Source organism: Flavobacterium bomense, assembly GCF_003970355.1.
The window spans coordinates 115,344-172,078 of the sequence record NZ_RYDJ01000006.1 but is presented as its reverse complement, the minus strand read 5'-3'; the positions used below and the strand labels follow the sequence as shown (position 1 = coordinate 172,078).

Below are 56,735 nucleotides of genomic sequence, written 5' to 3'. Positions count from 1 at the left end.
TACGCTTTTCCTGCCGAGCAATCGGCAGGAAGAAACTTTCTAATACTTTTTATTTTCTTTATCTCAGTATGTTAAGATATTTGTCCGCCGCGCGGACAGTCCAAAGACGAAAGTCACAAGTCCAAAGGAAACTTTAGACTTTAAGACTTCGGACTTTAGACTAACAACCTTAAGGTGGTTATTGCGGCGGGGCTCACCTCTTCCCATCCCGAACAGAGTAGTTAAGCCCGCCTGCGCAGATGGTACTGCAGTTATGTGGGAGAGTATGTCGTCGCCTTTCTTTATTTGAACCCCAGTCTGAAAAGACTGGGGTTCTTTTGTTTATAGATACCACGTGTTCGCCATGCGGGCTCGGTTCGTCGCCTTTCTTTGTTAATGTCCATTTCTATTATTATGGTGCAGTTTTTTTAACGAGAGTTTTTTAATTAAATTAGTTTTTTAATAGTTTGAGAATTTTATTGATTTGTTTTCATGCTACTAGGATTGTAATGGTTATGTTACCGTTAAATTTATCTGTAGATTTTCCATAGTCAAGTTTTTTCGAAATCAAAAATGTACTTTTGTAACATTAAAATTTTTATTATGAAAAAAATATTTTTGTTTTGTGTCTTTATTCTTATGTCAAATTTGCAAGCGCAACAAAGACCCAAATTAGTAGTTGGTATCGTTGTGGATCAAATGAAAATGGAATATTTATATCGTTTTTCGGATGATTTTTCATCAAATGGATTTAAAAGATTAATGGATAAGGGGTACACTTTTCATAACATGCATTATAATTTTGTACCCACCTATACTGCCCCTGGTCATGCCAGTATTTTTACTGGAGCTACACCATCTACTCATGGCATTGTAGGGAATGATTGGTTTAATAAAGCGACAGGAAAGGATTTGTATTGCACTGACGATGCCTCTGTGAAAACAGTTGGGGATGGTTTAGAAAATGAGGGGGCTATGTCTCCAAAAAACCTTTTAAGCACCACCATCACTGATGAATTAAGAATGGCAACAAATTTTGAAGGCAAAGTAATCGGGTTGAGTATCAAAGATCGTGGTGCCATTTTACCAGCAGGTCACTTTGCCAATTGGGCTTTTTGGTACAGTAAAACAGGAGCCTTTATTTCAAGTACTTTTTATGGTTTAGCATTACCGGATTGGGTTACAGAATTCAATGAAGAAAAACGATATATGAATTATATCAATAGAGGCTGGGATTTATTTAAGCCGGTTGCTACTTATAATGAAAGTCTTGCAGATGATAATCCATATGAAGGAAAATTGGATAAAACTAAAAGACCTGTTTTTCCTTATGATTTGAAAGAAATTTATAAAGAAAAAGGGGCTGATATTTTACGTTCTACTCCTTTTGGCAATGATATTTTAGCTGACTTGGCGATGAAAGCTATAGAAAACGAATCCCTCGGAAAAGATGATATAACAGATTTTTTGACTGTTAGTTTCTCTTCTACTGATTATGTTGGTCACACTTTTGGGCCTCGTTCTATGGAGTTGCAAGATACTTATTTACGTTTAGATGAGACTATTGCTCAGTTTTTAACCTACTTAGATAAAACGGTTGGAAAAGATAATTATTTGCTTTTTTTGACTGCTGATCATGCAGGCGCCGAAAATCCAAATTATTTAAAAGATAATAAATACAATGTAAAAAATATACCTTCTAAAGATATTGTTGCAGCATTGAAAAAGTTTTCTAACGAAAGTTTCGGTGCTGATTTAGTTTTGGATTATTCTAATTTTAATCTGTTTTTTAATACAGAAATTATTAAGAATAAAGGATTGGATATGAATGTTGTAAAACAAAGTTTTAAGACGTTTTTGATGACACAGGAGCAAGTTAAAAGAGTGTATACTGAGGAAGAAATTTTAGCTTCTTCCGGAGATGATTATTTTTTGAGTTTTATTTCTAAGGGATATGATCCGAGACAAAATGGTGAAATTGTGGTGTTAGATAAGGCGGGTTACATGCAGTATCAAGCTACCGGAACTACGCACGGAACACTTAATAGCTATGATACTCATGTACCGTTGCTTTTTTATGGTTGGAAAGTTCCTAAAGGGGAGTTGCATGCTAAAAAGTATATTACGCAAATTGCTCCTACACTTTCACAAATGCTAAAAATTCCTTTTCCAAATGGTACGGAGTCTGAAGTGTTAGACACACTTTTAGATGACGATAAATAAACCTAAGTCGAGTTTAATAATAAAACGCCCGTCTTTACGATAAAGACGGGCGTTTTTTATTTTACAGGATTTTCAGAGTCTTGTTTATGCTAAAATTTATTTTGAGCATTGCCTTCAAAAGGATTTAGTACAGTTGCGCCAATTGCAAATAAAGAACCATTCTTGAAAAATTTCCGTCTATTCATTGTTTCTTTTTTTTGTAAGAATTCCAAATGTAAAGAAACTACTTCACGCAGTATGTTAAGGATTGATTATTTTTTTGGAATGAAACAGGTTTCAAATTGCTATGGGTTAATAATAAAAAAATCCCATTTGCATGGACAAATGGGATTCCTGTTTTAGACTGTCGCTGCTATGGGTAACGGAATCTGGTTTTTAAGTAAATCTTCAAAACTCTCGCGGGCACGGATTAAATGGCCTTCCCCATTTAGCCATAAAACCTCTGCTGGCTTGTATCTGGAGTTGTAATTTGATGCCATTGAGAAGCAGTAGGCTCCGGCGTTTCTAAAACATAAAATATCCCCTTCTTTGATTTCTGAAATCCTTCTGTTGTTTGCAAAAGTATCCGTTTCACAAATGTATCCTACTACGGAGTAAAAACGTTCTTTTCCTTTGGGGTTAGAGATGTTTTCGATATGATGTTGCGATCCGTACAACATTGGTCTGATAAGGTGATTAAAACCACTGTCTATTCCAGCAAAAACAGTCGAAGTGGTTTGTTTTACTACATTAACTTTAGCTAAAAAGAAGCCAGCCTCGCTAACTAAAAATTTGCCGGGCTCAAATATCAAGGTTAATTCTTTTCCATATTCAGTACAAAACGCATTGAATCTTTTGGATAGTTTTTTGCCTAATTCTTCGATGTCCGTTTCGATATCGTCTTTTTTATATGGCACTTTAAATCCACTTCCAAAGTCTAGGAATTCAAGATTTTTGAAGTTTTTAGCCGCATCAAATAATATTTCGGCAGCATATAAAAAGACTTCGATGTCTAAAATATCAGAACCAGTGTGCATGTGAATGCCTACAATATTCATTTTGGTGTTTTCTACAATACGAACAAGGTGTGGCAATTGATGAATCGAGATTCCAAATTTACTATCGATATGTCCTACAGAAATATTCGTATTTCCACCAGCCATTACGTGTGGATTGATTCGAATGCAAACAGGTACGTTAGGATGTTTAGTCCCAAATTGTTCTAATATTGATAAATTATCAATATTTATTTGAACTCCCATCGCGTTTACTTCTTCAATTTCTTCGAGAGAAACTCCGTTTGGAGTATAAAATATTTTTTCGGGTGCATAACCGGCATGAAGGCCTAATAGCACTTCTTGAATAGAAACGGTATCTAGACCAGCTCCCATATCCTTTAATAATTGGAGTATTGCAACATTTGACAATGCTTTCATGGCATAATTGATGCGTAATGTATCTACTTTAGAAAAAGCTTTAGTTAATCTATTGTATTGAGATTGTATTTTTTCGGCATCATAAACGTATATTGGACTGCCAAATTGTTCTGCTAATTGTAGTAAGTCTTTTGATTGCATGGTTATTAATTTTCAGCAAATTTATTACTCTTTATTTAGTCCTACAAGCTAATAACTGAATTCTAACAAATTATAACAAAAAGTTATAATTTGAACATCTATTGTTGATTTAAAAAAAAATAACCCTTGACAAATTTTTCTGTCAAGGGTTACAAAATGGTAGCAAGAATTATAAGTTGGGTAAATCACCATTTCCTTTGGTAGGTAAATTGGTATACCCCATCAAGTATTTATCAACTTCTCTGGCTGCCTCTCGACCTTCAGATATTGCCCATACAATTAAAGATTGTCCTCTTCGCATGTCACCTGCAGTAAATATATGAGGAACATTCGTTTGATAATTTGTTGCTTTATAATTGCTTCTCATATCAGTTTCTAATCCTAATTGATCACTTAATGTTTTTTCAGGACCCGTAAATCCCAGTGCCAATAAAGCTAAATCACATGGCCAAATTTTTTCTGAACCTTCTTTTTCTATCAATTCAGGTCTTTGTCCCGGTGTCATTTTCCAAGCCACTTCAACGGTTTTTAAACCTACAAGTTGGCCGCTTTCATTAGAAATGAATTCTTTGGTATTGATCAACCAGTTTCTATTACACCCTTCTTCATGTGAAGAGGACGTTTTTAATTGCAATGGCCAAAACGGCCAAGGGGTAGTTTCACTTCTTCCAACGGGTGGTTTGGGTAAAATCTCAAAATTAGTCACTGATTTAGCTCCGTGTCTGTTTGATGTTCCCACACAATCAGAACCAGTATCTCCGCCACCTATAACGATCACATCCTTACCGGTAGCCATTATTTGACCTGGAATTACTTCGCCATATAGTGATTTAGTTTGTTGTGTCAAGAAAGTCATTGCCTGCACCACTCCTTGACTTTCTATTCCTTTGGTAGGTAAACTTCTTCTTTCTGTGGCGCCACCGCATAATACGATTGAATCAAAAGCGTTCAATTCTTCAACACTATAGTTTACGCCAACATTTATATTCGTTTTAAAAGTGATTCCTTCAGCTTCTAAAACAGCAACACGTCTGTCGATAATTCCTTTTTCTAATTTGAAATTTGGAATTCCGTAACGTAGTAATCCACCAATGGCGTTGTCTCTTTCAAAAACGGTAACGGTGTGTCCTGCACGATTTAACTGTTGTGCTGCTGCTAATCCAGCAGGACCGGAGCCAATAACGGCGACTATTTTTCCTGTTCTAATTTCTGGTGGTTGTGGTTTGATCCAACCTTCAGCAAAACCTCTTTCGATAATATTTTTTTCAATATTTTCAATTGCTACTGGCTCACTTATAATTCCTAAAACACATGACTTTTCACATGGAGCGGGGCATAAACGACCCGTAAATTCAGGAAAATTATTGGTTGATTGTAATATTTTCAAGGCACCTTCCCATTCTTCCTGATGCACCATATCGTTAAAATCAGGAATTAAATTTCCCAACGGACAGGCGCTGTGGCAAAAAGGAATCCCACAATCCATGCACCTGGATCCTTGTTCTTTAATTTTATCTTTTTCTAACTGAATTGTAAACTCATTGTAATTTGATACACGCTCTTCAACTAGTACAGTGCTTTCATCTGTTCTATTATATTCTTTAAATCCTCCTATCTTTCCCATAACTATAGTGCTAGTAGTTCTTCAATTTTTTTTTCTTCGGCTAATCTTTCTAATGCCTTTTTGTAATCAGTAGGCATCACTTTGACAAAATGGTTGCGTTGGTTTTCCCAATCTTCTAAAATTCTTTTTGCAAGTGGACTATTGGTGTATAATGAATGATTTTTTATCAAATGTTTTAATTTGGTAAAATCTTCTGCAACCAATGTTTCAAATGCGACCATTTCCATATTGCATAAGGTAGCATCGAATTTTTTATTTGGATCAAAAACATACGCAATACCACCGCTCATTCCTGCTGCAAAATTTCTTCCTGTTTTGCCAAGGATCACCACTGTTCCACCTGTCATATACTCACATCCATGATCTCCAATTCCTTCAACAACAGCTGTTGCTCCCGAGTTTCGAACACAAAAACGTTCTCCCGCCATACCGTTAATATAGGCTTCGCCACTAATAGCGCCATACAGTGCTACATTACCAATAATGATGTTTTCTTCTGGTTTAAAAGTAGCAGTAGGAGGAACTTTAATAATTAGTTTTGCACCAGAAAGTCCTTTTCCTAAATAATCATTACAGTTTCCATGTATTTTAAAGGACAAGCCATTAGTTGCAAAAGCACCAAAACTTTGACCTGCTGAACCTGTGAAATCTACCAATATGGTATCATCTGGTAATCCTTGTGCACCATATATTTTTGAAATTTCATTACTCAATATAGCGCCAACGGAACGATCTGTATTTTTAATATCAAATGTAACTCTCGTTTTCTCTTTCCTGTAAATGGATGGAATAGCGGCTTTTATGATGTCAAAGTCAAGCACGTGTTCTAGTGCGTGATCTTGTGTTGTAGTATTGTGGTTTGGAACCTCTTTTGCTTTTTCAGGTTTGTACAAAATAGCCGATAAATCTAATCCGCTGGCTTTATAATGCTTGATGGCTTTATTGACATTTAATTTTTGAGATTGACCCACCATTTCCTTTAAGGTTCTGTATCCAAGTTGCGCCATGATTTCTCTTAACTCCTCAGCAATAAAATACATAAAGTTAATAATATGTTCCGGTGTTCCTTTGAAATTTTTTCTCAGTTCTGGATCTTGTGTCGCAATACCTACGGGGCAGGTGTTCAAGTGACAGGCTCTCATCATAATACAGCCGGATGCGACTAAAGGAGCAGTCGCAAATCCAAATTCTTCAGCTCCAAGTAAAGCTGCAATAGCTACATCACGTCCTGTTTTCAATTGTCCGTCACATTCTAATACGACACGGCTTCTTAAATCATTCAAGATTAAGGTCTGTTGCGCTTCGGCAAGGCCAAGTTCCCATGGAATACCGGTGTGTTGTAGTGAAGTTAATGGTGCAGCTCCAGTTCCTCCATCGTATCCTGAAATCAAAATCACATCGGCTTTTGCTTTGGCAACACCGGCAGCGATCGTTCCAACGCCCACTTCTGAAACTAATTTTACATTAATTCTGGCTTCACGATTGGCATTTTTTAGATCAAAAATTAATTGGGATAAATCTTCAATAGAATAAATATCGTGGTGTGGCGGCGGTGAAATTAATCCAACATAAGGCGTAGAATTTCGTACTTCGGCAATCCAAGGCACTACTTTTTCGCCGGGTAATTGACCACCCTCTCCGGGCTTTGCCCCTTGAGCCATTTTTATTTGAATCTCTTTGGCATTCGTCAAATAGTTGATAGACACTCCAAATCTTCCGGAGGCAACTTGCTTGATAGCACTATTTCTAGAATCTCCATTTAAGTCTTTTTGGAATCGTTTTGGATCTTCTCCACCTTCTCCAGAGTTGCTTTTTCCACCAATTCTATTCATAGCAATTGCTAGATTTTCATGGGCTTCCTGACTGATTGAACCATAGGACATGGCTCCAGTTTTGAATTTTTTTACAATTTCGGTCCAAGGTTCGACTTCATCAATTGAAATAGGATCCAGATTATTGAACTCAAACAAACCTCTAATTGTCATTAGATTTTCACTTTGGTCATTAACCATATCAGAGTATTCCTTATAACTTTCAGGACTATTTAAACGTACCGCTTGTTGTAATTTAGAAATCGTTGTTGGATTAAACATGTGTTTTTCTCCTGATCTTCTCCATCTGTAAATTCCGCCAATTTCCAGAGGCAGTAAATTACTCACTTTCGAATTTGGAAAAGCTTTCTGGTATCTTTTTTTGATTTCTTTTTCGATTTCCATTAGACCAATTCCTTCAATTCTGGAAGGAGTGTAGGGAAAATATTTAGAAGTGAATGTTTTATTTAATCCCAAAATTTCAAATATCTGTGCTGCTCTGTACGAATGTAGCGTAGAGATACCAATTTTATTCATGATTTTCAGGATCCCTTTTGCAATCGCTTTATTATAGTTTTTAATGGCATAATCTGCTTTAATACCAGTAATAAAACCTTCATTTACCTGGTTGTGAATAATTTCATTCACCATATAAGGATTGATTGCACTGGCACCATAACCAAATAATAAGGCAAAATGATGCGGCTCTCGTGGTTCTGCAGATTCAATGATGATTCCAAACTTAGAACGAGATTTCAGGATGTTCATCGAATGATGAATATAGGAACAAGCCAATAGCATTGGGATTGGAGCCATTTTTTCGCTTACTCCTCTATCCGAAATGATTACAATATTACACCCTTCAGAAACGGCTTTGAAAGTAGCTTGAACCGCTCTTTCTAGAGCGCGTTCTAAACCATTTACTCCTTTTTCGATGTCGTATAAAGTTGTAATTGTTACTGATTTGAAATCAGCATGATCAATATTTTTTACTTTATCTAAATCCTCATTTGAGATTACTGGATTTTGAATTTTTAGTTTCTTACAATGTTTTGGAACAATGTCAAATATGTTATAATCTCCCCCAATAGCCAGGCTAATATCAGTAATGATTTCTTCGCGAATCCCATCTAATGGAGGATTGGTAACCTGAGCAAATAACTGTTTGAAATAGTTGTACAAAAGCTGTGGCTGATCTGACAAAACCGCTAACGGAGTATCATTTCCCATAGAACTTAATGCCTCTGCCCCTTGGATTCCCATAGGATTTATGATGGTCTTTAAGTCTTCCAGTGTATATCCAAAGAGTCTTTGTCTGGTCTCAAAATCAATATTTTCTACAGGAATTTGATTATGAGTATACGGTATTTGAGATAATTGTACTAAATTTTCATCCAGCCATTGCTGATAAGGACGTTTTGTGACAATTGCATTTTTGATCTCGTCATCTTCTATAATCCGGCCTTCATTCATGTCCACGAGAAACATTTTTCCGGGTTCTAAACGACCATGTTGCACTACATCTTCGGGTTTAATATCAAGAACACCAATTTCTGAAGACATAATTACGAAACCACTTTTAGTCAATGTATAACGAGAAGGACGCAATCCATTTCTATCTAACAAAGCACCAATAACATTACCATCAGTAAAAGGAATAGAGGCTGGGCCATCCCAAGGTTCCATGATGCAAGCATTGTATTCGTAAAAAGCTTTTTTATCGGCGGACATCGTCTGGTGTTTTTCCCACGCTTCAGGGACAACCATCATCATAGCTTCCGGCAAGGAGCGGCCTGTCATCAATAACAGTTCAATTACCATATCCATTGAAGCAGAATCTGATTTTCCTTCTAAAATGATTGGAAATAATTTTTTGATATCGTCACCAAAAACATCACTTTTCATCAATTCCTCACGAGCACGCATGCGACTAATATTTCCACGTAGTGTATTGATCTCACCATTGTGGCACATGTAACGGAACGGTTGCGCTAATTCCCAAGATGGGAATGTGTTGGTGGAAAAACGTTGATGAACCAAAGCTAATCGGGTTACCAAATCGTCATCTAATAAATCCGTATAATACCTACTGATGTCTTCCGGCATCAATAATCCTTTATAGATGATTGTGGTGGTGGAACAACTGGAAAAATAGAACATGTGGCTTTCTGAAATCCTTGAATTTTGGATCGCATGTTCTGCAATTTTTCTCGCTGCAAATAATTTAGCATTAAATTGTTGTTCCGTTAGGTCTAAGCCTTTTTTACCCACAAACACTTGTTTCACGGTTGGTTCTTTCTCACCGGCAATTCGTCCTAAATTAGTGGCATCAACCGGTACGTCTCTCCATCCTAATATTTCTAAATTTTGATCGCGTATCGAAGTTTCGAAAGTCGTTTTACAAAAAACAACTTGGTTTTTACTTTTGGGCATAAAGACCATTCCTACGGCATATTGTTTTGTCTCGGGGATTTCAAAATCACAAACTTTCTTAAAAAAATCATGAGGGATATCAAATAATATTCCCGCTCCATCTCCCGTTCTGCCATCTGAACTCACCGCACCCCGATGTTCTAATTTGATTAGAATATCCAATGCTTTGTGTATAATATCATTTGATTTGATTCCATTTAGATTACAAATGAATCCTGCTCCGCAATTGTCGTGTTCAAATTCGGGCAAATAAAGGCCTTGTTCTTTAACTTTCATGCTTAATATTTTTTATACAAAATTAAAGATTTAGTAACATATAATAGGTGTAAAAGTTAAAAACGGCTTGTTTTTACAGTTATAGTAGAAAAAGGTTAAATAAAACATAATAATAGGATTTTAACGCATTCGATTTGATTTTTCTACAACGAGAAAACCAAATAGAAGCCGATGGATTGATAGTTTTGAAAGAAATATTTTACTGATCATTTTGCTTTTGAATTTATAACAAATTTGGAGTTAATCTTTATATTTTTTTATTTTGAAAGGAGTTGTAGTTTTGTTTGGACTATTGAAATTTAGACACCATTTAAATCAAAAAAAAAATAACAGTTACGTTTAATTTTGCTATTTTTGTGGCACTTTTATTCTGGAATAAATTCAGAATCCAGACAAATTCTATATTATGAACATACACGAATATCAAGGAAAAGAGATTTTAGCTAGTTACGGGGTTCGCATTCAACGCGGAATCGTTGCTAATAGTCCAGTAGAAGCGGTTGCTGCTGCTAAACAATTAACTACCGAAACTGGTACAAGTTGGTATGTTGTAAAAGCCCAAGTTCATGCAGGTGGACGCGGAAAAGGTGGTGGAGTTAAACTAGCAAAAAACTTACAACAAGTAGAAGAAATTGCAGAACAAATCATCGGGATGCAATTGATTACACCTCAAACTTCTGCGGAAGGTAAGAAAGTACATAAAGTTTTAATCGCTGAAGATGTTTATTATCCTGGTGAAAGTGAAACTTCTGAGTTTTATGTTTCTGTTTTATTGAATAGAGCTACAGGTCGTAACATGATTATGTATTCTACTGAAGGTGGAATGGATATTGAAGAAGTTGCGGAGCACACCCCACATTTAATTTTTACCGAAGAAGTGGATCCTTCTGTTGGACTGCAAGGTTTTCAAGCCAGAAGAATTGCTTTTAACTTAGGTCTTTCTGGAAATGCTTTCAAAGAAATGGTTAAATTCATCGATTCTTTGTACAATGCGTACATAGGTTCTGATGCGTCGATGTTTGAAATCAATCCGGTTTTGAAAACATCTGACAATAAAATTATGGCTGTAGATGCTAAAGTAAATATCGATGATAATGCTTTATACAGACAAAAGAAATATGCTGATATGCGTGACGTTCGTGAGGAAAACCCAATCGAAGTGGAAGCAAAAGAAGTAGGTTTGAACTATGTAGATCTTGACGGTACAGTAGGATGTATGGTGAACGGAGCTGGATTAGCGATGGCAACTATGGATTTAATTAAATATGCTGGTTTTGAACCTGCTAATTTCCTTGACGTAGGTGGAACTGCTGATGCAAAACGTGTTGAAACTGCTTTCCGTATTATCTTAAAAGATCCAAATGTAAAAGCTATTTTGATTAATATTTTTGGTGGAATCGTTCGTTGTGACCGTGTGGCTCAAGGAGTTGTTGATGCATACAAAAATATGGGAGACGCCATTAAAGTGCCTATCATTGTTCGTTTACAAGGTACCAATGCAGCTATTGCAAAAGAATTAATTGATAATTCAGGAATGCCAATTTTATCTGCTGTTGAATTTCAAGAAGCTGCAGATCAAGTAAAAGCTGCACTTTCTTAATTAGAAAATTGTTATATATTGAAAAATCCTGAGTGAAAGCTCAGGATTTTTTTTGGATTAATTTTTAAATTATTTTGACCGAACAAATCATAATAATAATCGAAAGTGCAAAGTTTTCTGGCTTATAACAATTATCTTTGTTTTTAATGTTTTTTAGTATTATGAAACTCCACATAAAAAATAATTTCACTTCTGAATTGCCGGCTGACCCCATTGAAATCAATACACCAAGACAGGTTCAGCAATCGGCATATTCGTATGTGTTGCCCAAAAAACCATCCAACCCATCACTAATTCATGCTTCTAATGAAGTGGCTCATGCCATTGGCATTTCTGATGAAGACCTACTTTTAGCTGATTTTTTGCACATTTTTTCAGGAAGCACCATTTATCCGGAAACAAATCCTTTTGCCTTGTGTTATGCCGGACATCAATTTGGGAATTGGGCCGGACAATTGGGAGATGGTCGCGCCATCAATCTCACCGAAGTTATTCATGAAAATAAGATATATACTTTACAACTAAAAGGAGCAGGTCCAACTCCATATTCCAGAACTGCAGATGGTTTTGCGGTATTGCGTTCTTCCATACGGGAACATTTATGCGCTGAAGCCATGCATTATTTAGGTGTTCCCACAACACGTTCGCTATCGCTTATGCTTTCTGGCGATCAGGTATTGCGCGATGTAATGTATAATGGAAATCCTGCCTATGAAAAAGGCGCTATCGTTTGCAGAGTGGCTCCGTCATTTATCCGTTTTGGTAGTTTCGAAATGTTTGCTTCTCGAGAAGATTATGTTAATCTCAAATTACTGGCTGATTTTACGATCAAACATCATTTTCCTCACATTCAAGGGGAAGGTATCGAAAAATATCTCGCCTTTTTTCAGGAAGTAACCCGAACTACACTTAAAATGATTCTACACTGGCAACGCGTTGGTTTCGTTCATGGCGTTATGAATACTGATAATATGTCTATTCACGGGATCACGATTGATTATGGGCCTTACGGTTGGTTGGAAGATTATAATTCCGGCTGGACACCTAATACAACGGACAGTCAACATAAAAGATACCGTTTTGGCAATCAACCTGAAATTGCACTCTGGAATTTGTATCAATTGGCGAATGCGTTGTATCCTTTGATTAAAGATGCAAAACCACTTGAAACTATTTTGGACGCTTTTAGTACGGAATACGAAAAGGAGTATTTGGATATGATGCGAAATAAACTCGGTTTCCAAATTAAAAAAGAATCCGATATTGTTTTGATTCAGAGTTTGACCCAATTGCTGGAACGGGTAGAAACAGATATGACGATTTTCTTTAGAAATCTGAGTGATGTTACTAAAGCTGATCTTGCAATTACCGCTTTCGATTCAATAAAAGACGCTTTTTACAATGAAAAGGATTTGGATGAAACGGTGTTGAAAGATTGGTACGATTGGTTGGAGAAATACAGCATTCGAATCAATGAAGAAATACTTTTGGATACAGAAAGAAAAAATCAAATGAATGCCGTGAACCCAAAATATGTATTGCGGAATTATATGGCACAATTGTGTATTGATGACGCGGATAAAGGAGATTATTCGTTGCTAAACGAATTATTCGAAATGCTTAAAAAGCCGTATGATGAACAACCAAATTTTCAAAAGTGGTTTGCCAAAAGACCCGATTGGGCCAGAGATAAAGTGGGGTGTTCTATGTTAAGCTGTAGTTCTTAAAAAGGGATTTGAAAAATATTAAATAGGTGTCCGTTCGTTGCATCAAGCTACATTTTATGAATAAAATTAATTACATTGGTATTCACAAAGCACAGTCATTTAATATTTTTTTTTAAAATCTATTTAACACCAATTATCTCTTGACCTCTTATTAAAATATTATTTTTATTATCTAAATTTTCTTTGGTTTTTCCCAAAATGTTTATAATGTCAAATTTGGTGTCACTTTTTCTTAGATTGTAATGTGCTTCTGTATTGGTGACTTCAACTTCTAAAATATAGTTTCGGTCTAATTTGAAAGTCTCAATATTGTCTTTTATTAGTGTTCCGTTTACCATATAAATGACATCATTACTTTTGATTTTTGTGAATTCAGATTTAATTTGGTCTAAACCTATAAAATCATATTTCTTGGGGTTTTTAGAAGCAATATAAAGTTGGCCATGATACAAAACAGCATTTATTGTAGTGTCTTTTTTGATTACATTCACAGATTCAATTTCATTTGGGTCAAAATATTCCATCATATTTACAGGCATTAAAATTGAATCAAAAAACATAGCTGCATCTGAATTTTTAGTGTTTTGTCCAAAAAATAATGTTGTAATAAATAATATAGAAAAGGTTAGGAGCTGTTTCATTTTGATGACGTAAATTCATTAAGATGAACTAAATATACAAAAAATCCTGAATTCTCGTTCAGGATTTTATAATTTAATATAGTAGAGGATATAAATCTTTACTACTTATGATTTTTTATTTTTTCCGAAATTAAATTTCACTTTCTCCACTATTTGGACTTTTGAATTTCCTTTTGGATACTGTTTTTTAGAAGTATTTTTGGTAGCAGGTCTTGATTTTGATGGTGCTTCGTCGCCTCTTGATTTTTCTTCGTCTCTTGGTTTTGCCTTAAACTCGGGTCTGTCTTTAGCTCCTTCTTTTGCAGGAATTTGAGCTTTGTGCTTGGCTAAAACATCATTTGGGTTTTTTGGATTTTCTTTGGTTCCACGCAAGTGAATAACCAATGCATTTAGAAAATTACGCAACACCTGATCACCACATTCTATGTAATTTTCATGTTTTTCATCGCGAAAAAATGCACCCAATTCGGATTTAGTGATTCTAAAATCTACCAATTCCAATATTTCAACTATTTGATCGTCACGCAGCATTAAAGCGACGCGAAGTTTTTTAAAGATATCGTTGTTTGTCATCATATTCTAATTTTTTACAAAGGTACGGTTTAAAAGCAATTGCAACACAATTTTAGATTTAGAATTGGTTGCAATTCAAAATCTGAATTAGAGTATCTAAATCTTCTTTCCTATGATTGGCAGTAATTACAATTCTATTTAAATTCTGAGTATCTGTCAAGTATTTAAAATTGGTCACTATGATCTTATTTGCAGTCAAAATTTCAGTAAGTCCAATGATTTTCGGATAAACAAGCGGATACTTGGGGTCAAAATGAATGGCTTTGTTTTTAATTAAATGAGCATCTATATACTGAATGTTTTCTTTTAGTTTTTGATGCTGTTGCAAATAAATTGCTGCTGCATCTGCCATAGTTTGTACAAATGCGGCATTCATTCCGGCACTGGAAATATAAGTATCGTAAGTTTTTATCTGATTAATAAATTCAGAATCACTGGCAATTACGCCACCCGTTAATCCAAAGGCTTTCCCTAAAGAGGCCATCATGATTTTTCTTTTGATGTTAGGAAGATTGATGGTCGAATAAATTCCGCAACCATTTGTTCCCAAAATTCCAAGCGAATGCGATTCGTCAATAACCAAAGTGATTTCTTTATTGGACGGAATCGAATTTAAAATCGAAAGATCGATTGGTCTTATCTGAAAGGATGGAACAGAATCCGTTAGAATCGTAATTTTTTCAGTTGCGGTATCTAGTAAACGAGGATTTAATTCATTTTCAGTAAAAACAGGTAAGCTGTTAGGAGCTTTGATGGCGGCGTGTGTGCCTGGAAAATGAAAAAAACAATTGGTTTGCGACTCGAGTATTTCAATAACTATTTTCCCTGCCAGCATACCGGATGAAAGAGTAAGTGCAGCATCTGCTTTGATAAAATGGGCTATAAAGCGTTCTCCGTTTTCGTAGGCAGTCAGTTGAATATTGGCACTTCTGGAACTTCCGTACGCCGTTCCCCATTGCAAAATATTTTTGATAATTAAGTTTTGAAATTCGGAATGTGTAGGCAAACCCAAATAAGCTGTTCCGCCAAAATAAAGATATTCTTCATTTTCTACTTCAATTATTCGATCTGGAAATTGATTGACTTTCATTTAAAACTACATTAAAGTTACACCGGTTCCGTTCAAGTCAGAATAGCTTATTTTGCCGAAATCAATGGTAATACCTGTGGCAATATCCTCGGATAATAATAGTGCGCCATCCATATCTACATAATCCAGTTGCGGTAATAAATGCGCAATTGCGGATATTCCAACTGTTGATTCGGTCATGCAGCCCACCATGGTTTTTAACCCTAATTTCTTGGCTTCCTGAATCATTCGTCTTCCGGGAGTTAGTCCGCCACATTTTACTAATTTGACATTTATCCCATGAAAATGATTGTGACATTTGGCTACATCTTCTTCTATAATACAACTTTCGTCGGCTATAATTGGTAAAACAGAATGTTTGAAAACTTCCTTGTGTTCTTCCCAATTGTTTGCCTTCATGGGTTGTTCCAAAAACTCGACACCTAATTTTTTTAGTTCAACGGCATTGTTTATGGTTTCTGCTACACCCCAGCCGCAGTTGGCATCAATTCTAAAAACAGCGTCAGTATGTTTCCTAAGTTCAGTAACAATGGCAATATCTTCCTTTGTACCTAATTTTATTTTATAAATTGGCCAAGGTAATTCTTTCATTTTAGCCACCATTTTTTCTATCGATGCAATTCCTATTGTGTAATCTGTCAATGGATTTTTATCGGTAGTGTAATTCCACAATTGGTACAGTTTTTTTTCTTTTTTACGAGCATACAAATCCGTAAAGGCCATATCCAAAGCGCATAAGGCAAACATATTGTTTTTTAAATACGGATGAATCGCAGCCCAAAATTCTTCAGGGGTTTCATTTGTTTTAGTTTCAATTACAGATCGAATTTTTTCCAAGTCCTGCATCATCACCGGAACAGTTGTCTTGTAGTACGGATTAGAAGTTGCCTCGCCAAAACCTGAATAACCATCACTTTGTAATTCCACAATCAAAGAAGGCTGAAAGTCTATAGATTCTCTCGAAATCGTGAATGTATGTTTCAGTTTAAGGTTGTATGCTCTTAAGATTAGTTCCATAAGGAATGTGATTTTAATGTTTGTTGTGTTTACTTGCAGCAGAATAATTTAGTAACCAAGCCATAAAACAGCTTTTACAAAACCATCACGCCATAATTTTTCATTGTGTTGTCCGCCTTTTACAATTTTCTTTTCATTCAAATTAAGGCAGGAACATCTATTGGAATTCAGTAAATATTCCATTTTATTCAAATCGGTCACCATATCTTCACTTTCATTGTCTCCACATAGAAAATAGATTTTAGACTTTATTTTTTTAGACTTTTCAGTCAGATCATAAATATCTTTGGTAAACCAAAAGGAAGGGGAAAATACTCCCGCTTTTCCAAATATCTCTGGGTATTTTAAAACAGCGTAATACGAAGTAAGACCGCCAAGGGAACTTCCCATGATGATAGTGTTTTTCTTGCCGGTTTTGGTTCTGAACGTTTTATCGATGTGCGGTTTTAAGGTTTTTACGATAAATTCTAAATAACGGTCTGCTTTTCCTCCTTCATATTTCTCGTTTTTAAAAGGCGTCAGTTCATCAATGCGTTTTTCATTTCCATGTTCAACTCCTATAACAATAACGGGTGCTTTTAGGCTATCCAATTTTTCGTCTATATTCCATTCACCTGAATAAGAAGTTGTAGCGTCAAATAAATTTTGAGCATCATGCATGTAAATTACGGATAATTTTCTTTTGGATGTGGCATATTTTTGGGGTAAATACACCCAAATTTTCTTTGTCGATTGAAGCTGTGGAGCCTCGATAGTAAAAGTGGAAACTTGTTTTGATGCCGTACGCTGCTTCGAAGTTCTAACTGAAGGTCTTGGCTCTTGAGCGTTGATTTCTGGTATCAAAAAAAGGATAAACAGCAATAATAGGTATCGTTGAATCATTAGTTCGTTTTGTAATTCAATTTAAAAACAATATTTTAGCTAAAAATAATAATTTGATGGATACATTCGAAGAAAAGAGAAGTTTACTTTTGGAGATGATTGCTTTTTCTACAGTTGATGGTCATTTACACAAGAAAGAATATGATTTTTTGTTTATTATAGCCAATGAATTGAATATAGAAAAAGGAGGTTTCAATGATTTGTTTCATTTAGAATTGCCCCAGTTGCCCATTAAATCCGAATTTCAGCGGATACAGCAATTTTATAGATTGGCCTTACTGATGCATAGCGACGGAATTTTGCACAAGAAAGAAGCTGTTAACATCCAACAAATAGCAATTGAAATGGGACTTAATCCTGCTGCAACAAAACGAATTCTGAAGCTGATGGATGAAGCGCCAAACGCAATTATTAATTCTGAAGTCTTATTGACTGTTTTTCAAGAGCAACATAATTAAGTTAATTGTTGCTGCAATCTCTTGATGTCATCCCGTAATTTTGCCGCCTGCATAAAGTCCAGATCTTTTGCGGCTTTTTCCATCGATTTCCGTTTTTCCCGGATAAGTTTCTCGATTTCCGTTTTTGATAGATATGCAGTTTCCGGTTCTGCTGCGGCATTCAAAGTGAGACCCAATTCATAGTCTACCAAAGGATTTTTGGTAAATGCACTTTCTATTTTTTTGTTTAATGCCTGTGGTGTCTGATTGTTTTCAGTGTTATAATTGATTTGTTTGGTTCTGCGATAATTTGTTTCATCAATGGTTTTTTGCATGCTGGCGGTTATTTTATCCGCATACATAATTGCTTTACCGTTCAGGTTTCTTGCTGCGCGACCAATTGTTTGCGTAAGTGAGCGGTGGCTTCGTAAAAAACCTTCTTTGTCTGCATCTAAAATGGCCACCAAAGAAACTTCCGGTAAATCCAGACCTTCACGAAGTAAATTGACACCAATTAATACATCAAAAATTCCTTTTCGTAAATCTTGCATGATTTCTATTCGTTCCAAAGTGTCGACTTCAGAATGAATATAGCGACAGCGAATATTGACTTTCGTTAAATATTTTGCGAGTTCTTCTGCCATTCTTTTGGTTAAAGTTGTCACTAAAACGCGTTCGTCAATTTCTGCCCGAACCTGAATTTCTTCGATTAAATCATCAATCTGGTTTAAACTTGGTCGGATTTCGATAATGGGATCCAATAATCCTGTCGGACGAATTACCTGTTCCACAACGACACCTTCCGTTTTTTGCAATTCATAATCAGCAGGTGTTGCTGAAACATAAATTACCTGATTTTGCATGGCTTCAAATTCTTCAAACTTCAAAGGGCGATTGTCCATTGCTGCAGGAAGTCGGAAACCATATTCCACTAAGTTCTCTTTTCGGCTTCTATCCCCGCCATACATAGCACTGACTTGTGAAAGTGTTACGTGACTTTCATCAACAACCATTAAGAAGTCACTTGGAAAATAATCCAGCAGGCAAAAAGGTCTTGTTCCAGGTAAACGACCATCCAGATAACGAGAATAATTTTCAATTCCGGAGCAATAACCCAGTTCCCGAATCATTTCCAAATCAAAATTGGTACGTTCTTCCAGTCGTTTAGCTTCCAGATGTTTTCCAATTTCCTTAAAATAATCGACTTGTTTTACTAAATCCTGTTGGATTTCCCAAATCGCACCTTGTAAAACATCCGGTGAAGTCACGAACATATTGGCCGGATAAATCGTCAGTTTATCAAATTTTTCAAGTACTTGAGAGTTCTTGGTGTCAAAACTTTCGATCTCTTCAATTTCATCACCAAAGAAATGGATTCGGTAGGCTTCGTCAGCATAACTAGGATACACATCAACGGTGTCTCCTTTTATTCTAAAACTTCCAGGATTAAAATCGGCTTCCGTTCTGGAATATAAACTTTGCACCAGTTGATGTAATAATTTGGTGCGGGAAATAATTTGTCCTTTTTCAATTGGTATCAAGTTTTTCTGAAATTCGACAGGATTTCCAATACCGTACAAACACGAAACGGAGGCCACAACTAAAATGTCTCTTCGTCCAGAAAGCAAGGATGCAGTGGTTGACATTCGCATTTTTTCCAGTTCTTCATTGATGGATAAATCCTTTTCGATGAAAACGCCGGTTACAGGCATAAAAGCTTCGGGTTGGTAATAATCGTAATAGGAAACGAAATATTCCACGGCATTGTTCGGGAAGAATTGCTTGAATTCCGAGTATAATTGTGCCGCCAACGTTTTGTTGTGTGCCAAAACCAAAGTGGGTCTTTGTACTTCCTGAATTACATTGGCTACCGTAAATGTTTTTCCGGATCCGGTAACACCTAATAAAGTTTGGAATTTATCACCATCAATAATCCCCTGAACTAATTTGTCAATCGCTTGTGGTTGGTCGCCTTTGGGCTGGTAATCGGATACTACTTGAAAATTCATTGGTGTTAAGTGGCAAAGTTTTAGAGCTGTAAAGATACAAGTTTGGATTCTTTTTTTTACCAAAGGATGAGCCAAAAAAAAACCATTCGCGTGGGCGAATGGTTTTTAGTGTAAAACAGGGAGTTCTAGAAACTCAAGCTTAATCGAGCGAAAAGAAATCTTCCGTTTTGACCAAATTGAGAGGTGTTTCTTGAATATGCAAATTGATTTGCATTTGACAAGTCAATTGTTGTTGCATTGGCAGCATAAGTTACATTGCCATTTGTGTCAACACCATTTGCTCTTTTTGCAGTTTGTGTACCAAGATTTACATCAGGATAGATATCAAAAATATTGTTAGCCCCAATTACAACTTTTGTAGTTTCCGTAATTTTGAAACCAACAGATAAATCAGTGATTATTTTTGCGCCCCAGATTGGATGCTCAATTTCGACTGCTAGACCATTTATTATTGCTCCTTCAACTCTTCCATCTCCATTTACATCAGCCGTATTTGGATCAGTAACCTGGCCGAAGTAAACATTTCTCAAAAAGAAATCGAATTTTTTATAAGTAAAGGAGTTGGTTAAATTTCCTTTAACTCTTGGAATGGCTTCTTCTAGATAGACTCTGCTCATTTCAGAAAAATAGCGGTTGATTTGACCATTAGCAACTAAAGTAGGTGAACCTTTAATCGCGCCCACTTGTCTTGTTTGAGAAAAAGTAGTAGCTAAATCAGATTTGATTACTATGGCTCCTAAATTTAGCTTATGTGTTATAATGATATCAATTCCTTTAGACTCTGTACTAATAGCATTGGCAAAAAAGGTTGCCGCATTTGCTCCAGCGAGATCAAATTGTAATTGAAGCTCTCTCTGTGGCGTTCCGTCAGCAAACGTTCCCGATGGACGAGAAAATTGATCCGTCAAAGTTACTCTGTCATCTATTCTTACAATATAAGCATCGGCAGTCAAAGTAATGTTTCCTTCTGGAATCTTAGCGGTAAAACCAATACTGGCACTTTTAGATTCTTCTTGTTTCAATTGTGGGATTCCAAGGGCTTGTGCTGCCGGGGAATCATTACTAAATGTACTTACTTCAAATGGTACACCACCAACAAATTGAGTCGCTGTAGCATTAAAATTGATTTGATGTAAAGAAGGAGCGCGAAAACCTGTGGAAACGGCACCACGCAAATTAATGTTGTCTGTTAGTTTATAACGACTGGCAACTTTAAAATTAGTAGTGTTTCCAAAATCAGAATAGTTTTCAAAACGAACGGCTCCGTTCAATAACCATTTTTCTGTAACATCATATTCAAGATCTCCATAAATAGCGGTACTGTTACGACCTTTGTCAATAGCATTTGCTGGTCTGAAACCCGGAAATACTTGGGACCCATTCCCTCTAATAGATCCAAAGAAATCAGTTACGATCAGATTAGCAGGGGTTACTCTCGGTAAAGCGACATCACCATTTATATCATATAAATTATATGATTCTGGTTGTCCAGCATTGATGCTATATTTTTCATTTCGGTATTCAGCTCCAAAAGCAACGTTCAAATCACCAAATTTTCGGTTCATGTCGAAATTGGTTGTGTTTTGGCTAAAGGCTAATCCACCAGCGTCAAATTCAGTAGGAGAGTTTTCTCTTAGAGAGGCATTTACGGTATTTTCAACTCCATAATCAAATGCATTTCTTCCAAAAGTATTGCTTAAGTCAAAATTCCAATTTTCGAAAATTATACCTCTAAGACCCGCTGCTGCTGAGACATCGTTGATTGTAGAATGTATTTCTGGCAAAAAACCATTTGGATACAAACCGGTATACGATCTAGATTGATTTGGTCTTCTGTAAAAACCGGCAGCTTCACCAGTTCTGTAGCTGTTCCCTCCAAAAGCATACAATTCTAATTTATCAGTTAAAGGATAGGCAGCATTAACAAAGAATTGTGAGCTTTGTAGTGATGATTGACCTACTCGCATATTAAAATCATTTCGTACTAAACCTCTAAAGGCTAGTTCGTCAGTTGTGGCATCAATTCCTAATAAAGTTCTCATTCCCGGTAAATTCCCTGATGTAGCAGCATTTTGGATTGCAGTTTTTGTTGCTGCATCAAAATAACTTACTTGTTGCGCATACGTATTAATTGTGTTCAGCAAACCGTTGTAAAAACCAGGGGTAGGGTTTAACGTATTTGCATACAAACTATTAATGTTAATACCTGCAATTCTGGCTCTTTCTTCAACAGCATTGTATCTGTTAAATAAATTTCCTGTAACTTCTTTAGCACGACTTGTTTGACCTCTCAATTGAGCACTAGCCGTAACATTAATGAAACTTTTTTCCTTTCCTAAATTTGTTCCGTAGTTCAAGTCAATTTGGATGTTGTTTCCATCATTTCCACCGGTATGGTCGTTAGCATTTTTAGAAAAATGACTCCCACCAAAAAGATTTATTTCTAATTTTTTAGTGTCTTTTTTCATGTTGATGTTGATTACACCAGCAATAGCATCTGAGCCATATTGAGCTGAAGCCCCATCTCTTAATACTTCAATTTTTTCGATAGCAAAAGCGGGAATAGAATTCAAGTCGGTACCTACAGCTCCTCTACCAGGTGATCCATTGATGTTTACTAGAGATGATGTATGACGTCGTTTTCCATTGATCAAAACCAATACTTGGTCTGGTCCTAAACCTCTTAATTGTGCAGGGTCAATGTGATCTGTTCCATCAGCTACAGTTGTTGTATTTGAGGTAAATGATGGCGCAACCATATTTAAAATCTGATTCAAATTCGTTTGAGCACCTTGTGAAGCGATCTCTTTCATAGAAATAACATCAATAGGTACTGCAGATTCCGTTACGGTTCTGGTAGGATTACGGGAGCCCATTATAACTATATTTTGTAATGTTTCGCCACTTCCCGTTAAAGTAATGTTTAGTGTACTTCCTGTGATTTTAACTGATTTTGTTTCTAAACCTACATAGGAGAATTGTAAAATATCTCCAATTTTTGCAGTAATGGTGTATTTACCATCTATATCTGAAGTAGTGCCCTTTGCAATTCCTTTGATCATAATGGTTGTTCCAGGTAAGGTGGCGTTGGAGTCGTCAGTAACAACACCGGAGACTCTAATTTCTTGGGCAGTTATTACTGCTGAAAAAATTAAAGTTAGAATAAAGAAAAGTCTTTTCATTTTTGGTAATTTAATGTTAGAACCGTAAAAATACTACTTAAATGGCGTTAATTAGAATAAAAACAATCAAGATATTTGTTAAATGGCAAATAATTATTATTTACATTTTTTTTTATGAAAAAACTAGTTTGAGTTCTTTTTGTTGAAGATGTACTATTTTTATTGATAAAGATCTTTCATTTCTAACCAGAACAAGGAGTAATTAGGCTGATTTTTTAAAATTTCCAAGCTTTTTGTTGTGCTTCACTGAGGAAAGTCCAAGCAATAATTCGGCTAGTTTTTTGGCCTTGAGCCATATCGATGGTTTTGATTTCGACCACACTTACTTTGTTTAATGTTTTGTAAAGACTGGAAAGATTCTCTTTTTTAGATACCAAAGTTGTAAACCACAAGCACTGCATTGGATATTTTGCACTTTCGAAAATCATCTGGGTAACAAAACCTAATTCACCACCTTCACACCACAATTCAGCATTGTGACCACCAAAATTTAAAACAGGTTTAGCTTCACCTCGCTCGGCTGTACCGCGGGTAGTAGTTTTAGCATTTTCTAAATTGTTGATTTTTCGAACCGTGCTTTTCGTGGCTTCATCCTGTGATGCATGAAAAGGAGGATTACAAATAGTGAACGTGAATTTGTCTTCGGGAGTGATTATATTTTTAAAAATAAAACGCGATTCCGTTTGTTGCTGTAAACTTATGGCATCAATCAATTTTGGATTTTCTTCAATGATGGCACTGCAATTTTCAATTGCTTTTAAATCGGTATCAGTTCCTACAAAACTCCATCCGTACGCTGAATTACCAAGTATAGGATAAATGCAATTCGCACCTACGCCTATATCTAAGCCTTGAACGGTTTCTCCTTCAGGAATGATTCCGTTGTTGCTTGAAGCTAATAAATCTGCTATATAATGGATGTAATCCGCTCTTCCGGGAATGGGCGGACAAAGATAATTTTTAGGAATATCCCAGTTTTGAATGTCGTAATGGGACAACAATAATGCTTTGTTAAGCGACTTTACCGCATCGGGATTACTAAAATCAATTGTTTCTTCCAAAGCGTCTGGATTGTGCTTATTGGCGGAAACAAAAGGCTTTAATTCAGGGGATTTTTGAATTAGTTCCTCAAAATCATATCCAAATCTATCCAGATTTCTGGGATGTAAATTAGTCTTTTCGGTAATCGTTTTCGCTTTCATTTTTTTTATTTCGATGCAAATATAGGCATAACTATTTTGTAAAAGTACAAAGACGACTTTGACTCATTAAACAGATGAAAAAATGAACCACATAGAAACATAGAATTTAATTTAATTTTTGATTTAAATCTGTTCCGAACAGTCAAAATTTAGGTGACATAGAAAAAAAGCCAATGCTTTTTTTTCTATTGTGAACTCTTATCACTGTCAAAATTTATTTTTACAGGAATAAACACTATGTTTCTATGTGGTTTAAACTTCAATTTGTTTTAATGCGTTTGATCTGACTATGACCCATTAAACAGATCGAAAATAAATCATAAAATTAGAATATTGCCGTTTTTTAGAACCATAAAAACGGTTACTTTTATAAAACACACAAATAGTATGACTTTTATACCCGCTACTTTTCATTTCAAAAAGAGATACATAGTTTACAGTTTAATTTTTTTGTATATCGTAATGTGTCAGTCTTGTATGACGATGCGATTTTCGAATAAAGAGACATCAAAATTTTTTGCTCCATCAAAAATAGAATTTCAGGATAAAACAATTGCTTTTGAAGGCTATAAAATACATTATGTAGAAACGGGTAATGCGCAAAATCCGACATTGTTTTTTGTACACGGTTCGCCCGGAAGCTGGAATGCCTTCAAAGAATATCTTAAAGATACTTTATTGCTGAAAAAATACCGAATGATTGCGATTGATCGACCGGGTTTTGGATACAGTGATTTTGGTGATGCTCAAAATTTAAGGGTACAATCTCAAAGAATATCGGAGTTTATCAAAAAAATCACATGTGATGTAACGATTATTCATGGAACAAAAGATGTTTTGGTGCCGTACAGCAATGTTGCTTTTATGCAAAAAAAGTTTACCAATGCTAAATCAATCGATTCAATAACGATCAAAAAAGCGAATCATTTTATTCCTTGGAGTCATTATGAAATTATAAGAAATGTATTGTTGAACATGCAATAAAACTAATCCAGGCATTCCATCATTAATAGATCACCTTCATTATGTTCTATTGTTACGATTCCGTCTTTGAGGACGTGGTTGCTGCTGCCGGTTCTGTAACCAATAGTCAGACTATCATCTTTCAGCGGATAAAATAAATTATCAGAATGAATTCCAGTGACGTGACCTACAGGGATTAATGAAATAGGAGTGTTTGCCGTATACCATTTTTCGAATTTTTTAGGCAAAAGGAATACTTTTGAGTGATCGTCCAGAATGACAATTTTCAATAAATTTCTATATCTCGTAATGTTGGTAATATTGGTTATGGTATGATCAGCTCTTCGTCCGGTGGCCCAAACGACGTTTACAGCAGGAATTTTTCTTTCGATTAAATAGTCAAAAGCTTTTTCTAAATCGGTTTTATTCTGATCCGGAGTATGAATAATTTCGATGGGATATTGAGACGTTTTATAAATTTCTGGGTCAAATCCTCGGTCAAAATCTCCTAAAAGCACATCGACTTTGATGTCTAGTTCCATAACGCGAACCATAGCCGAATCTAATACGACCACGAGTGGTGACCATTCCAGTAATTGACCCAATAGTTCCGGGTTACAGGAAGCGCCATTGGCAATGATTAAAGCAGGTTCTTGGTCGTCGCGAACGATATGGTGTGAAGACATTGTGAATTATGAATTATGAATTATGGTGTAAAAGTAAATAAAAGTTCTCGTTTTATCTCTCACGTACTAGCCCGGATGGCAATGAAAACCAAAACAGGTTGTAAACTTTAGTTTTCCGGCAGTAGAAGAGCGACCAAAGGAAGCTCCTTATACGGTCTAGAAAACTGTTTAGAGCCTGTTTTTGGTTGTAATGAACAGCCGGATTAGCTCCTGATTATTCAATCGTGTAACTTCTAACATCAACTTCGCTAAGGGAGAAATAACCCAAAGGATAATTAACCGAATCCGTGGTGTTGATGATGTTTCCTCTTACGGTAGCAGGCGGAGATTGAAACGGTCCGCCACCATTATTTCCTGCAATACTCACTAATACACTCATGTAATTGTAGTATGCTTTTGAAATTCCGAAGTGGATTATTTCAATTTTATCGTCTTTTTTTAAATCATCATTTTGTGACATACTGAAAAATTCGTTTCCGTTGAAAAACTCATCTTGGTCAACATAAAAATTTGATTTTGCTTGGTTTGAATACACATATTTGTACAGGTAATAATTGGTTTCACCCGCTGGATCTTGGTAGAATGTTTTAATTTCAATGTCAGTCCCTGTAAAACCGCCTTGATTGTTTTGAACAATTTTTGTGATTGGCGTAACGGGTTTTAGTGTATCGGTTGCGGTATACGTATTGCCATTGCTGATAACTGTCAGTGTATAGGTTTCGTTGATTACCGGTATAAAAGTAACGCAAGTATATTCGCCGGTATTTGCAATTTCCGAAAAAGTAAAAACCACATTAGCACTATTTTTTATAGACACTGTTGCTCCGGAAACTTTTGGAATAGTTGTACCGTAAAATCCAGTTGTTGTAGTCAGTTTTATTTTTTGTTGATTTCCCGAAGTTCTTTTTTTCCAATTAATTGCTGCTTCAATTACCAGTTTTGGTGGAGCATTATCTAAATCTACTTCGACAACATCTTCGCAACTTGCCGAAAAAATAGCGATGAGAAGTACCAGATATAGTGTTATTTTTTTCATGGTTTTATTTTTTATTTAGTTGCCTTGTAGAATGCTAAGCTTAAAATTTAAAGTTATAGCTCACCGCTGGAACTACACCAAATATCGAAGTTTTTACAGCTTCATTGATTCCTGTATCTGTATTTTGTCTAAAATTAATAGAAGCGGCATTTTTCCGATTGTACAAATTGTAAATGCTAAAAACCCATTCGCCTTTCCATTGGCGGTCTTTATTGCTTTTAGGAGTCAAAGTAGCGGCAATATCCAGGTGGTGGTAAGCGGGGAGCCGATTTCTATTTCTCAATCCATAACTGGGTAGATTGATGCCTAAGTATTCATATTGTCCAACAGGATATGTTACCGGTTGCCCGGTTTGCAGGGCAAAATTAGCTCCAAAAGACCATTTTTCATTTAGATTGTAGGAACTGGTTATTGCAATATTGTGCAGTTTGTCATATACGGAATTGTACCATTGGCCGTTGTTGATTCCGGTTTCGATTGAGGTTCTTCCCGGAGTTTGTTGCTCGGATTTGGATAATGTATACGATATCCAGCCATTAAATTTTCCTTCGTTTTTTCGGAACATGATTTCTAAACCATAAGATCGTAATTGCCCGTTCAGGATTATTTGCTCAATGGCTTTATTGGCAATCAAATTAGCACCATCAATATAATCCAAGCGGTTTTGCACTTCTTTATAATACGTTTCTACTTCAAGGGAATACATTCCTTCTTGAAAATTTTTAAAATAACCCAAAGCCACCTGATCTGCAATTTGGGGTTTAATGAAATTATCGCTTGGCGTCCAGACATCAAGTGGAGTTGGCGATGTGGTGTTCGAAATTAATTGTAAATACTGCACCATCCTGTTGTAACTTGCTTTTATGGATTGGTTGTCATTGATTTTGTAGGCCAATGAAAAACGAGGTTCCAGATAATTATAGCTTTGGATGACTTTATTTTTGTCGTAAAATTCAGTGTTAATTGGAGTTGCTTTTTCATAAATCTGTAATTCCGAATTGAAGAGAACCGGATTGTCATTTTCATAAATATTCACGGTAGATTGCCCTAAACGGTAAAATATACTGTATCGAAGTCCGTAGGAAAGGGCTATTCTGTCGGATATTTCGTGATCAGCGTTGATGTAAACTGCGGGTTCAAAAGCATATTTTTTATCCAATTGAGCAAAATTTATTCCGGAGTCCGTATCAGATGGCTTGATGGTTCCCGGATTGAATTCGTAATAAATTCCGTTTACTCCGTAATTCAATTTGAATATATCTGAAATATAATTCTTGAAATCGTATTTGATATTGTAATTTTTGATGCCGGAATCCCATTTGAACCCTACAAAATCCAAATCCAAACCGTAATAATAATCGCTGTAAATGAGCGATAAATTAGAAAATAATTTTTCAGAAAACAAGTGATTCCAGCGCAAGTTTAAAGTGGTGTTTCCATAAATATTGGTAAAACTTTTGTTCAGGCTGAAGACATCTCGGCCAAAATAACCCGATAAATACAGACTGTTATTTGTATCTAATTTATAACTCAACTTGGTATTTAGGTCATAAAAATAAGCGGAGTTGTTTTTTTGTTTTTCGGATAGCTTCAGGAATAAATGCGCATAGGAACTTCTGCCACCAATCAGGAAGGAACCTTTGTCTTTTACCAATGGTCCTTCGGCCAAAATGCGACTGGAAATCAATCCGATTCCTCCATTGACATGAAAATTTTTGCTGTTGCCGTCTTTTTGATAAATATCCAACACAGAAGAGGCTCTTCCACCATAACGAGCTGGAATTCCGCCTTTGTACAACTTCAAATCTTTGATGGCATCCGGATTAAAAACAGAGAAAAAACCAAAAACGTGGGAAGAATTGAATATGGTAGCTTCATCGAGCAGAATTAAATTCTGGTCGGCACCGCCACCACGAACATTAAATCCTGAAGCGCCTTCACCAGCATTTGTAACACCGGGCAGTAATAAAATAGATTTTAAAACATCGACTTCGCCCAGCACAACGGGCATTTTCTTGATCGCTGAAATGGAGAGTTTATTGACGCTCATTTCGGGTTTTTTGATGTCTATTTTGGTTTCATTATCCGTAATAACAACTTCTTTCAAGGCGGTTTCATCACTGAATAAATTAAAATTATTTTTTAGGTTTTGACTCAAGTCGATTAGCTCTTCCTTGGTTTGAAATCCCAAATAGCTGATTTGGACGTTATAGATTCCTTTTGGAACTGTGATGGAGTAAAATCCATATTCATTGGTAGTTACTCCGGTTTTGAGTTCAAGGATTACAATGTTGACGCCTATTAAAGTTTCGTTGCTGTTGGCGTCAATAATAGTTCCGCTTAGCGTAAATTTCTCTTGAGCGAAGCATGAAAAGGAGCATAGTAATACCACTAAAAAGGGAATAATTTTCTTTGGAGTCATTGTTTAAATTTTTCTAAATACAAAAATGCAAATTACATTAAATAGAACAGTATTTGACATATAACAACCGTTAAGGTATTGCTAAGGTAAAAAAAAAGACAACTGTTTCCAGTTGTCTTTTTAATATTATGTAGTAAAAAAATTAAGCTAGTTTAGCATCTAAATTTTCTTGTATCGCTGCTAAGAAAGCCTCGGTAGTCAAGTAATCTGCAGCAGTCAACCCTTCTGGTTTTACTAACATCGCTAAGTCTTTAGTCATTTTTCCGCTTTCAACAGTATCAATGCATACTTGTTCTAGAGTATGACAAAAATCAATTAAAGCTTGATTTTCGTCCAGTTTACCTCTGTGTTCCAATCCTCTTGTCCATGCAAAAATAGAGGCGATTGGGTTTGTTGATGTTGCTTTTCCTTGTTGGTGTTGTCTGTAGTGACGTGTAACTGTTCCGTGAGCCGCTTCTGCTTCTAGAGTTTTTCCATCAGGAGTAACTAATACTGAAGTCATTAATCCTAACGAACCAAAACCTTGTGCAACAGTGTCAGATTGAACATCACCGTCATAGTTTTTACACGCCCAAACAAAACCACCACTCCATTTCATTGCAGAGGCAACCATGTCATCGATCAAACGGTGTTCGTAAGCAATTCCTGCTTCAACGAATTGTGCTTTGTAGGTAGATTGATATACTTCTTCAAAAATATCTTTGAAACGTCCGTCATAGGCTTTCAAAATAGTATTTTTTGTAGAAAGATATAAAGGCCATTTTTTTGTCAAAGCCATTTGGAAAGAGGAATGTGCAAAACCGTAAATACTTTCATCCGTATTGTACATTGCCATTGCGACTCCGTCTCCTTTATAATCGTATACTTCCCAAGTTTGAGTTTCTCCTTCTTCAGGAACAAAAGTCATTGTTAGTTTCCCTTTTCCTTTGATAACAGTATCTGTAGCTTTGTATTGGTCTCCAAAAGCATGACGACCAATAACGATAGGCTGTGTCCAACCCGGTACTAAACGAGGTACGTTTTTCATGATAATTGGTTCACGGAAAACGGTTCCGCCTACAATATTACGGATGGTTCCGTTTGGAGATTTCCACATTTTTTTTAAACCAAATTCGGTAACACGGTCTTCATCAGGAGTAATTGTGGCACATTTAATACCAACATTGTATTTTTTTATTGCCTCAGCAGAGTCAATAGTGATTTGGTCATTACTAGCATCTCTGCTTTCCATTCCTAAATCGTAATATTTAATATCTAAATCTAAATAAGGAAGAATTAATTTTTCCTTGATAAAGGACCAAATAATTCGTGTCATTTCGTCACCATCCAATTCAACTACCGGATTAGCTACTTTAATTTTTGTCATAATGTATTGATATATGTAATTCTTATTTTTTAAATTTAGCTACAAATGTAATAAAACGTTATCGTAAAAGAAAATGCGTTTTCATTTGTTTAAAATGAATTGTCAAATTATTACTTTAGGATGGTCAAAATAAGAATATGGAAAATATATTCCTTATTTCTTGTCAAAAAATAAGTGCTTCAAATGCATTCAATTTTAATAAAATTGGTAGAATAGTATTGAATAGCTTGACTTTAAACCAAAAAAAAATCCTGACAACGTCAGGACTTTTATAATAAAGAGATATTTGACTATCTTCTTTTGTCTTTAATTTTAGCTTTTTTACCAGTAAGTTCTCTGAAGTAGAAAATTCTAGCTCTACGAACTGCACCTTTTTTGTTGATTTCCACTTTTTGTAAAGCTGGTAAGTTTACTGGGAAGATACGCTCTACACCAATAGCACCTGACATTTTGCGAATCGTGAACGTTTCTGTATTAGCAGAACCTCTTCTTTGAATAACAACTCCTTTAAAAAACTGAGTTCTTGTTTTTTCACCCTCTCTAATCTCGTAGTAAACAGTGATAGTATCTCCAGCTGCAAAAACTGGGAAATCTTTTCTTGTTACAAATTCGTCTTGAACGAATTTCATTAAATCTGCCATGATATTTTTTAATTATGGTTTGTATTAAGTCAACATTCACGGATCTCGCCAGAGGTTGAGCTAATGTGGGTGCAAAAGTAAATAAAAAAGTTTAAAGTTTAAAGTTTTTCTTGTTTAAAGTTTAGAAGTTCTTGAATACCACCTTTAAACCTTAAACTTCAAACAAATTTTAATCTTCCAACAAATCCGGTCGTCTGTTCTTCGTGTGTTCGTAGGCCATATCCTCGCGCCATTTGTCAATTTTGGCAAAATTCCCGCTGGTCAAAACCTCCGGAACTTTCCATCCGTTGTAATCTGCCGGACGAGTGTATATAGGACCTGATAATAATCCGTCCTGAAAACTATCCGTCAATGCGGAGGTTTCATCACTCAAAACACCAGGAATCAATCGGATCAATGCATCTGATAATACTAATGCTCCTAATTCACCACCACTCAAAACGTAATCACCAATAGAGATTTCCTTGGTAATAAAATGATCGCGTACCCGCTGATCTACTCCTTTATAATGTCCGCAAAGGATAATAATATTTTCATACATTGACATCGTATTGGCCATTTTCTGGTTTAGGGTTTCCCCGTCCGGCGACATGTAAATGATTTCATCGTAGGCTCTCTCGCTTTTCAAATGCGTAATACAGGCGTCGATAGGCTGTACGGTCATCACCATTCCGGCGCCACCGCCATAGGGATAATCATCTACGCTTTTTTGTCTGTTGGTCGTGTAATCCCGCAGATTATGAAAATGAACTTCCACCAGACCTTTGTCAATAGCTCGTTTCATGATCGAAGCCTCAAACGGACTTCGCAATAATTCTGGCAGAACAGTAACAATATCAATGCGCATAATTTTAAATCTTAGTTTGAAAAGGGTAAAGGTACAAAGATGCCAAGGTTTTCAAATAACCATTTAACCAATTCAGCGATTAAACTTTTCTTCAGGAGCTATTTCCAGCTTTACACTGTATCTTTCCTTGCTTAAAGAAAGCAAGAAAAGGATGCCGTTTCAATCTGGGCTAGGTGTTTGTCAAAATAGGATGTTTTAATTAATAATTGTATCAAACAAAGCAGCAGTATTTTTTTATGGTGCTTTCTAAACGCTATCATAAAGGAAATATTTGTTAAACATTGCGTTTAAAGGTTTGAAAATGAATGTTTGAAAATGAACGTTTGAATTCGTGTGTTGTAAGCTCTATTTGAAGGGGATTATTATGCTTTGAATTAGTAAACCCAACGAGTTACTTTTTTGTATCAAACGCTAGCAATTTTAAAACCTGTTATAAAACCAAACTTTATCTTTCAACGTATATAAACTAATATTTAATTATACAGTTTGCGGCGATGGGTAAAAAAATAGATAAATGGATTTATGTTTCTTTAGTTGTATTGTTTTTTACTAAATCATTTTCTCAATATGAATTCAGTAATGGAACTATACCCAAAGAAGTTTCATTGCACAATTACACTACAGTTGCAGATGTTGGTCAAAGAAATCTAGATATTCACTATGTTCTTGCCAACTTTAATTCATTTAATCCTAAAAAACTTCAAACTGAAAATGATGATTTAGGTTTTTCTCAAAATAATTTTTGGTCAAAAACGGAGCTTATAAACGCTAGTGATCGGACTTTGAATTATTATTTAGAAACGGCCAGACCTATAACGGATTTAGTAGAATTGTATTTTATTGATAGCACTTCGGGGAAAATCACCAAAATGGTAAGCGGTGATAATATGCCCTTTTCTGAGCGAAGTTTTGATAATCGTAAAACTATTTTTAAGATTAAAATTTTGCCAAATTCGAGGCAGCAATTATTTTTGCATCTAAAAAGTGATGGTGAAGTTGTCAACATGCCGGTCATGTTGTACTCTTCAGAAAACTTTATAAAGTTGATTTCAAACGAGCAGTTGTTTTTTGGTATATTCTATGGTATTCTGGCCATTGTTTCTATTATTTATTTATTCTTCTATTTTGCCTTACGCCAAAAAGCATTTTTATATTATAGTTTATATGTTGTTTTTATCGGCTTAATGCAGTTCTCTTTAGATGGTTATTTTTATGAGTTAATTACCCCTAAAGGCGGTTGGTTTTCGCTTCGTGCAGTGTTGCTTTTTGCGATGATTGCAGGTTTTTTGCTGGGCAAATACAGTGAAGTTTTTTTGAATATCAAAAAACATAATAAAATAATTTACTTTTTGTTTACTGTTCTTTATTTTTTAGCTTTTGTTTTAATTGTATGTATTTTATTTGTTCCTAAGGCTTTAGCTTTGTGTTATCCATTGGCAAACGTGCTGGGATTGCTGATTCTTATCTTGATTATAAGTTCTGTCGTGTATCTGTATTGTAAAAAAATACATGTAGATGGTTTTTTTACAATGGGTATTTTCTTTTTGGTGCTCGGCTTTGGCATTTTTATTCTCAATAACTTCAGTCAAATTCCCAATTCGTTTCTAACAGATAACAGCTCTAAATTAGGTACTGGTTTGGAAGTTATTTTTCTTTCCCTTTCTATGGCTAATTTGATTCGGAATCTTAAAAATGAAAAAGACAACCTCAATCGTCTTGCTTTGATTCGTTCTGAAGAAATGAATGATTTGAAATCTTATTTTTTATCCAATATTAGTCATGAATTACGTACTCCATTGAATGCTATTATGAATTTGATTGAGTCAATTTCTAATGAAGTTGAAGATGATACGATCAAACATAAATGCAAAATCATAAAGTATTCTTCGTATAGTTTATTGAGTTCGGTCAATGATATTCTTGATTTTTCTAAAATTGAAAAAGGGGAATTAAAACTGGAAAACAATCCATTTGATCCCGTACAGGTTTTAGAGTATTTAAATAATAATGCGATCAATATAGCGAATGAAAAGGGACTTGAGTTTCAATTTTCGAAATCAAAGAATATTCCTGATTTTTTGATTGGAGATGCTAATCGATTGGTTCAGATCGTTAATAATGTATTAAGTAATGCCATTAAATTCACCTTAAAAGGGTGTGTGAAGTTTACTATTGATGCGGAATTATTGCCCGGCAACAGGGCGAGCTTGATATTGACCATTTCAGATTCCGGGGTGGGGATTTCTCCTGATAAAAGGGAACGTATTTTTGATTCTTTTTATCAAAAGAGTAGTGATAATAAGAAAAAATTCAGCGGACTTGGATTAGGACTTTATATCGTGAAAACATTGGTAGATATGCAAAACGGAAGTATTAAAATGAATAGCGTGATTAATGTGGGAACCACCTGTGTCATGACGATTGATTTTGAGGTCTCTGAACAAAAAAAAGGCATAGGAACAACTGCTAAAATGGGAATTGAAAATGATTTAGAAGGGAAATCCATTTTAGTAGTTGAAGACAATCCTATAAACCAGATGGTGATCAAAATGATTACTAAAAAATGGTTGAATACCACAGTTATGTTTGCTAATAATGGTCAGGAAGGGATAATGGCATTGATTAAAAGTCAATTTGATATTGTACTGATGGACCTTCAAATGCCAGTGATGGATGGTTATGAAGCTACAATTGCAATAAGAAATGGAGCAGCAGGTATACACAATAGTCATATTCCTATTATTGCTGTAACAGCGGATGTCATGGAGGCCACAAAACAGCGGGTTAAGGAAATAGGAATGAATGATTATTTGTCTAAACCAATCAAAAAAGAAGTGCTATATGAGGCAATCAAAAAATTAGTTAACTAAATCGCAATCGTACATAAACGTGTTTGATTCCTTTTTTATCGGAGTCTCTTTCGTCAATTTCCAGAATATCGGTCAATGATTTCAACATTGGAGTTAATTTAGAAAAGCCATAATTTCTAGGATCAAACTCTGGTTTTTTCTTCACAATAAGATTTCCTACGTCACCGAGAAATGCCCATCCACTGTCATCACCTATGTCTTCAATGGTTGATTCTATTAATTCAATGGTGTGCAAATCAATTTTGTTCAACGTTTTTGGGGCAACTTTTTTAGGATCAGTGGCCGTTGGTTTTTTTGTTTTTTTCTTGATTGCGCCATCCAGAACCTCAATATAGATGAAGCGATCACAGGCGACAATAAATGAATTGGGTGTTTTTTGTTCTCCAATACCAATTACTTTCATACCGGATTCTCTAAGCCTAATTGCTAAACGGGTAAAATCAGAATCACTGGATACAATACAAAAACCATCCACTTTGTCAGAATATAATAGATCCATTGCGTCAATAATCATCGCTGAATCTGAGGAGTTTTTTCCTACAGTATAGCTGTATTGTTGAATAGGCGTAATGGCATGCTCTAATAAAACACTTTTCCATCCACCAGCATTAGGTTTCGTCCAATCAGCATAAATACGTTTGGTGGTTGGTGTGCCAAATTTAGCAATTTCTTCCATCATTCCTTTTACATTGCTGTAGGGAACATTATCAGCATCAATTAGAACCGCTAATTTTAACTCTTTTGTGTCCTGTGCCATAAACTTTAGTATTGAAATATTTATTCAAAGATACAATGTTTATTGATAAAACGATTTTGAATCAAAATCGTTTCAAAGTTTTGTGAGATATACTTTTTGTTGTGTTATTAGCAGGAATGAAGCATTTTTTTTTAGATAATGTAACAGATATCGCATATAGTAGGAAATTGTCAGGAATTATCGTTGTAATAAACTAAAAATAAATTTGTTTTCAAGTCCTTTATAAAATATAAATAATTATTTTTGCAACTTCTTAAAAATTAAAATTATTACTTAATATATTATGGTAAAAGATTTATTCGAAAGGATTCAAAACAATAAAGGACCATTAGGAAAATGGGCTTCACAAGCGGAAGGTTATTTTGTTTTTCCTAAATTAGAAGGTGAGTTAGGTCCAAGAATGCAGTTTGATGGGAAAGATATTTTGAATTGGAGTTTAAATGACTACTTGGGTCTTGCTAATCACCCGGAAGTACGGAAGGCAGATGCTGATGCGGCTGCACAATATGGAGCAGCTTACCCTATGGGAGCCCGAATGATGAGTGGACATACCAAATATCATGAGCAATTAGAAAATGAATTAGCTGCTTTTGTAAGCAAAGAGTCAGCATATTTATTGAATTTTGGCTACCAAGGAATTATGTCTACAATTGATGCATTAGTAACTAAAAATGATGTAATTGTGTATGATGTTGATGCACATGCTTGTATTATTGATGGTGTTCGTTTGCACATGGGAAAACGTTTTACATACCGTCATAACGATCTTGCAAGTATGGAAAAAAACCTGCAACGCGCCACAAAATTAGCTAAAGTAACTGGAGGAGGAATCCTTTTTATAACGGAAGGCGTTTTTGGAATGCGTGGACAGCAAGGAAAATTGAGAGAGATTGTGGACATGAAACAAAAATATAATTTCCGTTTGCTTGTTGATGATGCACATGGATTTGGAACACTTGGAAAAACAGGTGCCGGAGCAGGTGAAGAGCAAGGAGTTCAGGATGATATTGATGTTTATTTTTCCACTTTTGCTAAATCAATGGCTAATATTGGTGCTTTTGTAGCTGCGGATAAAGACATTATCGATTATCTTAAATACAACATGCGTTCTCAAATGTTCGCTAAGTCCTTGCCAATGATTCAAACAATTGGTTCTTTGAAACGATTGGAATTGTTGCGTAATCACCCAGAATTGAAAGACAAACTTTGGGAGAATGTTAATGCATTACAAAACGGATTACGAACCAGAAACTTTAATATTGGAGACACAAACACATGTGTTACTCCTGTTTATTTAGAAGGCAGTGTTCCGGAAGCTATGGTTATGGTGAACGATTTGAGAGAGAATTACGGAATTTTCCTTTCGATTGTAATTTATCCTGTTATTCCAAAAGGAATTATCTTATTGAGAATGATACCTACAACCTCACATGAATTATCAGATATTGAGGAAACACTAGTTGCTTTTGAAGCCATTCGTGAAAAATTAGTAAATGGAACCTATAAAGAGATTGCAACTAAAACAAAAGTTGATTTAGACGCTTAGTCTTATAAAATAAGTTATTCTAATCCATCCTGCTTTCTTTAGCAGGATGGATTTTTTTTATACTTAAAAAGAAGTGATATCTTTATACAACAAAAAACAAAGGGTATGAAAAAAGGGATTGTATTGGGTGTCATTTTTTTTAGTTTTTTAATTTCATGTCATAAAAGTAAACAGCTGGAAGAAGCCGCAAGTCCAAATGTTTCTATAGAAAAGGATGTTAAAGAGTCTATTCTGGAAGAATGTTACACCGGCGTTATAAAGAATGATACCATTTCTATGATTTTGAAAATAGAAAATGAGCAATATGTTTCAGGAAAATTAAGGTATAATTTCTATGAAAAAGATAAAAATAATGGGACATTAGTAGGAGAAATAAAAGGAGATACGCTTTATGCAGCGTATACCTTCATGTCCGAAGGGCTTGTGACTGTGCGGCAAGTTGTTTTCTTAAAAAAAGGGAATACTTATGTGGAAGGTTATGGCGATGTGGTTGATAATAAAGGGAAAGTAACGTTTAAAGATAGAAAGCAATTAAAATTTAATGTAAGTGTGGTGTTGTCAAAAGTAAATTGTATCCTTTGATTTATAATTTCCTTTTAAGAATTTAGCATGCAGGCATTTAAAACTAAAAATTCATCAGCAAAACTGATGAATTTTTTTAATTCAATACTTGTCAAATACTACAATTCTAACCGATACGTGCATCTTCGTTTGTGAATTAATGGATTAAAATGTTTCCACAAGTTTAGACTGGGAGCATTATCAGCTAATTCAGGGGTTCTAAAACAATTAACAATCCCTTTTTTTCGGAAAGTTTCATAGTATTCTTTAAAAATAATTGCGGTAACGGCTTTGTTTTGATATTCCGGCAATACGCCTATCAGATAGAAAATGACATCTTTGCTGTATTTTTTTGCCAATAGTAAATGTAGAAATCCAAACGGGAATAATTTTCCTTTGGATTTTTGTACTGCCTTTGCAAAAGAAGGCATCACAATGCTAAAGGCCACGATGTTATGATCTTTGTCTTCTACAAATTTTATAAATTCAGGATTGATAAAGCTGATGTATTTTTTCTTGAAATACTCTTTTTGAGTGTCGGAAATAGCCACAAATGACGATAGGGAAGCGTAGGATTTATTAAATAAATCAAACATTTTATCCACATGAGGCATGACCTCTTTAGTTGTTTTGAAATTAAGCGGACTTAACTGGTATCTTTTTTTGACTAAATCATTTGCTTTTTCAAAAAATTGTAGTTTTACGTTTTCAAAAGGAAATTTACTCTCAATATATTCTTTCTCTTTTACATAGCCCAATTGCTCAAAATGACGTGCATAATATTCATGGTTGTACCAAGTAATCATGGTTCCTATTTGGTCAAAACCTTCGGTCAGAATACCTACTTTGTCTAGATTTGAAAATCCCATCGGGCCTTCAACATGTTCTAAATTGTTTTTCCGTCCTAATTCATATACTTTTTCTAAAAGGGCTTTAGTTACCTCGATGTCATCAATGACGTCAAACCAGCCAAAACGCACTTTCTTTTTTTGCTGATCATTTACCTCACTCCAATTGATAATTGCCGTAATTCTGCCTACTATTTCGGTATTTCTTTTAGCAACATAAAAATAGGCTTCGGCAGTTTCAAAAGCGGGATTTTTTGTTTTATCAAATCCTTCCAGTTCTTCAGCAATTAATGGCGGAACCCAGTTTTTATTGTTTTTGTATAAAGAAAAAGGGAATTTGATAAAATCAGTTAATTCGCTTTTTGTTTTTGCTTCTTGTATGGTGATCATTGCGTAGGATTGATTCAATGTATAGTTACTGTTTTATTGAGGCACAAAACTACGAATATAATTAACTTATACATGAAAAAGTAAAAAAAGGCCATATTATTCCTTTGTGTGAAGGACTCGTATTTTAGGTTTTTATTGGTAAGGAATATGTCACGGATATTTCTATCACTATTGCTGTATTTGAGTTTGTCGATGAAGAGCTGGTTTTTCCTTGCGGATTGGCGTTGTATAAATAGTTAAAATAGTATATTTATAACTCAAAACTAAAACTAAGATTTTATGGAATTATCCTGGACTGAATTCGAAAAAGTAGAGATGCGTATAGGAACAATTCTGGCAGTGAATGATTTTCCCGAAGCGAGAAAACCAGCGTATCAGCTCACAATAGATTTTGGTTCCGAAATTGGAATCCGAAAAACATCCGCACAAATAACGAAACGGTACCGGAAAGAGGATTTGCTAGACCGACAGATTGTTGCCGTAGTCAATTTTCCTAAAAAACAAATTGGAAAATTTAGTAGTGAATGTTTAATTTTAGGAGCAGTTGGTCAGGAAGGGGACGTGATTTTACTGGCGCCGGATTTCAAAATTCAAAACGGATTGCGAATTGGCTAATTTGTGAAAGGAATTCTTGCAATCAACTGTAAATTAATTTTCTATAACAAAAAAGTCCAAAAATCAGATGGTTTTTGGACTTTTTTATTGGTAAGTAAGGAACTAAATATTAAATATCATCAAATTCTATATCGGTAAAAGTTGATGTTTGCGGTATGATTTCATCTTCTGATTTCTCAGAGGCATATTCTTTTTTGAAATCTTTTTGGTGTCTTTCTGATATTACTTCGTCGCCTTTGTGGTTCAAAACATAAGAAGTCATTTCGCCAAGAATTTCTGCAAAAGCAGCAAAATCTTCTTTGTATAAATAGATTTTATGTTTTTTGAAATGGAAAGATCCATCTTCTTCCGTAAATTTCTTGCTCTCAGTAATGGTAATGTAATAATCATCTGCTTTTGTCGCTCTCACATCAAAGAAATACGTTCTTCTTCCAGCTCTTAAAACTTTAGAAAATATCTCTTCTTTTTCTAACATGTCATGTTCTCTCATAATCCTTTCTGTCAATTTATGGTTGTTAACTAGTATCCAAAAATCTATAAAAAATATGTATTATACAACAATTATAGCATTTCTTTTTCTGAAAGTTGTTTCAAATACAAAGCAGCATAATACCCTTCTTGATTTATCAATTGATTATGAGAGCCTTGTTGGATAATTTGTCCTTTTTCGATAATGATAATTCGATCGGCATTTTTAGCTGATGATACGCGGTGACTCACTATAATAGTTGTTTTGTCCTTGCAGATTTCTTGCAAATTGTTTAATATCGCTTCTTCGGTCTCAGTATCCACTGCTGACAAGCAATCGTCCAAAAGTAAAATAGGGGGATTCTTAATAATTGCTCTGGCGATGGAAACTCTTTGTTTTTGACCTCCGGAAAGTGTAATTCCTCTTTCGCCCAGAACCGTTTCGTATTGTTTGTTGAAGCCCATAATGTTGTCATGTACCACAGCACTTTTGGCAGCAGATTTCACTTCCTCTTCTGAAGCATTTTCTTTCCCAAACATAATATTATTCTTGATACTGTCCGAAAACAAAAAGGCATCTTGTGGCACAATACCAATGCTGTTGCGTAAATCAAACAGATTAATGGTGCTTATTTCATTTCCGTCAATATTTATTTTCCCGGCTGTAACATCATACATTCTGGAAATCAACGATAAAATAGTCGATTTTCCGGAACCTGTTTTTCCTAAAATGGCTAAGGTTTCTCCTTTTTTTACTGTGAACGAAATATTTTGTAACGCTTTGATGTTAGTGTCCTCGTAGGTATAACTTACGTTTTCAAAAGAAATAGAACCTTCAATTATGGATTTGTTTTCGTTTTTGTTTTTTATCTCGGGTTCAATTTTCAAAAATTCATTTAACCTTTTTTGAGAGGCTTCGGCCTCCTGAACCATTGACGAAACCCAACCTAGTGAAGCCACGGGCCAGGTCAGCATGTTGACATATAGGATGAATTCAGCGATGGTTCCAATGCTTTTGATCGTTCCATCAATGTACATCAGACCACCAAAATAGATGACCACTAAGTTACTGATTCCTATAAGGGCAAGCATTAATGGTCCAAATAAAGATTGTACTTTGGCTAAATTCAAGCTTTTGCTTTTGCTCTCATGGGCTAAATTCACCATGTTTTTTTGGTGTTGATCTTCTAATGAATATGCTTTGATCACTCGGATTCCTGAAAATATCTCCTGTGAAAAACTAGAAACTTTAGATAAATATTGTTGAAAAATAGTGCTTCTTACGTTGATTTCGGAACTAAGTTTAAAAATGGCATAGGACAATAGCGGCAAAGGCAGCAAGGTATACAGAGTCAATCTTGGCGATACGTTATACATATACACAATTACAATAGCAAAACGAATTACGGTATTTATAGTATACATCACCGCAGGACCTACATACATTCTGACCTTGGATACATCTTCGCTGATTCGGTTCATCAAATCGCCGGTACGATTTTGTTTGTAAAAATTTTGAGATAAATTCTCATATTGCCGAAACACTTCGTTTTTTAGATCAAATTCGATGTGGCGCGACATCACGATTAGGGTTTGTCTCATCAAAAAAGTAAGAAAACCAGCAATGATTGTTGTGGCAATAATTAGTAAAATATTCGCAACTAATTCCTCGTGAATGACTGATTTGGCTACGGTTTTATCTTTGGCGAAAGCCTCAATTACCTTAAAAGACTTGCTGATCAGCTTGGGTGTAAAAAGCATAAAGATCTGTGCAATAATGGTAAAAACAATCCCCAGTAAAAAACTGTATTTGTATTTGACGAAATATTTATTTAAATAACGTAATTCTTTCATTTTTATGATATTCTATGTTGAAATAGTTTTATTGATGGTGTAAAATTTTTCTTTTAGTAATTTTAATAATAATTTTTCGATTGTGTAAATTGCTGAATAAACAATTTTTATATAAGATGTTACCGCATATTTATTTTTTGTGTAATTTTGGATCGTCTTTTTGACAAATTCATAATTTTATCATTATAAAAATTTCACACTATGAATGCAGCTTTCACTACTGTAAAGGAACTTCAAAAAATGGATCCCGTTTTTGGTCAATTATCATTTGATGATCATGAACAAATTGTATTTTGCAACGACAAAGATACAGGTTTAAAAGCAATTATTGGTATTCATAATTCGGTTATGGGTCCTGCTTTGGGTGGTACGCGGATGTATAATTACGCGAATGAATGGGAAGCCCTAAACGACGTACTGCGACTTTCACGCGGAATGACTTTTAAAGCAGCAATTACAGGATTGAATATTGGTGGCGGTAAAGCGGTGATTATTGGCGATGCCAAAACACAAAAAACCCCGGAGTTGATGCGTAAATTTGGTGAATTCGTACATTCTTTAAGCGGACGATATATTACTGCTGAAGATGTGGGAATGGAAACTAAAGATATGGATACCGTAAGAGATGTAACGCCGTATGTTACTGGAATTTCTGAATCAAGAGGTGGTTCCGGAAACCCATCACCTGTTACGGCTTACGGAGTATATTTAGGCATGAAAGCGGCTGCAAAACAACAATTTGGGTCGGATGTTTTGAGTGGTAAGAAAGTATTGGTACAAGGAATTGGTCACGTTGGCGAAACATTAGTTGATTACTTGACTAAAGAAGGAGCTATTGTCACCATTGCTGATATCAATGAAGAAAAACTGAATGAAGTAGGAGCGAAGTACCATGCAGCAATTTTCAGAGGAGACGATTTGTACAGTGCTGATGTTGATATTTACGCGCCTTGTGCCATGGGAGCAACTTTAAATGACAATACAGTTTATAAAATTAAAGCCAAAGTTATTGCTGGAGCTGCTAATAATCAATTAGCGGATGAGAATGTTCACGGAGCAATTCTGCAAGAAAGAGGCATTTTATACGCGCCTGATTTTTTGATTAATGCCGGAGGAATTATCAATGTGTATGCTGAATTAGCACATTATGACAAAGCGGAGATCATGCGTAAAACAGAAAATATTTACAACACAACCTTAGAAATATTTGATTTTGCCCTTGCAAACAACATGACAACGCATCATGCGGCTTTGACGATTGCTCAAAATCGCATCTATCAAAGAAAAATAGAAAACAATAAAAAGTAGTTTTCAAGGCTCAGTTTTCAGTATTCAGCGAACATTTTTGTACCATTCACTGAATACTGTTGATTGAATGCAATAAAATAACCGATTATATATTTTATTTTAAAAAATGAAATACTTATTTTTGCACCCTAATTAATAAAAGTTCTTACAAGGTGGTAAATAGAAGACACATTCGCGTCAAGGTTATGCAATCCATTTATGCGATGCATCAAAGCGGTTCAGATAATCTGGAAAAAGAAGAAAAATTCCTTTTTTACAGTATCGACAATATTCAAGATTTATATCTTATAATGCTTTCTTCGCTGATTGAAATTTGCAAAACAGAAACTATCTTTTTGCATAAATCCAGTTTGAAACATCTTGCAACTCCTGAGGAACGTAAACCAAACGAAAAATTCATCAAAAATAGAATTTTTCAAATTCTTTCCGAAAATAATTCATTAAGTATCGCGCTGGAAAACCGTAAAATCAATAATTGGACGTTAAACGACGATTATATTTTATTGCTTTTGAATGATATTAAAGCCAGCACATTGTATGCGCAATACATGAGTAATGCGGTGAACACTTTTGAGGAAGACCGACAGTTTATTGTTGATTTATTCATGGATGTAATTGTTCCTAACGAGAAATTGTATGAGTATCTGGAAGATGATAAATTGACTTGGGTGGATGATATTCCGTTAGTAAACACACATATTATCAAGCAATTGAAGGTAATCAAATCTGGTGAAGATGATAATTTCAGAGTGCCAAAGTTATATAAAGACAATGAAGATAAGGATTTCGTGAAAGACTTGTTCCGAAAAACAGTCTTGAATGAAACGGAATTAGCTAAGGAGTACGTGGATAAAACGCCCAATTGGGACAGTGATAGGATTGCCGAAATAGATACTATCATTCTAAAAATGGCAATTTGTGAGTTCTTGAAATTCCCGTCTATTCCCGTAAAAGTAACTCTTAACGAATATTTAGAGGTTGCCAAAGAATATTCTACACCAAAAAGTAGTATTTTTATCAACGGAATATTAGATAGTCTCGTAAAAGAGCTTCAAGCCAGCAAAAGAATTATAAAAGCCGGTCGTGGCTTAATGTAATAATTAACAAATAAAAATAAAATTATGGAACAATTAACTCAATTTGCACCGTTTATATTAATGTTTGTGGTGATCTATTTCTTCATGATCAGACCGCAACAAAAAAGAGCAAAAAACGAAAAAGAATTTGAAAGCACACTGAAAGTAGGGGATAAAATTATCACCAAAAGTGGTCTTCACGGAAAAGTTTCTGAACTAGCGGATACAACGGTTGTTGTAGAGACGATGTCAGGAAAATTAAAAATGGAGCGTTCTGCTATTTCTATGGAAATGAGTGCAGTATTGAACAAAAAATAATTTTTGGTTTAAGAAATTAAAAAAGTCCCATCCGGTTTCGGATTGGGACTTTTTTTGGATAAAAAATAATCGAATTATTTTTTGTTTTTCTTTGCTTTCTTTGCTTTTTTAGATTTTGCTTTGGCTTTCTTGGCTTTTATCTTGGCTTTTACTTTTGCTTTTTTTGCTTTATCCTTTTTTGCTTTTTTTGCCTTTTTTGCTTTCGCTTTCGCTTTTTGCTTTGCTTTCTCTTTTGCGTCAGCTTTTTTAGCCTTTTTCTTGTCTTTGTCTTTCATGTCTTTGTCTTTTATTTTTAACTTCTTTTTAAGATCTTTTGTATCGTCCTTTTTATTTAGAACTTCCACAGTTGTATCGTCTTTGTCTTCTACTGAAATTTCTATGGTTTCTTCTATTGTTTCAGTTATTACTACTTCATTAAGTGGTACTATAGTTTCTTCAGAAGGTTGGATAACTTTGTTTTTGGGTGCCCTTACGGGTTTATCAATTTCAGGTTTTACGGAAGTAGGTACTGTAGGATTTTCTTTTTTTTGTATCATAGTGTGTATTATTAGTGTCGTTTTTGATTTTATTAAAAACTTAAAAAAAACGGCTCAATGTTAATAAATGGTTAAGTAATTGTTAGCAAATATAGTGATTTAATTTATTTTCGAATGTTAAGCTTTTCAATATTCTAAATTGGAAGTTTCAAGTATACCAGAAATAGAGGTAGGAGACAATTGTTGATGAAATACAAAGAATAAGATTTTAAAAGTAGTTATTCTGAATGATTTGTAGTGAATGTTCTTTTCTTAGTGTTTTTTAAATTAAAAAGTCCCACTCTGAGTTCTTAGAAATGGGACTTAATGTCATCCATATTTGTCATTAAGACTAATATTTTCTGATAGTATTCGTATTCTTTTTTCAATACTGGAACGTTTAATTTCGTCTCGTTTTGCTGTTTCAAGATATGCTAAGAATTCGTATTGTTTGCAAGGATAGAATTTCTGAAATACTGCTGCTAATTCTGTTGTGGCAATAATTAATTTGAGAAATTATAATTAGGCATACCAATTATTATTTTTATCCCAAGATAGGTATTGATTTTTGAATATTCTAAATTAGGCTTATTTTATAATTGAATCTCCTAATGCTGTTAGCTCAGCAATTTTCACGATTACTTCAACTGCTTTTTGCATGCTTTCAGCAGGAACGTATTCGTATTTTCCGTGAAAGTTGTGTCCTCCTGCAAATATATTAGGACATGGCAATCCTTTATAGGACAATTGTGAACCGTCTGTTCCACCACGAATAGGCTTAATAAGCGGTTTGATTCCTATTTCTTTCATTGCTTTTTCAGCAATATCTACAATGTGTTTTACAGGCAGAACCTTTTCTTTCATATTGTAATATTGATCTTTAATCTCAGTGATAACTATGTCTTCACCAAATTGTTTTGCAAATTTCTTATTGATTTTTCGAACAATTTTCTCGATTAATTCTTTACGCCTTTCGAACTTTTTCTTGTTATGATCCCGAATAATAAGTTCTAAAACGGTTTCTTCGATGCTTCCTGTTATGTGATGTACGTGAAAGAAACCTTCGTATCCTTTAGTTTCTTCAGGTGTTTCTCCGGAGGGGAGTTCATTGATAAAATCATTGGCAATCAGCATAGAGTTGATCATTTTCCCTTTGGCATAACCAGGATGTACGCTTTTGCCTTTGAAAGTGATTTTGGCACCAGCTGCATTAAAATTTTCATACTCTAATTCGCCTACCTGGCTACCATCCATAGTATACGCCCATTCAGCTCCAAATTTATCTACATCAAAATGGTGGGCACCACGACCAATTTCTTCGTCTGGTGTGAAGCCAATTCGTATTTTTCCGTGTTTGATTTCCGGGTTATTGATCAGAAACTCCATTGCGGTAACAATCTCTGTAATTCCGGCTTTGTCATCAGCTCCTAGTAATGTTGTGCCATCTGTAGTGATTAGTGTTTGTCCTTTATACTGCAGTAAATCTTTGAAATAACTCGGGGATAATACAATGTTTTTATCTGCATTTAATACAATATCTTTTCCATCATAATTGCGCACAATTTGAGGTTTTACATTGGCTCCACAAAAATCCGGAGAAGTGTCAAAATGAGAAATAAATCCTATGATTGGCACTTCATGAGCCACATTACTGGGCAAAGTAGCCATAATATATGATTTGTCATCTATTGTTACGTCTTGCATTCCTATAGCTTTTAATTCGTCAACCAGTTTATGGGCTAAAGTCCATTGTTTTGTGGTACTTGGAGTAGTTTCTGAGTTTGAATCAGATTCGGTATCAATAATTACATAACTGATAAAACGGTCTATGATATGTTGCATTTTTCTTTGTTTTATGCAAATATAATCATTTTTTAAGGAGCATTTTTAAGTAAATGTTGGTGTGAATTTTGTTTATTTTAATCTTTTGAAATAACAATGCCTGCACTATTATTTTTGTGTCGGTATAGGCAAATAATTAACGATTACATTTTTGCCATTGGTATATCAGCGTTAAAACAATCGCGGAAAAGTTTCCATTTTCCATTTTTTTTGTCCAAAGTCCCAGTGATTTTCCTCTATCAATATAGGTACTATTTTTATATAAAAGTTGGTGATTCCGTCTTTTATTAAACCACTAAAAATAGGAATTAGATTTTTTCGGACTACTATTGCTTTACTGTTGGGCATCATGAATTAAAAGCATTACAATTTGTAATTCCTGCCGAGTCACCATTTTTACGGATCAGTACCTCTAATACGCGTTGTACTCCCGGATATTTTTAGTAATCAAAATGATTTATATAAATTATTTTCTAAATATTTATTTATCGGTTAGATAATTCTATTTTTGTACTCCATAACAACGCACCCATGTACAAATTACTTTTACGTCCCATACTTTTTTGGTTTGATCCTGAAAAAGTGCACTATTTTACTTTTTCATTAATTCACTTTTTGTCTAAAATCCCAGGGTTTTCTTCTCTTTTTAAATTGCTTTATGAAGTCAAGGATCCCCGATTAGAAACAGAAGTTTTTGGACTAAAATTTAAAAATCCCGTAGGACTTGCGGCTGGGTTTGATAAAGACGCCAAGTTGTATAAAGAATTGTCCAGCTTTGGTTTTGGTTTTATCGAAATAGGAACACTTACCCCAAAAGGGCAGGAAGGAAACCCTAAAGAACGCTTGTTTCGTTTGAAAGAAGACAGCGCCATTATTAACCGAATGGGTTTCAACAACAGTGGAGTTCAAGAAGCGGTGGAACGATTAAAAAAAAATAAAGGTATTTTGATAGGTGGAAACATTGGAAAAAATAAGTTGACACCAAACGAAGAAGCGACTTCAGATTATGAAATATGTTTTGACGCTTTGTACGATTATGTGGACTATTTTGTAGTGAATGTGAGTTCGCCAAACACGCCAAATCTCCGTGCTTTGCAAGACAAAGAGCCATTGACGCAACTGTTGCAAACGTTGCAGAATAAGAATTTGGCAAAGCCAAAGCAAAAGCCAATTCTGCTGAAAATTGCTCCTGATTTGACAGATGAGCAGTTACTTGACATTATTGCTATTATAAAGGAAACTAAAATCGCGGGCGTTATTGCTACTAATACTACAATTTTCCGTGAAGGATTGCAATCCGAAAATAAAGCTGAATTAGGGGGTTTGTCAGGAAAACCATTATCAAAACGGTCTACTGAAGTAATCCGTTTTTTAGCTGAGAAAAGCAATAAAGCCTTCCCGATTATTGGAGTAGGTGGAATTCATTCAGCCGAAGATGCAATAGAAAAATTAGACGCCGGTGCAAGTTTAATTCAGTTGTATACCGGTTTTATTTATGAAGGACCAGCTTTAGTGAAAGCCATAAATATGAAAATTTTAGAAAAATTCTAATATCCCATATTGTACTAAAAGCCCTGTCAATAAAGCAATTCCAAAACTTAATAAGGTTCCGATAAGAACATATTCAGTAAGTTTTCGGTCCTTGGCTTCTTTTAAATCTCCAAAACGAAAGATAGATTTTGCAGCCAATAGAAAACCGATGGCTTCAAAATGGGCACTAATTACAAAGTAAAAGACAAATAAGCGTTCTAATATTCCAATATAATTTCCAGCATTGGATAGAGAATCATCGTTTTTTTTGTTTTCTGGAGTCCAAATCGAAATGATATTTTTTATCAGTATCGATGTAGGTTGTGTCAGTAAAAGTATTCCGGTTGCAAAGATCCAAAATTGATTGTCAAATGATGCAAAATCGATACGGTCGTTATTGTAAAATAGTGTAATTGCTATGAGCACGATAAGATGTAAAAGTTGGTCAATTAGGAACCAATTGCGTTTTGTTTTGTCTTTTTGAACGTGTAATTTCATAAAATCAATTCCTCCATGTGTTACCGCTAGTACAGTCGCAAACCAAACAAAATTAGCCTTACCAATTAAAATCCAAGCCAGAAAAAAGTGAATAAACGTGTGGATATAAAGATAAATACTTTTATGTTTCCTGTTTTCTTTATCTAAAACCCAAGATGTGGGTTGCAACAAAAAATCACCAAGTAAATGGGCCAATAGTAGTTTTACAAAAATAATCATACACGGAGGTTTTTAATTTTTTTCCGAAAATGATTGTCTAATTCTAATACCAAATCAAATTGTGCTCGTTTTCGTCTCCGACTTACAGCGGCTTGATTGATACCTAATTTTGTGCCTATTTCTTCTTGAGAAAGCATTTTGTTTGCCATAGAAACCACAATAAATTCAGCCGATTGCGCCAGCCAATTATCCATAAAGGTCAATCCTAAACGCAGCATTAAATTTATTTCAGTATCTAAATCGGTAGTGCCGGAATTAATGGCTAAGGTCGTTTTTAGTTTTTTTAAAGTTTCAAAAAGTTCCCCGGATCGAACGAATGCAGTTCCGTTACTTTCGGAAATTGTTGCTCCAGAATAGGTTTTATCACCAAAACCAATACTCATTCTCGCATCGAGTTTCAGCGTTTTTAGATACGCTTTAATTTGCAAAGCTGTGAGTAGTGCTTCTTCAGGATTTGTAATTTCTATTTGAAATTCGTCACCCCGATAAATTTCCCATTCACTCGGATTTTTACCTTTGGTATTCAATAGCTCTTTCAAGCCGTCAATCCATATTGCAGAAGGTAGTTGTCTCGAATTAATAATGTCTCCTGTGATTATACTTATCATATTTCAACTGTAATTAAAAAATCAAATTCAATTTCAAAAGATTAGAATCAAATTATTACCAAATTACGTAATAATATTTGTTATTACCAAATTACGTAATATTTTAATTTATTACCAAAATAGGTAATAATGTCAATTTTAGAAATTTTAAAAATCATAATTTAATAATCTTAATTGTTTTTCTATCTTTGGCTTTCTATGGAACCAATAAAAATTATAGAATGTCCACGGGATGCCATGCAAGGCATCAAGCCCTTTATTCCTACGTCAAGAAAAGTGACTTATATTCAGTCTTTGTTGCGTGTGGGTTTTGATACTATAGATTTTGGAAGCTTTGTTTCACCAAAAGCAATTCCGCAAATGCAGGATACAGCAGAAGTTCTGGCACAACTTGATTTATCTCAAACCAAAAGCAAATTATTGGCTATTATTGCCAATACACAAGGAGCAACTCTTGCGGCTGTTCATCCTGAAATACGCTATTTGGGCTTCCCATTTTCGATTTCTGAGAATTTCCAAATGCGGAATACCCACAAAACCATAGCTGAATCGTTAATTACCTTACAAGAAATTCTTGAAATTGCAGCTAAAAGCAACAAAGAAGTCGTGGCGTATTTATCAATGGGTTTTGGAAATCCTTATGGTGATCCATGGAACGTTGAAATTGTTGGCGAATGGACTCAAAAATTGGCCAGTATGGGAGTCAAAATCCTGTCGCTTTCGGACACAGTAGGAAGTTCTGCCCCTGATGTAATCTCGTATTTGTTTTCAAATTTAATTCCACAATATCCAGAAATAGAATTTGGTGCACACCTCCATACCACACCTGATAAATGGTTTGAGAAAATTGATGCCGCTTATAAAGCAGGATGCCGTCGTTTTGATGGTGCCATTCAGGGTTTTGGTGGTTGTCCGATGGCTACTGATGATCTGACTGGGAACATGCCCACGGAGAAATTATTATCATATTTTACTGCCCAAAAAGAATATACGAATATGAGTCCAATGAGTTTTGAAAGCACTTATAATGAGGCTTCTAAGTTGTTTGGAGAGTTTCACTAGAAATAAAAGAAAGGAAACCGTGTGGAACTCTTTTATTTTGGCAATAATAAGTTTATCATTGATGCGTTAAGTATACGAATCAAATTTTTTCTTTAACGTATCATACCATGAGACTACTGGCTTTCAATAGAGTTATAGGAATACTAATATTGTTGTTGTTCTCTTTTTCATGCGCGAGTGATTTAGATTATGATCAGGTGAACACTTTAAAGTTAGAGCCTGTTTTTGTATCTAATTTAGCATATTTTGATATTCCGGCAAAAGATTTTGTCACCAATGGAGTAGAGCAAATCGTGATCTTTGATGCACCCGTATTGGATGTGTTTAATGATGATTTTTTTAGACAGCGATTAAAAAAAGTGGAACTTTCATTTGAAATGGAAAACACCATTAGTAGAGCATATTCAGTGGATCTAGTGTTTTTGGACAAAAATTACCAACGCCTTCACGCTATAAATTTTACTGTTCCGGCTTATACCGGTTCGGAAAACAAAATGACTAAGACAGAAACTTTTGAAAATGCCCAGCTTGATTTATTAAAAAGAACTACCAGAATTGCTTTTACACTGACAATGTCGCCTGGTGCACTATTGAACGAGGATAGTGCTGGGAGTTTGAAACTGCGTTCAGGTGCAACCGCTTATTTAGTGTTGGAATGAGAAAAGTAATCTTAATTTTTATTTTATTTCTAGTTGTAGATTGCTTTTCGCAAAACAAACAAATTTTATATAATTTCACTTCAGTTCCTCAGTCTTTGATGACTAATCCGGGAGCAGATTTCAAATATAATTGGTATTTTGGAGTTCCTTTATTGTCTGGAATTTCTGCAAATGTAGGCTCAAGCGGATTTTCGGCGTATGATTTATTTGCGGATAACGGAGTCGATTTTAATGTAAAATTACGCAATGCAGTATTCTCATCTTCTAGAAAAGACAGAGTAGCGATCAATGAACAAATAGAAATTTTTAACGGAGGTTTTAAAATCAAAGGAGAACAAAATGATTCTTATATTTCGTTTGGGATGTATCAGGAATTTGATATGTTGAGTTATGTTCCTAAAGACATTGCCATTTTAGCTTTAGACGGAAATAGTGCTTATCTGGGAAAAGTTTTTAATTTAGGTGATTTGAGTGTCAAAGCAGAATTGCTAACGGTATTTCATGTTGGATTTCATAAAAACATCAATGAAAAGTTTATTTTAGGAGTACGAGGGAAAATTTATTCGAGTATTTACAATGCTAATTCTACCAATAACTCAGGCTACATTTACACTATTCCTTCCACTACAGGAGTCTATGAACAGATAATTTATTCACAATTACAACTCAATACGTCTGGAATTGCTCAATATGATGATGAGAATTACGAGCCTAATGTGGCGAAAGACATTACTAAAAGAGCTTTTTTAGGAGGTAATTTAGGTTTGGGATTTGATGCTGGTTTTACCTATTATCCAAAGAAAAACATACAGCTTACGGCCAGTGTTATTGATGTGGGTTTTATTAAACACAGCAAAGAAGTAGAGAGTTTAACATACAAAGGAACCTATAAGTATGAAGGTGTGATTCCAAATTTCAGTTCCGGTAATTCAGCAGGAAACGGATACAAGGAATTCAATGATGCCATTCCTTTGGACACCTTATATGCGGATTATACAACTTGGCGACCAGCAAAATTTAATACTTCGGTTCAGTATTCGTTTGACGAAGAAAGACCAGAAGATTGCAATTGTCTTAATTATGATCCGGAAACTATTTATAAAAGTGCAGTTGGCGCCCAATTATTTGTTATGTCTACACCACGAACTCCACTAGTCGCTTTTACCACCTATTACAGGCGAAAACTCTTCAAGGCATTGCAAATGAAAGCCACGTACACCATAGATTCGTATTCGTACAAGAATATAGGATTGGGATTGTCCAGTCATTTTGGACCAGTAAATTTCTATATTCTTGCTGATAATCTTTTGGAATACCGCGATGTTACCAAGGCAAATAGTCTTTCTTTTCAACTGGGGTTAAATGTTATTTTCAAAAACAGTAAAAGATAAAGTACTATCTAACAATACTTCGTTAGTTTTTAAGCTGCTATTTTTCCATGATTCAAGAGTTCCCGAATGATTGCCCTATTTTTATGCCTAGTTGAGTTTTGTTGCCAACAACTATTTCCTCGCTTGAAATTTCAATGATTTAGCCGTTGCAGATGACTTTGCTTTTGGATCGGGATAATTTTTTAAGGCTTCAATTACTGTTCTGCTTTTGGATTCCGGATACAGTGAAATAGCGGAAACCAATACAATTGCTACACTCATCAAAATTCAGTTTCCATAATCACTAATAATGAAATAAGCACTAGTTGCGGAGAGTAATAGTAAGAACATTAGTTCCTTTACCATTTCGAATAGGGATTTCAAGAACTGATTTTTATCCTGATTGACTATTGCATTCGAGCCAAATTTTGTTCTCGAAAGAAAAACGGCTTCATTAGAAAGTCCTTTTAATTGGTGTGGGTTTCTGTCATAGCAAAATAAATTAAACCGATTTTCTGGATTGGAAACCAAGGTGTATTTTAGAACCAAAGAATTGACTTTGAACGGCAATTTAATTATTTATTGGAAAATGATAGCGATTTTTTGCTTAAAATTATCTATATTTGCACGCAATTAAACTCCAACTACAATTGCAATGATCGCACACAACTCTAAGATTATCGGTGAAGGATTAACTTACGATGATGTTCTATTAGTTCCCAACTACTCAAATGTGCTTCCTCGCGAAGTGAGTATTCAATCCAAATTTTCAAGAAATATAACGTTAAATGTTCCTATTGTATCCGCTGCTATGGATACCGTAACCGAAAGCGCGATGGCAATTGCGATGGCTCAAGAAGGCGGAATAGGCGTTTTGCATAAAAATATGACCATCGAACAGCAAGCTGCGAAAGTTAGAAAAGTAAAACGAGCCGAATCCGGTATGATTATCGATCCCGTTACTTTGCCATTAACTTCAACAGTAGCAGATGCCAAAAATGCCATGAAAGAATTTGGTATTGGAGGTATTCCAATTGTAGATGAAAATCAAATATTAAAAGGAATCGTTACCAATAGAGATTTACGTTTTGAAAAAAATAGTTCAAGACCTATTGTTGAGGTTATGACCAGTGAAAACTTAGTAACTGTTGCCGAAGGTACCTCTCTGGAACAAGCAGAAGTAGTTTTGCAAGGTCATAAAATTGAAAAACTTCCAGTAGTAAATGCTGATTATAAATTAGTGGGCCTGATTACCTTTAGAGACATCACTAAATTGACTCAAAAACCAAATGCAAACAAAGACAAATACGGACGTTTACGTGTAGCTGCAGCGTTAGGTGTAACTGCCGATGCTGTTGAAAGGGCTACTGCTTTGGTTAATGCCGGAGTAGATGCAGTTATTATCGATACTGCTCATGGACATACGAAAGGAGTTGTCGATGTACTAAAATTAGTTAAAGCGAAATTCCCTAACTTAGACGTTATTGTTGGTAATATTGCCACTGCTGAAGCAGCCAAATATCTAGTTGAGAATGGTGCAGATGGAGTAAAAGTAGGGATTGGTCCAGGGTCTATTTGTACGACTCGTATTGTAGCAGGCGTTGGTTTTCCTCAGTTTTCAGCTGTTCTTGAAGTAGCTGCGGCGATCAAAGGTTCTGGAGTTCCAGTTATTGCTGATGGTGGAATTCGTTACACTGGAGATATTCCAAAAGCTATTGCTGCAGGAGCTGATTGTGTAATGTTAGGATCATTATTAGCAGGTACCATGGAATCTCCAGGAGAAACTATTATTTTCGAAGGCAGAAAATTTAAGTCGTACCGTGGAATGGGTTCTGTTGAAGCAATGCAAGAAGGTTCTAAAGACCGTTATTTTCAAGATGTAGAAGATGATGTAAAAAAGCTGGTTCCGGAAGGAATTGTAGGAAGGGTTCCCTACAAAGGGGAATTGAACGAAAGCATGCAACAATTTATTGGTGGTCTTCGTGCCGGAATGGGGTATTGTGGCTCTAAAGACATTCCAACTTTACAGGAAACCGGTCGTTTTGTTCGCATAACAGCTAGCGGAATCAATGAAAGTCACCCTCATAATGTAACCATTACAAAAGAAGCTCCTAATTATTCAAGATAATTTTTAGTTTTTTTAAACAATAAAAAAAGGCATAATTAATTCCGCTTAAGGTTTTAATTATGTCTTTTTTCAGTTTTCGGAAAATCGTTATTCTGTAGTATCTGCTAAGTTGTTTTTCAAATGCTCGCTGTCCCAACTGTGATTGGTGGCTGCAACTTGGGAATAAATATCACTTTTCAACAATTGTTCCTGTAATTCAATTTCTTCTTTTACGGTGATCAGATAGGCCATTTTATCATGACGTTTTTCCGCTAATTTTCGGGTGGTAATTTCATCATATTTTATAAATTGTTGCCCTTGTCTGGTAGCGGTATATTTTCTGTGACCTAATTCTACTAAGGCATCTACCCCCATATTGACCGCACTGTATAACGTTTCCCGATAAATGTGTTCTACTTTATGGTCAATTAATTCATAGGCATCAATTCGGTTTCGGGCACGAGTTAAGATCTTTAAATTTGGGAAGTGTTTTTTTAAGGTTTCAATTACTTGCAAATTTACCGTAGGATTATCAATGGCAGCAATAAAAAGTTTGGCAGTATCACAACCTGCAGCTTTCAATAATTCTAAACGAGTGGCATCTCCATAATATACTTTGAATCCCATTTTTCGTAATACATCTATTCGATCAGAATCATAATCTAGGATCGTTGATTTTACGTTATTGGCTCTTAATAGGCGTCCAACTGTACTCCCAAAATGACCAAAACCAGCTATGATTACAGGATTGTCTTCATCAATATAATCACTGTCTTTTTTTGTTTCCTTTTCTTGAAATTTTGAATTAGGATAAATTAAGCGTTCATTTATTAACAGCAAAAAAGGTGTTGCTATCATACTCATAGCAATAACAGCCATGATTTGATTGGCCAAAATGTTAGGAATGATGTTCAGCTGCATAGAGAAGCTCATGATTACAAAACCAAATTCTCCTGCCTGACTTAACCCAAAAGCAAATAATAGGTTTTGGTCTATTTTCTTTTTATGAAAGCGGCTGATTATAAATAAAACGAAAAACTTGACCAAAGTAAGAATAGCTCCAAAAACAAATATGAAAAGGGGATTGTCAAGAATCAGTTTAAAGTTTATCGATGCGCCTACTCCAAGAAAAAAAAGACCAAGCAGTAATCCTTTAAACGGAGCAATATCCCCTTCCAGCTCATGACGAAATTCAGAGTTGGCCAGTACGACTCCAGCCATAAATGCTCCTAGAGCGGGACTTAACCCAACCAGCTGCATCAAATAAGAAACGCCTACAACTAATAACAATGCCGATGCGGTGAACAATTCCTGCAACCGAGTTTTGGCGATAATATGCAATAGCGGAACAAATAAAAAGCGGCCTGCAAAATATATTGTTGATATACATCCGATGACTATTAAAGTTTGCAACCAGCTGGAGAAACCTGTAATTAGGGATTGTTGAATTTCATTTGTAGTTTCTAGATTTACGGTAGATAAAAGCGGCAA

The 56,735-nt window shown here is 35.1% G+C and carries 46 protein-coding genes and 1 rRNA gene (1 of these 47 only partly in view); 18 read left to right on the top strand and 29 right to left on the bottom strand.

Annotated features, from left to right (window positions below; all coding sequences use genetic code 11):
* The first annotated feature begins 170 nt into the window (after positions 1–170).
* Together rrf and pafA are read left to right on the top strand one after the other, a co-directional pair.
* Positions 171–280: ribosomal RNA gene (gene rrf / locus EKL98_RS07705) — 5S ribosomal RNA — on the top strand.
* Between the two features lie 302 nt (positions 281–582).
* Positions 583–2,202 (top strand): alkaline phosphatase PafA, encoded by a 1,620-nt coding sequence (gene pafA, locus EKL98_RS07700; protein ID WP_126460157.1) that lies wholly within the window; start codon positions 583–585, stop codon positions 2,200–2,202.
* 338 nt (positions 2,203–2,540) lie between these two features.
* Here pafA and lysA read toward each other — a convergent pair whose 3' ends face one another.
* The 3 genes from lysA to gltB form a co-directional block, all read right to left on the bottom strand.
* On the bottom strand, positions 2,541–3,758 hold the full coding sequence (gene lysA / locus EKL98_RS07695) for a diaminopimelate decarboxylase (protein ID WP_126460160.1): 1,218 nt from the start codon (positions 3,756–3,758) through the stop codon (positions 2,541–2,543).
* Positions 3,759–3,927: 169 nt separating this feature from the next.
* Positions 3,928–5,382, bottom strand: a complete 1,455-nt coding sequence (locus tag EKL98_RS07690; RefSeq protein ID WP_126561962.1) for a glutamate synthase subunit beta — start codon at positions 5,380–5,382, stop codon at positions 3,928–3,930.
* Positions 5,383–5,384: 2 nt separating this feature from the next.
* Complete coding sequence (gene gltB / locus EKL98_RS07685) at positions 5,385–9,902, bottom strand: glutamate synthase large subunit (protein ID WP_126561961.1); 4,518 nt, start codon at positions 9,900–9,902, stop codon at positions 5,385–5,387.
* A gap of 406 nt (positions 9,903–10,308) precedes the next feature.
* Here gltB and sucC point away from each other — a divergent pair, with 406 nt between their 5' ends.
* Both sucC and EKL98_RS07675 read left to right on the top strand, forming a co-directional pair.
* A complete protein-coding gene (gene sucC / locus EKL98_RS07680; RefSeq protein ID WP_126460171.1) occupies positions 10,309–11,502 on the top strand; it encodes an ADP-forming succinate--CoA ligase subunit beta in 1,194 nt (397 codons plus the stop codon).
* 158 nt (positions 11,503–11,660) lie between these two features.
* Positions 11,661–13,229, top strand: coding sequence for a protein adenylyltransferase SelO (locus EKL98_RS07675; protein ID WP_199740685.1), 1,569 nt, complete (start codon positions 11,661–11,663; stop codon positions 13,227–13,229).
* A 119-nt stretch (positions 13,230–13,348) separates the two neighbouring features.
* Here the strand turns inward: EKL98_RS07675 and EKL98_RS07670 are convergent, their stop codons facing one another.
* The 5 genes from EKL98_RS07670 to EKL98_RS07650 all read right to left on the bottom strand — a co-directional run bounded on the left by EKL98_RS07670 (position 13,349) and on the right by EKL98_RS07650 (position 17,432).
* Positions 13,349–13,870, bottom strand: a complete 522-nt coding sequence (locus EKL98_RS07670) for a hypothetical protein (protein WP_126561959.1) — start codon at positions 13,868–13,870, stop codon at positions 13,349–13,351.
* 105 nt (positions 13,871–13,975) lie between these two features.
* Entirely contained in the window at positions 13,976–14,443 is a 468-nt protein-coding gene (locus EKL98_RS07665; protein ID WP_126454659.1) for a DUF1456 family protein, read from the bottom strand.
* Between the two features lie 58 nt (positions 14,444–14,501).
* A complete protein-coding gene (locus EKL98_RS07660; protein WP_126561958.1) occupies positions 14,502–15,533 on the bottom strand; it encodes an aminotransferase class I/II-fold pyridoxal phosphate-dependent enzyme in 1,032 nt (343 codons plus the stop codon).
* A 6-nt stretch (positions 15,534–15,539) separates the two neighbouring features.
* On the bottom strand, positions 15,540–16,550 hold the full coding sequence (locus tag EKL98_RS07655; RefSeq protein ID WP_126554321.1) for a dipeptide epimerase: 1,011 nt from the start codon (positions 16,548–16,550) through the stop codon (positions 15,540–15,542).
* A 48-nt stretch (positions 16,551–16,598) separates the two neighbouring features.
* Positions 16,599–17,432 (bottom strand): alpha/beta hydrolase, encoded by an 834-nt coding sequence (locus tag EKL98_RS07650; protein ID WP_126561957.1) that lies wholly within the window; start codon positions 17,430–17,432, stop codon positions 16,599–16,601.
* A 56-nt stretch (positions 17,433–17,488) separates the two neighbouring features.
* On the opposite strand from EKL98_RS07650, the gene EKL98_RS07645 reads away from it, so the two are divergent.
* Entirely contained in the window at positions 17,489–17,890 is a 402-nt protein-coding gene (locus EKL98_RS07645; RefSeq protein WP_126561956.1) for an excinuclease ABC subunit B, read from the top strand.
* On the opposite strand, the gene uvrB is transcribed toward EKL98_RS07645, so the two are convergent.
* The 3 genes from uvrB to rlmF form a co-directional block, all read right to left on the bottom strand.
* Entirely contained in the window at positions 17,887–19,878 is a 1,992-nt protein-coding gene (gene uvrB / locus EKL98_RS07640) for an excinuclease ABC subunit UvrB (protein WP_126561955.1), read from the bottom strand. The two genes, EKL98_RS07645 and uvrB, sit on opposite strands and share 4 nt — an antisense overlap.
* A gap of 125 nt (positions 19,879–20,003) precedes the next feature.
* The gene (locus EKL98_RS07635) at positions 20,004–23,060 is read right to left on the bottom strand and encodes a TonB-dependent receptor (RefSeq protein ID WP_126561954.1); all 3,057 of its coding nucleotides are present in this window, start codon (positions 23,058–23,060) and stop codon (positions 20,004–20,006) included.
* Positions 23,061–23,275: 215 nt separating this feature from the next.
* Positions 23,276–24,262 (bottom strand): 23S rRNA (adenine(1618)-N(6))-methyltransferase RlmF, encoded by a 987-nt coding sequence (gene rlmF, locus EKL98_RS07630; protein WP_126561953.1) that lies wholly within the window; start codon positions 24,260–24,262, stop codon positions 23,276–23,278.
* Between the two features lie 387 nt (positions 24,263–24,649).
* On the opposite strand from rlmF, the gene EKL98_RS07625 reads away from it, so the two are divergent.
* Positions 24,650–25,246 (top strand): alpha/beta fold hydrolase, encoded by a 597-nt coding sequence (locus EKL98_RS07625; protein WP_126561952.1) that lies wholly within the window; start codon positions 24,650–24,652, stop codon positions 25,244–25,246.
* A gap of 2 nt (positions 25,247–25,248) precedes the next feature.
* Here the strand turns inward: EKL98_RS07625 and EKL98_RS07620 are convergent, their stop codons facing one another.
* The 6 genes from EKL98_RS07620 to trmD form a co-directional block, all read right to left on the bottom strand.
* Positions 25,249–25,911, bottom strand: a complete 663-nt coding sequence (locus tag EKL98_RS07620; protein ID WP_126460203.1) for a thiamine diphosphokinase — start codon at positions 25,909–25,911, stop codon at positions 25,249–25,251.
* A 214-nt stretch (positions 25,912–26,125) separates the two neighbouring features.
* Positions 26,126–26,947, bottom strand: coding sequence for a DUF4249 domain-containing protein (locus EKL98_RS07615; protein ID WP_126561951.1), 822 nt, complete (start codon positions 26,945–26,947; stop codon positions 26,126–26,128).
* Between the two features lie 40 nt (positions 26,948–26,987).
* Positions 26,988–29,369 (bottom strand): TonB-dependent receptor, encoded by a 2,382-nt coding sequence (locus tag EKL98_RS07610; protein ID WP_126561950.1) that lies wholly within the window; start codon positions 29,367–29,369, stop codon positions 26,988–26,990.
* 142 nt (positions 29,370–29,511) lie between these two features.
* Entirely contained in the window at positions 29,512–30,735 is a 1,224-nt protein-coding gene (locus tag EKL98_RS07605; RefSeq protein WP_126460212.1) for an isocitrate dehydrogenase (NADP(+)), read from the bottom strand.
* 290 nt (positions 30,736–31,025) lie between these two features.
* A complete protein-coding gene (gene rplS / locus EKL98_RS07600; RefSeq protein ID WP_126454599.1) occupies positions 31,026–31,376 on the bottom strand; it encodes a 50S ribosomal protein L19 in 351 nt (116 codons plus the stop codon).
* Positions 31,377–31,545: 169 nt separating this feature from the next.
* A complete protein-coding gene (gene trmD / locus EKL98_RS07595) occupies positions 31,546–32,223 on the bottom strand; it encodes a tRNA (guanosine(37)-N1)-methyltransferase TrmD (protein ID WP_126460215.1) in 678 nt (225 codons plus the stop codon).
* Between the two features lie 494 nt (positions 32,224–32,717).
* Here trmD and EKL98_RS07590 point away from each other — a divergent pair, with 494 nt between their 5' ends.
* On the top strand, positions 32,718–35,093 hold the full coding sequence (locus tag EKL98_RS07590) for a hybrid sensor histidine kinase/response regulator (RefSeq protein WP_126561949.1): 2,376 nt from the start codon (positions 32,718–32,720) through the stop codon (positions 35,091–35,093).
* On the opposite strand, the gene EKL98_RS07585 is transcribed toward EKL98_RS07590, so the two are convergent.
* Positions 35,086–35,850 carry an NYN domain-containing protein gene (locus tag EKL98_RS07585; protein ID WP_126454595.1) on the bottom strand — a complete coding sequence of 255 codons (765 nt, stop codon included), beginning with the start codon at positions 35,848–35,850 and terminating at the stop codon, positions 35,086–35,088. The genes EKL98_RS07590 and EKL98_RS07585 overlap by 8 nt on opposite strands.
* Positions 35,851–36,133: 283 nt before the next feature.
* Between EKL98_RS07585 and EKL98_RS07580 the strand changes: the two genes are divergently transcribed.
* Both EKL98_RS07580 and EKL98_RS07575 read left to right on the top strand, forming a co-directional pair.
* Positions 36,134–37,396 carry an aminotransferase class I/II-fold pyridoxal phosphate-dependent enzyme gene (locus tag EKL98_RS07580; protein ID WP_126561948.1) on the top strand — a complete coding sequence of 421 codons (1,263 nt, stop codon included), beginning with the start codon at positions 36,134–36,136 and terminating at the stop codon, positions 37,394–37,396.
* Between the two features lie 105 nt (positions 37,397–37,501).
* Positions 37,502–37,978 carry a hypothetical protein gene (locus EKL98_RS07575; protein WP_126561947.1) on the top strand — a complete coding sequence of 159 codons (477 nt, stop codon included), beginning with the start codon at positions 37,502–37,504 and terminating at the stop codon, positions 37,976–37,978.
* A 98-nt stretch (positions 37,979–38,076) separates the two neighbouring features.
* Here EKL98_RS07575 and EKL98_RS07570 read toward each other — a convergent pair whose 3' ends face one another.
* A complete protein-coding gene (locus EKL98_RS07570) occupies positions 38,077–39,195 on the bottom strand; it encodes a GTP cyclohydrolase (protein WP_126460228.1) in 1,119 nt (372 codons plus the stop codon).
* 279 nt (positions 39,196–39,474) lie between these two features.
* Between EKL98_RS07570 and EKL98_RS07565 the strand changes: the two genes are divergently transcribed.
* Entirely contained in the window at positions 39,475–39,810 is a 336-nt protein-coding gene (locus tag EKL98_RS07565) for a tRNA-binding protein (protein ID WP_126460231.1), read from the top strand.
* Between the two features lie 109 nt (positions 39,811–39,919).
* Here EKL98_RS07565 and EKL98_RS07560 read toward each other — a convergent pair whose 3' ends face one another.
* Both EKL98_RS07560 and EKL98_RS07555 read right to left on the bottom strand, forming a co-directional pair.
* On the bottom strand, positions 39,920–40,300 hold the full coding sequence (locus EKL98_RS07560) for a PUR family DNA/RNA-binding protein (RefSeq protein WP_126460233.1): 381 nt from the start codon (positions 40,298–40,300) through the stop codon (positions 39,920–39,922).
* A gap of 71 nt (positions 40,301–40,371) precedes the next feature.
* On the bottom strand, positions 40,372–42,132 hold the full coding sequence (locus EKL98_RS07555; protein ID WP_126561946.1) for an ABC transporter ATP-binding protein: 1,761 nt from the start codon (positions 42,130–42,132) through the stop codon (positions 40,372–40,374).
* Positions 42,133–42,333: 201 nt separating this feature from the next.
* On the opposite strand from EKL98_RS07555, the gene EKL98_RS07550 reads away from it, so the two are divergent.
* From EKL98_RS07550 to yajC, 3 genes are all read left to right on the top strand, one after another.
* Positions 42,334–43,440 carry a Glu/Leu/Phe/Val family dehydrogenase gene (locus tag EKL98_RS07550; protein WP_126460240.1) on the top strand — a complete coding sequence of 369 codons (1,107 nt, stop codon included), beginning with the start codon at positions 42,334–42,336 and terminating at the stop codon, positions 43,438–43,440.
* Between the two features lie 185 nt (positions 43,441–43,625).
* On the top strand, positions 43,626–44,537 hold the full coding sequence (nusB, locus tag EKL98_RS07545) for a transcription antitermination factor NusB (protein ID WP_126460862.1): 912 nt from the start codon (positions 43,626–43,628) through the stop codon (positions 44,535–44,537).
* Between the two features lie 24 nt (positions 44,538–44,561).
* The gene (gene yajC / locus EKL98_RS07540; protein ID WP_126454584.1) at positions 44,562–44,834 is read left to right on the top strand and encodes a preprotein translocase subunit YajC; all 273 of its coding nucleotides are present in this window, start codon (positions 44,562–44,564) and stop codon (positions 44,832–44,834) included.
* 74 nt (positions 44,835–44,908) lie between these two features.
* Here yajC and EKL98_RS17840 read toward each other — a convergent pair whose 3' ends face one another.
* The 3 genes from EKL98_RS17840 to pepT form a co-directional block, all read right to left on the bottom strand.
* On the bottom strand, positions 44,909–45,370 hold the full coding sequence (locus EKL98_RS17840) for a hypothetical protein (RefSeq protein ID WP_199740684.1): 462 nt from the start codon (positions 45,368–45,370) through the stop codon (positions 44,909–44,911).
* Between the two features lie 309 nt (positions 45,371–45,679).
* Positions 45,680–45,850, bottom strand: a complete 171-nt coding sequence (locus EKL98_RS07530) for a YdeI/OmpD-associated family protein (RefSeq protein WP_233589388.1) — start codon at positions 45,848–45,850, stop codon at positions 45,680–45,682.
* An 87-nt stretch (positions 45,851–45,937) separates the two neighbouring features.
* Entirely contained in the window at positions 45,938–47,191 is a 1,254-nt protein-coding gene (pepT, locus tag EKL98_RS07525; RefSeq protein ID WP_126460243.1) for a peptidase T, read from the bottom strand.
* 531 nt (positions 47,192–47,722) lie between these two features.
* Here pepT and EKL98_RS07520 point away from each other — a divergent pair.
* Positions 47,723–48,742, top strand: coding sequence for a quinone-dependent dihydroorotate dehydrogenase (locus tag EKL98_RS07520; protein WP_126561945.1), 1,020 nt, complete (start codon positions 47,723–47,725; stop codon positions 48,740–48,742).
* Here the strand turns inward: EKL98_RS07520 and EKL98_RS07515 are convergent.
* Both EKL98_RS07515 and EKL98_RS07510 read right to left on the bottom strand, forming a co-directional pair.
* Positions 48,728–49,438 carry a DUF3307 domain-containing protein gene (locus tag EKL98_RS07515; RefSeq protein WP_126561944.1) on the bottom strand — a complete coding sequence of 237 codons (711 nt, stop codon included), beginning with the start codon at positions 49,436–49,438 and terminating at the stop codon, positions 48,728–48,730. The genes EKL98_RS07520 and EKL98_RS07515 overlap by 15 nt on opposite strands.
* Entirely contained in the window at positions 49,435–50,046 is a 612-nt protein-coding gene (locus EKL98_RS07510) for a hypothetical protein (RefSeq protein ID WP_126561943.1), read from the bottom strand. Before EKL98_RS07510 ends, EKL98_RS07515 begins: the two co-directional genes overlap by 4 nt.
* Positions 50,047–50,244: 198 nt before the next feature.
* Here EKL98_RS07510 and EKL98_RS07505 point away from each other — a divergent pair, with 198 nt between their 5' ends.
* From EKL98_RS07505 to EKL98_RS07495, 3 genes are all read left to right on the top strand, one after another.
* Positions 50,245–51,108 carry a hydroxymethylglutaryl-CoA lyase gene (locus EKL98_RS07505; protein WP_126561942.1) on the top strand — a complete coding sequence of 288 codons (864 nt, stop codon included), beginning with the start codon at positions 50,245–50,247 and terminating at the stop codon, positions 51,106–51,108.
* Between the two features lie 107 nt (positions 51,109–51,215).
* Positions 51,216–51,767: a hypothetical protein gene (locus EKL98_RS07500; protein ID WP_126561941.1), complete on the top strand. Its 552-nt coding sequence runs from the start codon at positions 51,216–51,218 to the stop codon at positions 51,765–51,767.
* Positions 51,764–53,158, top strand: a complete 1,395-nt coding sequence (locus EKL98_RS07495) for a DUF5723 family protein (protein ID WP_126561940.1) — start codon at positions 51,764–51,766, stop codon at positions 53,156–53,158. The genes EKL98_RS07500 and EKL98_RS07495 overlap by 4 nt, the downstream gene beginning before the upstream one ends.
* 111 nt (positions 53,159–53,269) lie before the next feature.
* Here the strand turns inward: EKL98_RS07495 and EKL98_RS17585 are convergent, their stop codons facing one another.
* A complete protein-coding gene (locus tag EKL98_RS17585) occupies positions 53,270–53,419 on the bottom strand; it encodes a hypothetical protein (RefSeq protein WP_158614926.1) in 150 nt (49 codons plus the stop codon).
* Between the two features lie 6 nt (positions 53,420–53,425).
* Complete coding sequence (locus EKL98_RS07490) at positions 53,426–53,707, bottom strand: cation-transporting P-type ATPase (RefSeq protein ID WP_158614925.1); 282 nt, start codon at positions 53,705–53,707, stop codon at positions 53,426–53,428.
* Positions 53,708–53,792: 85 nt separating this feature from the next.
* Here EKL98_RS07490 and guaB point away from each other — a divergent pair, with 85 nt between their 5' ends.
* Positions 53,793–55,265 (top strand): IMP dehydrogenase, encoded by a 1,473-nt coding sequence (gene guaB / locus EKL98_RS07485; RefSeq protein WP_126454571.1) that lies wholly within the window; start codon positions 53,793–53,795, stop codon positions 55,263–55,265.
* Positions 55,266–55,352: 87 nt separating this feature from the next.
* Here the strand turns inward: guaB and EKL98_RS07480 are convergent, their stop codons facing one another.
* On the bottom strand, positions 55,353–56,735 hold the 3' portion of the coding sequence (locus EKL98_RS07480) for a monovalent cation:proton antiporter-2 (CPA2) family protein (RefSeq protein ID WP_126561939.1). The gene runs 501 nt beyond the window's last position; 1,383 of the gene's 1,884 nt are visible here — the last part of the coding sequence; its start codon lies beyond the right edge, outside the window — the gene reads right to left on this strand; the stop codon is at positions 55,353–55,355.

Coding starts and splice junctions, on each gene's coding strand:
- pafA (WP_126460157.1), top strand. CDS start 583: ATGAAAAAAATATTTTTGTTTTGTGTCTTTATTCTTATGTCAAATTTG.
- lysA (WP_126460160.1), bottom strand. CDS start 3,758: ATGCAATCAAAAGACTTACTACAATTAGCAGAACAATTTGGCAGTCCA.
- EKL98_RS07690 (WP_126561962.1), bottom strand. CDS start 5,382: ATGGGAAAGATAGGAGGATTTAAAGAATATAATAGAACAGATGAAAGC.
- gltB (WP_126561961.1), bottom strand. CDS start 9,902: ATGAAAGTTAAAGAACAAGGCCTTTATTTGCCCGAATTTGAACACGAC.
- sucC (WP_126460171.1), top strand. CDS start 10,309: ATGAACATACACGAATATCAAGGAAAAGAGATTTTAGCTAGTTACGGG.
- EKL98_RS07670 (WP_126561959.1), bottom strand. CDS start 13,870: ATGAAACAGCTCCTAACCTTTTCTATATTATTTATTACAACATTATTT.
- EKL98_RS07665 (WP_126454659.1), bottom strand. CDS start 14,443: ATGACAAACAACGATATCTTTAAAAAACTTCGCGTCGCTTTAATGCTG.
- EKL98_RS07660 (WP_126561958.1), bottom strand. CDS start 15,533: ATGAAAGTCAATCAATTTCCAGATCGAATAATTGAAGTAGAAAATGAA.
- EKL98_RS07655 (WP_126554321.1), bottom strand. CDS start 16,550: ATGGAACTAATCTTAAGAGCATACAACCTTAAACTGAAACATACATTC.
- EKL98_RS07650 (WP_126561957.1), bottom strand. CDS start 17,432: ATGATTCAACGATACCTATTATTGCTGTTTATCCTTTTTTTGATACCA.
- EKL98_RS07645 (WP_126561956.1), top strand. CDS start 17,489: ATGGATACATTCGAAGAAAAGAGAAGTTTACTTTTGGAGATGATTGCT.
- uvrB (WP_126561955.1), bottom strand. CDS start 19,878: ATGAATTTTCAAGTAGTATCCGATTACCAGCCCAAAGGCGACCAACCA.
- EKL98_RS07635 (WP_126561954.1), bottom strand. CDS start 23,060: ATGAAAAGACTTTTCTTTATTCTAACTTTAATTTTTTCAGCAGTAATA.
- rlmF (WP_126561953.1), bottom strand. CDS start 24,262: ATGAAAGCGAAAACGATTACCGAAAAGACTAATTTACATCCCAGAAAT.
- EKL98_RS07625 (WP_126561952.1), top strand. CDS start 24,650: ATGACTTTTATACCCGCTACTTTTCATTTCAAAAAGAGATACATAGTT.
- EKL98_RS07620 (WP_126460203.1), bottom strand. CDS start 25,911: ATGTCTTCACACCATATCGTTCGCGACGACCAAGAACCTGCTTTAATC.
- EKL98_RS07615 (WP_126561951.1), bottom strand. CDS start 26,947: ATGAAAAAAATAACACTATATCTGGTACTTCTCATCGCTATTTTTTCG.
- EKL98_RS07610 (WP_126561950.1), bottom strand. CDS start 29,369: ATGACTCCAAAGAAAATTATTCCCTTTTTAGTGGTATTACTATGCTCC.
- EKL98_RS07605 (WP_126460212.1), bottom strand. CDS start 30,735: ATGACAAAAATTAAAGTAGCTAATCCGGTAGTTGAATTGGATGGTGAC.
- rplS (WP_126454599.1), bottom strand. CDS start 31,376: ATGGCAGATTTAATGAAATTCGTTCAAGACGAATTTGTAACAAGAAAA.
- trmD (WP_126460215.1), bottom strand. CDS start 32,223: ATGCGCATTGATATTGTTACTGTTCTGCCAGAATTATTGCGAAGTCCG.
- EKL98_RS07590 (WP_126561949.1), top strand. CDS start 32,718: ATGGGTAAAAAAATAGATAAATGGATTTATGTTTCTTTAGTTGTATTG.
- EKL98_RS07585 (WP_126454595.1), bottom strand. CDS start 35,850: ATGGCACAGGACACAAAAGAGTTAAAATTAGCGGTTCTAATTGATGCT.
- EKL98_RS07580 (WP_126561948.1), top strand. CDS start 36,134: ATGGTAAAAGATTTATTCGAAAGGATTCAAAACAATAAAGGACCATTA.
- EKL98_RS07575 (WP_126561947.1), top strand. CDS start 37,502: ATGAAAAAAGGGATTGTATTGGGTGTCATTTTTTTTAGTTTTTTAATT.
- EKL98_RS07570 (WP_126460228.1), bottom strand. CDS start 39,195: ATGATCACCATACAAGAAGCAAAAACAAAAAGCGAATTAACTGATTTT.
- EKL98_RS07565 (WP_126460231.1), top strand. CDS start 39,475: ATGGAATTATCCTGGACTGAATTCGAAAAAGTAGAGATGCGTATAGGA.
- EKL98_RS07560 (WP_126460233.1), bottom strand. CDS start 40,300: ATGAGAGAACATGACATGTTAGAAAAAGAAGAGATATTTTCTAAAGTT.
- EKL98_RS07555 (WP_126561946.1), bottom strand. CDS start 42,132: ATGAAAGAATTACGTTATTTAAATAAATATTTCGTCAAATACAAATAC.
- EKL98_RS07550 (WP_126460240.1), top strand. CDS start 42,334: ATGAATGCAGCTTTCACTACTGTAAAGGAACTTCAAAAAATGGATCCC.
- nusB (WP_126460862.1), top strand. CDS start 43,626: ATGCAATCCATTTATGCGATGCATCAAAGCGGTTCAGATAATCTGGAA.
- yajC (WP_126454584.1), top strand. CDS start 44,562: ATGGAACAATTAACTCAATTTGCACCGTTTATATTAATGTTTGTGGTG.
- EKL98_RS17840 (WP_199740684.1), bottom strand. CDS start 45,370: ATGATACAAAAAAAAGAAAATCCTACAGTACCTACTTCCGTAAAACCT.
- pepT (WP_126460243.1), bottom strand. CDS start 47,191: ATGCAACATATCATAGACCGTTTTATCAGTTATGTAATTATTGATACC.
- EKL98_RS07520 (WP_126561945.1), top strand. CDS start 47,723: ATGTACAAATTACTTTTACGTCCCATACTTTTTTGGTTTGATCCTGAA.
- EKL98_RS07515 (WP_126561944.1), bottom strand. CDS start 49,438: ATGATTATTTTTGTAAAACTACTATTGGCCCATTTACTTGGTGATTTT.
- EKL98_RS07510 (WP_126561943.1), bottom strand. CDS start 50,046: ATGATAAGTATAATCACAGGAGACATTATTAATTCGAGACAACTACCT.
- EKL98_RS07505 (WP_126561942.1), top strand. CDS start 50,245: ATGGAACCAATAAAAATTATAGAATGTCCACGGGATGCCATGCAAGGC.
- EKL98_RS07500 (WP_126561941.1), top strand. CDS start 51,216: ATGAGACTACTGGCTTTCAATAGAGTTATAGGAATACTAATATTGTTG.
- EKL98_RS07495 (WP_126561940.1), top strand. CDS start 51,764: ATGAGAAAAGTAATCTTAATTTTTATTTTATTTCTAGTTGTAGATTGC.
- EKL98_RS17585 (WP_158614926.1), bottom strand. CDS start 53,419: ATGAGTGTAGCAATTGTATTGGTTTCCGCTATTTCACTGTATCCGGAA.
- guaB (WP_126454571.1), top strand. CDS start 53,793: ATGATCGCACACAACTCTAAGATTATCGGTGAAGGATTAACTTACGAT.